Raw genomic sequence first — 57,442 nt, forward strand, 5'->3', positions numbered from 1 at the left:
ACGGGTAGCGACTGTGCTTCGGCGCGGGAGCTGCTGCCCTGGCTGGTGGTGGGCGCCACGCTCGCTGCGTTGTGGGCCGTGGCACGGATGCTCGGCCCGATCGCGGTGAGTCCGGGCATCGCGAGCTGGCTGGTGCCGACGCCGGTCGACCGTGGCGAGCTGCTGCGTCGTCGAGTGTGGGGGATGGCGGCCCTCTCGTCCGTCGTGGTCGCTCCCGTCGCGGCTGCAGCGGCGACGTTGGCCGGCTTCGGGGTGCAGTCGTTGCTGCTGCTCACGATCGGATCAGCAGGGTTGGCCGCCTTCGGCACCGGCTCGCTCGTGCATGCCCAGTCGCGGCGCCGGCACCCGGCGTTGCTGCTCGGCCCCCTGTGCCTCCTGGCGGTGGGCGTCGGGCTTGCCGCGATCGCGTCCGAGCACGTCCCCGAGATGAGCGGCTCCTCGAGACTGGACGCGTTCTGGTTGGGCACTGCCGCGCTGCTGTGGCTCGGTCTGCTCGCGGTGTTGCTGCGCGCCTCGTCGCTCGCCGGCCGGCTGCGTCGACGCGACGTGGCCCCCGGCGGTGCCCTCGTGCCCGGACTGGGCGGCGCGCTCGCCTCGCTCGACCTGGCCCTGCTGTTCGACGTGGTCCTGGCGCACGGCAGCCGCGCCGCGGCGTGCTGCGCCCCAGCCGCGGTGGACCCTCCAGGGGTGCTCGCGCTGGTCTGGCGCGACGTCATCCGGCTCCGCCGCCACCCCGGCAAGGTGGCCTTGCTGTTCGGTTCCCTGCTGGTGCCGTACGCCGTCGCCGCGGTCGGTGGGGAGTCGCCACTCTCCTGGTCGAGGTGCTGATCTGCTTCGTGTTCGTCTTACCGATGCTCGTCTCCTGCGCGTGCTCACCCGCTCGCGAGGCATGGTGCGGATCTTCCCGACGGCGCTCGGACCGACCCGCGCCGCGGCCGTCGTCGTGCCCGGCTCGCTGGTGCTCGTGCACGGCCTGCTCAGTGCCCCCGCGCTGCACCGCACCATCGACGGTGCCGGCCTCGCGGTCCTCCAGTTGGGGATCGCCGCCGGGATCGGTGGGCTGGCTGCTGCCGCCCGCTGGGTGACCGGGCGACCCCGGACTACGGCAGGCCGCTGATCTCGAGCCCTGCAGGTGCCGTGCCCACCAACCTCTACGGCAGCGTGCTCCGCGGCTTTGACGTGGCGCTGCTCGCCGCCGTACCCCTGCTGTTGTTCCCTTCCGCCAACGGTGCGACCGTGTCCACTCTGCTGTCCGTGGGCGTCCTCGCCTACCTGTGTGGAAGGAAGTGAGTCCGTGGCGCTCGATGACCTCGGGCACGACGTGCAGCTCCGGGCCGCCCCGCGCCGTGTCGTCTCCCTGGTGCCGTCGCTGACGGAGGCGATCGCGGCGACCGCGCCGGAGATGTTGGTCGGGGCGACCGACTGGTGCACCCATCCCGCTGGCCTGGACGTCGCTCGGGTGCGGGGCACCAAGAACCCCGACCTCCCCGCGATCCGCGCGCTGGCCCCCGACCTCGTGGTCGCCAACCAGGAGGAGAACCGCGAACTCGACGTACGTCGCCTGCGCGAGTCCGGCGTGCCGGTGTGGGTGACCCGCACCGAGTCGGTGGCCGAGGCCCTCGACGCGATGGAGCGGTTGTTCATCGCGGCGCTGCGGGTGGAGGTGCCCGGCTGGCTGGCGCAGGCGCGGGTGCTGTGGTCGACCGCTGCTCCCGAGTGGGGAAGCGTAGCGGTGCCGATCTGGCGCGATCCGTGGATGGTGGTCGGGCGTGACACCTACACCGGTGACCTGCTGCGGCTGCTCGGCTGCCGCAACGTGTTCGCCGACGCCGACGGTCGCTATCCGCATGCGGAGGTCGCCGAGATCGTGGCGGCGAGGCCGGATCTGGTGCTGCTGCCTGACGAGCCCTATGCGTTCACCGCCGACGATGGACCCGAGGCGTTCCCGGGCCTGGAGACCCGTCTGGTGAGTGGTCGACTGCTCACCTGGTACGGCCCCGCACTTGTCGAAGCTCACACTGACTTGGCCAGATTGCTAGGACGTCCTACTATTTACTAGGAAGCCCTACTAATTCCTGGGAGTTCGACCGTGACGCAGCTGCACCGCCCCACCAACCCCGTCCGCTTCGTGACGGCGTCCAGCCTCTTCGACGGCCACGACGCCTCCATCAACATCATGCGGCGGATCCTGCAGAGCCAGGGTGCGGAGGTGATCCACCTCGGGCACAACCGCTCCGTCCAGGAGGTCGTGGAGGCCGCGGTCGAGGAGGACGTGCAGGGCGTCGCGGTCTCGTCCTACCAGGGCGGCCACGTCGAGTACTTCGAGTACCTCGTCGAGTCCCTCAAGGAGCGCGGCGCCGGCCACATCCTGGTCTACGGCGGTGGCGGCGGCGTGATCGTCCCCGAGGAGATCGCCAGGCTCAAGGAGTCCGGTGTCACCATCTTCTCCCCGGAGGACGGCCAGCGTCTCGGCCTCGTCGGCATGATCAACTCGATGATCCGCGCGTGCGACACCGACCTGTGGGCGCAGGGCGCTGCCGAGGTCGACGCCGTCCTCGCCGGTGACCGCTTCGCGGTCGCTCGCGCCGTCACCGGAGCCGAGAACGGCAAGCTTCCCGAGGACTTCCGCGCCACGCTGCTCGAGGCCGCCGCCAGCAGGCAGGTGCCCGTACTGGGCATCACCGGCACCGGTGGCTCGGGCAAGTCGAGCCTCACCGACGAACTGGTGCGGCGCTTCCGTGTCGACCAGGAGGACAAGCTCAAGGTCGCCGTCATCGCAGTGGACCCGACCCGCCGCCGTGGTGGCGGCGCGCTGCTGGGCGACCGCATCCGGATGAACTCCCTCAACGGTGAGGCCACCACCTTCCGTTCCCTGGCCACCCGTGGCGAGCGTGAGGTGCCCGACGGCCTTGGCGACGTGATCGCCGTGATGAAGGCTGCCGGCAACGACCTCGTGATCGTCGAGACGCCCGGCATCGGCCAGGGTGACGCCGGGATCCTGCCCTTCGTCGACCACTCGCTCTATGTGATGACCCCCGAGTTCGGTGCCGCTTCACAGCTCGAGAAGATCGACATGCTCGACTTCGCCGACACGGTGGCGATCAACAAGTTCGAGCGCCGGGGGCCGAGGACGCGTTGCGCGACGTTGCCCGCCAGCTGGTGCGCAACCGCGAGGCCTTCGGCCAGCGTCCGGAGGACATGCCCGTCTACGGCACGTCGGCAGCCACCTTCAACGACGACGGCGTCACTGCTCTCTACCAGCGTCTGCGCGACTCCCTGGTCGAGCGCGGACTGGTCGTCAGCGAGGGCACCCTGCCGCGGGTCGACGTACGCCACTCCTCGGGCATCGCCCAGGTGGTGCCGGGCAACCGGGTCCGCTACCTCGCCGAGATCGCCGACGCCGTTCGCGGCTACCACGCCGAGACGGAGTCGTACGTCGAGGCCGCCCGTCGGGTGCAACGCCTCACCGAGGTGTCGGCCGAGTTGGAGACCGCGGGCGCCGAGTCCGGGGAGTACCGGCCCTGCTGGAACAGGCCAAGCGCGACCTCCCGCTCGATGTCGCCGACCAGATCAATGCCTGGCCCGCTGTCGTCGAGTCCTACTCGGGCGACGAGCAGACCGTGTTGGTCCGCGACCGTGAGATCCACACGCGCCTGACCAAGGAGTCGCTCGCCGGCACGAAGGTGCCGCGGGTGTCGCTGCCCCGCTTCGCCGACCACGGCGAGCTGGTTCGTTTCTGGCGCAAGGAGAACCTGCCGGGCTACTTCCCGTTCACCGCGGGCGTCTTCCCCTTCAAGCGCGACGGTGAGGATCCGGCCCGGATGTTCGCGGGTGAGGGCGACCCGGCTCGCACCAACCGTCGCTTCAAGGTGCTCTCGCAGGACGGAGAGGCCACCCGCCTCTCGACGGCCTTCGACTCCGTGACCCTCTACGGTCGCGACCCCGACCCCCGCCCGGACGTCTACGGCAAGGTCGGAACCTCCGGAGTCTCGGTCGCCACCCTCGACGACATGAAGGAGCTCTACGACGGCTTCGACCTCGTGGCGCCGTCGACCTCCGTCTCGATGACGATCAACGGTCCGGCACCGACGGTGCTCGCCTTCTTCCTCAACACGGTCATCGACCAGCAGGTCGACGCGTTCGTGGCCAAGGAGGGGCGCCAGCCCAACGACGAGGAGCGGGCCCAGTTGGCGGCGTACGCCGTGGCCAACGTGCGCGGCACGGTGCAGGCCGACATCCTCAAGGAGGACCAGGGGCAGAACACCTGCCTGTTCTCCACCGAGTTCTCGCTGCGCTGCATGGCCGACATCCAGGAGTGGTTCATCAGCAACGAGGTCCGCAACTTCTACTCCGTCTCGATCTCGGGCTACCACATTGCCGAGGCCGGCGCGAATCCCATCAGCCAGCTTGCCTTCACCCTCGCCAACGGCTTCACCTATGTCGAGGCCTACCTGGCGCGCGGCATGGACATCAACGACTTCGCGCCCAACCTGTCGTTCTTCTTCTCCAACGGCATGGATCCCGAGTACTCGGTGATCGGACGCGTCGCCCGTCGCATCTGGGCGGTGGCGATGAAGGAGAAGTACGGCGCGAACGAGCGCTCGCAGAAGCTGAAGTACCACGTTCAGACCAGCGGACGCTCCTTGCACGCGCAGGAGATGGACTTCAACGACATCCGGACCACGCTCCAAGCGCTCATCGCCATCTACGACAACGCCAACTCGCTGCACACCAACGCCTACGACGAGGCCGTCACCACCCCGACCGAGGAGTCGGTGCGGCGCGCGCTGGCGATCCAGCTCATCATCAACCGCGAGTGGGGACTGGCGATGAACGAGAACCCGCTGCAGGGGTCCTTCATCATCGACGAGCTCACCGACCTGGTCGAGGCGGCCGTGCTCGCCGAGTTCGACCGCATCAACGAGCGCGGTGGCGTGCTCGGTGCCATGGAGACGGGCTACCAGCGCGGCCGGATCCAGGACGAGTCGATGCTCTACGAGCACCGCAAGCACGACGGTTCGTTGCCGATCATCGGCGTCAACACCTTCCGCAAGCCGGAGTCGGAGGAGGCGCCGCCGACCGTGGAGCTGGCGCGCGCCACCGCATCCGAGAAGGAATCACAGCTGGCTCGGGTGCGTGCCTTCCAGGCCGAGCACCGCGATGAGGCGCAAGCCGCGATCGCCCGGCTCAAGGAAGCGGCCGTCAGCGGCGGCAACGTCTTCGCGGTGCTCATGGACGCTGCCCGCGTCTGCTCGCTGCAGCAGGTGACCGAGGCGTTCTTCGAGGTCGGCGGGCAGTACCGGCGCAACCTGTGACGACCGGTCCCGGGCGTCACGCGGTGTTCGCCAGCTCCTCCATGAGCACGCGACGCAGGACCTTGCCGCTGGGTAGCCGCGGCACCTCGCCCCAGGAGTAGGAGCGAGGCACCTTGAAGCCGGCGATGCGCTCGCGCAGGTGGGCATCGAGTGCAGCCTCCAGCTCAGGGCTGGGGGTGAGTCCGTCGCGGAGCTCGATCACGGCGTGCACTCGGTGTCCCAGGTCAGGATCGGGGACACCGACGACGGCCAGGTCCCGCACGTCAGGGTGCAGGCAGAGCGCGTCCTCCACCTCGCGGGGATAGATGTTGACGCCACCCGACACGATGAGGTCCGTGCGCCGGTCCGAGAGATGGAGATAGCCGTCCTCGTCCAGGTGGCCCAGGTCGCCCAGCGTGCTCCAGCCCTGCGCGTTGAATGCGGCCGCGGTCTTGTCGGGGTCACGGTGGTACTCGAACGGGCGACTGCCGCTGAACCAGACCTGCCCGATCTCGCCCGCGGGCAGCTCCTGGCCGTCCGGACCGCAGACGTGCACCTCACCGAGCACGGCGCGTCCGACCGATCCGGGATGGTCGAGCCACTCCGCGGTGGTCAGGGTGCAGAATCCGTTGACCTCGCTGCCGGCGTAGTACTCGGTCACCACCGGCCCCAGCCAATCGATGATCGCCCGCTTCACGTCCGGTGCACAGGGGGCTGCGGCATGGATGACCTGCTCCAGACTGTCGACGCGGTGGCGGCTGCGGGTCTCCTCGTGAAGCTGGAGCATCCGGACGAACATGGTGGGGACGAACTGGGCGTGGGTGACCTGGTGCTGCTCGATGAGCTGCAGGGCCCGCTCCGCGTCGAAGGTCTCCATCGCCACGACAGTGCCGCCGAGGTGGTTGGCGCCGATCGACCAGGCCAGCGGCGCTGCGTGATAGAGCGGGCCCGTGCTCAGGTAGACCGAGGTGGGGCCGAAGCCGAAGAGGCCGGCCATGAGCTTGTCGATCGGCAGGCCCGATCCGAACGGCTCCCCGGGCAGCTCGGGAACGATGCCCTTCGGTCGGCCGGTGGTCCCCGAGGAATAGAGCATCGGATGGCCCTCCTCCTCGCAGACACGAGGGGTTGCCTCGAAGGCAGCAGCGGCCTCGGCCAGCCGTCGACCGCCGGGCAGCGGGTCGCCGTCACCGGCGAGGAAGTGGTGCTCGACCTGCGTCCCGCTCGCGAGCACCTCCGCGGCCAGCTCCCGCAACCCGGAGGTGTGCACCAGGACCCGGGCGTCGCAGTTGTCGATGATGTAGCGCGACTCCGCAGCGGTGAGGTGCCAGTTGACCGGGGTGTAGAAGAGTCCGCTGCGTTGTGCCGCCCAGGCGACGGGGAAGACCTCGAGTCCGTTCTCCATCAGGAGCGCGACGTGATCACCGCGGCGGAGGCCCAACGAGTCGAAGAGGTGGGCGATGCGCAGCGACTGCTCCTCGAGCTCGCCGAAGGTGAGGGAGCGACCCGATCCGCCCATGACCACCGCGGTTCGAGCCGACTGGTCGGGGGAGAGGGTGCCGAGCAGGGGTGCAGGGGTCTGGTTCAACGAATGCTCCTGGGATGGACTGCGGTGGGTGACACCACGAACTGAATCTGAGAATAGGTTCAGATATGGTGTGGCACAAGTCACGGTCCAGCAACTGAGGAGCCACTCCTTGTCCGATCTCTACGGCACCGAGCACGAGGACTTCCGCACGTCCGTGCGCACCTTCTTCGAGCGGGAGGTCGCGCCGCGGCACGGCGAGTGGGAGGAGGCCGGCCTCGTGCCCCGGGAGGTGTGGCGCAAGGCGGGCGCAGCCGGCCTCCTCTGCTTCGACGTCCCGACGACGTACGGCGGGGCAGGGATCGACGACTTCCGGTTCAACATGGTCCTCACCGAAGTGCAGACGCGGCTCGGGCTCACCGGCCCGGGCTTCACGCTGCACACGGATGTCGTCGTGCCCTATCTCACGGGGTTGGGCAACGACGAGCAGAAACGACGTTGGCTCCCGGGGTGCGTGACCGGCGACCTGATCACCGCCATCGCGATGACCGAGCCGGAGGCGGGCAGTGACCTGCGGGGCATCCGGACCACCGCGAGACCGACCACTGATGAGCACGGCGCGCCTGCCTACCTGCTCAACGGCACCAAGACATTCATCTCCAACGGCGTCAGCGCCGACCTCGTCATCGTGGTCGCGCGAACCGGTGACGCGCGGGGTGACCTCAGCCTGCTCGTCGTGGAGCGCTCCATGCCTGGTTTCGAGGTGGGCCGCCGCCTGGAGAAGGTCGGCCTGTGGGCCCAGGACACCGCCGAACTCTCGTTCAGCGACGTGGTCGTGCCGGCTGCGAACCTCCTCGGGGTGGAGGGGCACGCCTTCGGATACCTGATGCGCAACCTTCGTCAGGAGCGCCTGGCCATCGGTGCGCAGGCGGTGAGTGCGTGTGAATCGTTGTTGGAGATGTGCCTTGCCCACGCCAGGGAGCGAGAGGCGTTCGGGCGTACGCTGGGCAGCTTCCAGCACAACCGGTTCCTCCTCGCGGAGATGGCCACGGAGACCCGCGTGGCCCGTGCGTTCCTCGACGACTGTGCGCGCCGCCACCTGCGCGGCGAGTTGGCTGCCGAAGAGGCAGCGATGGTGAAGTGGTGGCCCACGGAGCTGCAGAACCGCATGGCGGCGCGGGCCCTCCAACTCCACGGCGGAGCGGGCTACATGCGCGACCACCCCGTCGCTCGAGCCTTCCTGGACGGCCGCATCACCACCATCTACGGAGGAACCACCGAGGTGCAGAAGGAGGTCATCGGCCGCGCTCTCGGACTGTGACCACGTGCGGCGCCCGTGCCGGCGGGGACCTCCATCGGCTGGGTCAGTGCTGGGGTGATTCTGTAGTCTGTGCTCGATTCAGGCATACCCGAGCAGTTAGGTGTCATTCGAACCCCCATGGACGGTTCTCAAAGTACGTCGCCCGTTGACTCCGTGATCGGAGGAGGGCGCTGATGACCGAATGGATCCTGCTGGGAGTTGCCGTGCTCCTGGTCCTCGCCTGCGGTGTGTTCGTCGCAGCCGAGTTCGCCTTCGTGACGGTCGACCGGTCAACGGTCGACCGCGCTGCGGCGTCGGGAGACGCGGGCGCTGCAGCCGTGCAGACGGCCTTGCGCAGCCTCTCCACCCAGCTCTCCGGCGCCCAGGTCGGCATCACCGTCACCAACCTCGCCATCGGATATCTGGCCGAACCCGCGATCGCGGGCCTGATCAGGGATCCGCTCGGTTCCCTGGGCGTGCCCGATGCAGCAGTGTCGCCGACCGCCATCACCATCGCCCTGGTGCTCAGCACCGCAGGCACGATGATCTTCGGTGAGCTGGTGCCCAAGAACCTCGCGATCGCGCTGCCGCTGCAGACGGCGAAGGCGACGGCCCGGCCCCAGCGGGCGTTCACCGCCCTCATGAGGGGCCCGATCCGCGTTCTCAACGGTTCCGCCAACTTCCTCGTACGACGCCTCGGCGTGGAGCCGCAGGAGGAGTTGCGCTCCGCACGCAGCAGCACCGAGCTCGCCTCCCTCATCGCCCGGTCCGCCGACCAGGGGACGCTCGACGCCGACACCGCCGTCCTCATGGAGAAGTCGGTGGAGTTCGGCACCCGGACCGCGGCCGAGATCATGACGCCGCGAGTGCGCACCCAGACGTTGGAGACCAATGACCGGGCGGAGGCAGTGCTCGACCTGGCGAGGTCGACAGGACACTCCCGCTTCCCGGTGCTCGACGGTGCCGACGCGGTCGTCGGCACCGTCCACGTGAAGCACGCCGTGGCGCTGCCGGTGCACGAGCGCCCGACCACCAAGATCAAGCACATCATGGTCAAGCCGATCATCGTGCCTGACACGATCCGCCTCGACCCGCTGCTGGCCCTGTTGCGTCGTGACGGCTTCCAGATGGCCGTGGTGCTCGACGAGTACGGCGGCCACGCCGGCATCGTGACCCTTGAGGACGTGGTCGAGGAGATCGTCGGAGACATCGCGGACGAGCACGACCGGCTCGGCGCGCGGGGACGGCAACGGCGCGACGGTTCCTGGTCGCTCTCCGGACTGCTGCGCCCCGACGAGGTCGAGGACCTCGCTGACGTCTCACTTCCCGACAGTGAGCACTACGACACCGTGGCCGGGTTGGTCCTGCAGGAGCTGGGACGTATCCCGATGCCCGGCGACGTGGTGGAGGTGCCGCTGCCCCATCCGTTCGTCGATGGCGACGAAGACCGGCCCCCGCGCCAGGTGGCCGTGTTGAAGGTGGAACGCATGGACGGTCGCCGTATCGATCGGATCAGACTCACGACCCGCGAGGAGGGAACCCACCATGGGTGATCTCACCGCTGTTCTCGTCGCCGTCCTGCTGCTGGCGTTCAACGCGTTCTTCGTGGGTGCGGAGTTCGCGCTCGTCTCGGCCCGTCGTACCCAGATCGAGCCGAAGGCGCAGGCTGGCTCCAAGATGGCGCGCACCACCATCAAGGCGATGGAGAACGTCTCCCTCGTGATGGCCGGTGCCCAGCTCGGCATCACGATCTGTTCCCTCGGTCTCGGTGCCGTCGGTGAACCGGCGGTCGCGCACCTCCTCGAGCCGCTCTTCGAGAGCCTCGACGTGCCGCACAACCTCGTGCACCCGATCTCGTTCGTCATCGCGATGACGATCGTCGTCTTCCTGCACGTGGTCCTCGGCGAGATGGTGCCCAAGAACATCGCCATCGCCGGACCCGACCGGGCTGCGCTGGTGCTCGGCCCACCGATGGTGTGGATCGTCACCCTCCTCAAGCCGCTGATCGTGGGCCTCAACGCGATCGCCAACGTGATCCTCCGAATGCTGCGGGTGGAGCCGCGCGCCGAGGTCACCTCGACCTTCACCCGTGAGGAGGTCGCTGCCCTGGTGGAGGAGTCCCGTGGCGAGGGCATGATCGCGGCCGATGAGTACGACCGGTTGGCTGGCGCCCTCGGATTCACCGAGCGCACGGTCGAGTCGGTGCTGCTGTCGCTCGAATCGTTGACGACGTTGCCGCGGGAGTTCACCGCAGTCCAGGTGGAGGAGTTGTGCGCCAGCACCGGCTTCTCGCGCTTCCCGGTGTGTGACGACGACGGCGAGCCGATCGGCTACCTGCACATCAAGGACGTGTTGGAGACCGACCCTGATCGACGCAATCGGGTCGTCGACGACAAGTGGATCCACCCGTTCGCCAGCGTGCGGCCGCAGGACACCCTGCACGACGCACTCGAGACGTTGCAGCGTCGCGGCGCCCACATGGCCCGGGTCGTCGACGAGGAGGGACGCACCCACGGTCTGGCAACTCTCGAGGACGTGCTGGAGGAGCTGGTCGGCGAGATCCGGGACGCGGCCCACCTGGAGTCGGCGGACTGACCCCGGTTGGGTGCGCCCGGAGCCTGAGTGAGGGCTCCCTTCCTCTAGGGTAGGGGCCGTGCAGGAGGTTGAGCGGACGGTCGATCGTGTCTGGACGGTCCCCAATGCCTTGAGCATGCTCCGCCTGCTCGGGGTGCCGCTCTTCCTGTGGCTCGTGCTCGTCGCGAAGGCAGACGGCTGGGCGCTGGGACTGCTGATGGTCTCCGGCATCACGGACTGGCTCGACGGGTTCTTGGCGCGCAAGCTCAACCAGCGCTCGTCGCTGGGGGAGCTGCTCGATCCGATCGCCGATCGGCTCTACATCCTTGCGGTCGTCGTCGGTCTGGCGATGCGCGACATCATCCCCTGGTGGGTGGCACTGCTCCTGCCGTTGCGCGACGTACTGCTGTGGATGCTGGTGCCGTTCCTGCGCACCCGCGGCTACAGCGCACTGCCCGTGCACTTCCTGGGCAAGGCAGCGACCTTCAACCTGCTCTATGCCTTCCCGTTGCTGCTCCTGGGCGACGGCGATGGCACCTTGGCCACCCTGGCCCAGGTCTTCGGCTGGTCGTTCGCCTTCTGGGGGATCGGGCTCTACTGGTGGGCGGGGTTGCTCTATGCCTGGCAGGTGCGCGTGCTGCTGCGCACCACACCGCGGCCGCGGAAGGAACCCGATGGCTGAGACCCGCACCACCGAACGCAGGTCGCTTCCCGACCATGTCGTCCAGCCGCTGCTCAACCGGATCGCCAACGCAGCGATCGACGAGGACTACGAGCACGTCGCTGCCCGCAAGGCACTCAGCGGACAGGGTGACGCGCCGCCGTCGCGACCGAGGTGGATCGCGCCGCTCGTGCTCGGCATCTTCGGGCTCCTGGTGGTGATCGCCGCGGTCCAGACCTCGCGGGACGCTGCCACCTCGGAGGAGAGCCGTGAGGCCTTGGTCCGCCAGATCGGCACGGCGCGCGATGGCTTGGCCGACAAGCAGGAGCAGCTGGCTGACATCCGTGAGGCCAACGCCACCCTGGCCGAGGAGCTGGCCCAGTTGACCGACCTCGAGCAGGCCGCCACCCGGCGCCTGACCAACCTGAAGGCAGCCAGCGGCTACCTCCCCGTGCGCGGGGAGGGGTGCGGGTGCGGCTGGACAACTCGGCCGACGGCGCGGGCGACGGGGTCGTGCGTGACGAGGACCTTGCGACCCTGGTCTTCGGGTTGTGGGAGGCCGGCGCGGAGGCAGTCTCGATCAATGGCCAGCGACTGACCGCGATCACGGGCATCCGCACCGTCAACCAGGCCATTCACGTCAAGACCAGGCCCTTGGCGCCGCCGTACGTCATCGACGCGATCGGTGACCGCAACACGTTGCAGGCCGACTTCGCGGAGTCCTCCGCAGGGGCGACCTTCCTCAGCCTGCGCAACACCTTCGGCTTCCAGTTCGAAATCAGCAGTGAATCCTCACTCAACCTGCCCGGACGCGGCCAGCCCTACCTGCGGCAGGCCACCCTCCATGTCAGGCTTCCGGACGACAAGGGAGTGACACAGTGATCGCCATCATCGGCCTGTTGGCAGGCATCGTCTTGGGACTGGTGCTGCAACCCGATGTGCCCGCGTCCCTCGACTACTACCTGCCGATCGCAGTGGTCGCGGCCCTCGACGCGGTGTTCGGTGGCCTCAGGGCCCACCTCGACGGGATCTTCGACGACAAGGTCTTCGTGGTCTCGTTCGTCAGCAACGTCGTCATCGCGGCCGCCATCGTGTGGCTCGGCGACAAGCTCGGTGCCGGGGGGCAGCTGAGTACCGCGGTGATCGTGGTGCTCGGCATCCGGATCTTCTCCAACGTGGCAGCGATCAGGCGGCACGTCTTCCATGCCTGACTCCGACGACGACACCACCCGAGCGCCCTCGCGCAGCCGATTGCGCAGGGCCCTCCTTGCCAAGCCCACTCGAGCCAACATCGTGTTGGCGGTGGCATTGGCGTGCGTGGGTTTCGCGGCGATGATCCAGGTGCAGTCCAACGAACGTGACGACGACTACGGCAGCCTGCGGCAGGCCGATCTGGTGCGTGTCCTCGACGGTCTCTCCGGCAGCACCCAGCGCGTCGAACGGGAGATCGAGCGGCTGCGTGAGACGCGCGAGCAGCTGCGTGACAGCACGTCGCAACGTCAAGCTGCGCTCGACCAGGCCCGCCAGGACGCGGAGGTCTACGGCATCCTGGCCGGCACCCTCGGCGCCCAGGGGCCAGGGATCAGGATCACCATCGACGACACCAACGGCGAGGTGCGCGCCAGTCTGCTGCTCGACACCATCCAGGAGCTGCGGGCCGCAGGGGCGGAGGCGATCGAGTTCAACGACTCCGTTCGCTTCGTCGCCCAGAGCTCGGTGTCGGAGACCGCTCAGGGCATCTCGGTCGACGGCGAGAACCTGACCAACCCCTACGTGATCGACGTGATCGGTGAGCCGCGAACGTTGTCGGAGGCGCTGGTCTTCCCCGACGGCCCCACCGAACGGGTGGAGCGGGTCGGGGGCACCCTGCGCGTCGAGGAGTCGGACGAGGTGGTGGTCGAGAGCGTGGTCGGCACACCGGAGCAGAACTTCGCCAGTCCCGACGACGAGTAGCCCTCGCCACGGGGCACGGGCTGGTTGAGTAGGGTGCACCTCGGTCCGTCGGGGCCGACACCAACGAGGAGGAGTCAGAGTGTTTCCTGAGGAGCTTTCCTACACCGCAGAGCACGAGTGGGTCCGCGAGGCGGGCGAGGCGCCGGGTTCGGTTCGGGTCGGCATCACCGACTACGCGCAGGATGCTCTCGGCGATATCGTCTACGTCTCCCTGCCCGAGGCCGGCCGTACCGTGGCCGCTGGGGAAGCCGTCGGCGAGCTGGAGTCGACGAAGTCGGTGAGCGACGTCTACGTCCCGATCGCCGGTGAGATCGTCGCGCTGAACACCGCGCTCGAGGCCACGCCCGAGCTCGTCAACTCCGATCCGTACGGCGCCGGCTGGCTCTTCGAGATCGTTCCTGCGGACCGTGGTGAGCTCGCCGGCCTGATGAGTGCTGATTCCTACCGGGCGTCCGTGGACGGCTGATAGGTTTGCAGGGTCAACCTTGACCATGCGTTGAGGGTTAAACGCTTTACACGGGAGAGTGCGCCGATGCCGTTTTGCACAAGCTGCGGGAACCGGAATCCTGACGACGCCAGGTTCTGCTCCCAGTGCGGACAGCGCCTCGTCCAGCCCGAGCCGACCGAGCCCGCCGTGGAGTCCACGGCGACGATCACCTTCGGTGCCCCGGAGAAGGCCGAGGGCGACGAGCGCTCGCTCTCGGCAGCCGAGTCCGAGGTGGTCGAGGAGCTCCCGTCGGGGCACGCCCTCCTGGTCGTGCAACGGGGCCCCAGCGCGGGTGCTCGTTTCCTGCTCGACGTCGACGTGGTCACGGCCGGTCGCCACCCCGACAGCGAGATCTTCCTCGATGACGTGACGGTGTCGCGTCGCCACGCCGAGTTCCGCCGTACCGGCTTGACCTTCACGGTCTCCGACGTGGGCAGCCTCAACGGCACCTACGTCAACCGCGACCGGATCGACGAGGTGACGCTCGCCGACGGTGACGAGGTGCAGATCGGCAAGTTCCGGTTGGTCTTCTTCAACGGTCACCCGGGGCAGGGCAGCTGACGCCGATGGTGCCTGCCTCCGCAGACCCCCAGGGCCGCTCCGCCAACCGGCGGATGAACATCGGTGAGGTCCTCGCGACACTTCGCGAGGACTTCCCGGGCATCTCCATCTCCAAGATCCGTTTCCTGGAGGCGGAGGGGCTGATCGACCCCGAGCGCACGTCGGCCGGCTACCGGAAGTTCACGCCGGCCGATGTGGAGCGGCTGCGCTACATCCTGCGGATGCAGCGTGACCACTACCTGCCGCTCAAGGTGATCGGCGAGCACCTCGACGCCATCGATCGAGGCTTGGAGCCGCCGGCGATCGAACCCGTCGGACCCGTGGTGCCGAAGGTGGCGTTGGCCGATGACGGATTCCCGTCGGCCGACTCCTTCCGGCAGCGTTCCGACCTGCGGCTCTCCCGCAAGGAGCTGGTCAAGGTCGCAGGCATCGATGACGAGCTGCTCACCCAGCTGGAGACCTACGGCCTGGTCCGCCCTGACCGCAAGGGAGAGTACGACGCCGACGACCTCGTCATCGCCCGCACGGCCGAGGAGCTTGCTGGGTTCGGCCTCGAGCCGCGCCACCTCCGTGTCTTCCGGACGGCTGCCGATCGTGAGGTCGGGCTCGTGGAGCAGGCGGTTGCGCCGGTGCGCAACGGGCGCGATCCCGCAGCGCGGGCGCGAGCCGAGGAGCAGGCCGCCTCGATCGCCGCACTGACGGTGAAGCTCCACGCGATGCTCGTGAAGTCGGCGTTGGGCTGAGTGCGGACCACGTTGGCGGCAGTGCCGGGCGGTCCGTCATCCAGCACTGAACTAGGGTGGTCCCATGCGTGAGGTCGACGTCGTCGGAGTCCGGGTGGAGATGCCTTCCAACCAGCCGATCGTGCTGCTCCGGGAGGTGACCGGGGAGCGCTATCTGCCCATCTGGATCGGAGCGGTGGAGGCGAGTGCGATCGCCTTCGCGCAACAGGGCGTGGTGCCCCCGCGGCCCCTGACGCACGACCTGCTCAAGACGGTCCTCGACGAGACGGGCAACGCGCTCACCGAAGTGCAGATCACCGAGGTGCAGGACGGCATCTTCTTTGCCACCCTGGTCTTCGACTCCGGTGTGACCATCAGCGCCCGCCCCTCCGACTCCATTGCCCTGGCGCTGCGCACGGGAAGCCGGATCGTGTGCTCGGAGGAGGTGCTCGAGGAGGCCGGCATCGCCGCGCCCGCCGAGCAGGAGGACGAGGTGGAGAAGTTCCGTGAGTTCCTCGACCACGTGTCTCCGGAGGACTTCGAGCAGGGCTGACTCCTCCGTCGGATGTGAGCTAACCCTCAACCTGAGGTTGAGGGGCCGACACACCGAGGCGGACGTTGACCACCTCCGTCGCTGCGCCGTACCTTGTGGATGTCTCTGTTGTAACTCCACCGTTGTGGTTGTCGGCTCACGCCGGTCCGGCCGCGGCTTCCTTCCCCCTCTGGAGTTACGCTGAACGGAGTAGCCAGGAGGAACACGTGCTGAACGACACCGGAGTGCCCGAAGAGGGTGCGGCCGAGGCGGCAGCGGAGGAACAGGGTCTCCTGTTCACCGATGACGTCTCATCCGTGCCCAACGACCAGGGCTACCGCGGTCCGACCGCGTGCAAGGCGGCCGGGATCACCTACCGCCAACTCGACTACTGGGCGCGCACCGGTCTGGTGGAGCCCGCCGTGCGCGGCGCCAGCGGCAGTGGTTCGCAACGCCTCTACAGCTTCCGCGACATCTTGATCCTGAAGGTCATCAAGCGTCTGCTCGACACCGGCATCTCGTTGCAGCAGATTCGGTCGGCGGTGCAGCACCTGCGTCAGCGCGGCACCGAGGACCTGACCCGGGTCACGCTCATGAGCGACGGCGCCTCCGTCTACGAGTGCACCAGCAACGATGAGGTCATCGATCTGCTGCAGGGTGGTCAGGGCGTCTTCGGCATTGCCATCGGCGGCGTCTGGCGCGAGATCGAGGGCACCCTCTCCGACCTCCCCAGCGAACGCCTCGAGGTCGCCGGCACGCCGGACCCGTCCGACGAGCTCGCTGCTCGCCGTACCATGCGCGCCATCTGACCCGCTTCGCCCCAGTTCTTCCGCCCCACCCCAGTTTGTCCCGTTTGTTCCTCGACCGTCCCTAACAGATTTGTAGATTTTCAGCCGAAAACTACAAATCTGTTAGGGACGGTCCTGTGTTTCACGGGCGATGTGGGGGCCGGAGTACAGGTCGGGGCCTGATAGATTGGCGGGGCTGATCATCCCGCACGGGAGAGACTCCCCAGCTGTCGTGGGGAGCGCCGAAGGGGCAACACTCCCCGGAACCTCTCAGGCACCCGAACCGCGCGGGCAGGCGACTCTGGAGCGCGGAAGTCTCGGTGACAGAGGGGAGGACCACCTTTGGTTCCCGACCCCGCAGGAGTCCCGCGTGACCGACCAGCCCAGCCTCGCCGACCTCGACGCCGCGATTCCCTTCTCCGAGCGCCACATCGGCCCTGACGCCGATGCGGTCGCCACGATGCTGGCCGCCATCGGTCACGACAGCCTCGACGCCCTGATGGATGCAGCCGTTCCCGCACAGATCCGCACCCGGCTCGAGGCTGCGCTCCCGGAGCCTGCCACCGAGCGTGAGGTGGCGAGCCTGCTGCGGGAGTTGGCCGATGCCAACGTGCCGGGCGAGTCGATGATCGGGCTCGGCTACCACGGCACCATCACCCCTCCGGTGATTCGCCGCAACCTCTTCGAGGACCCGAGCTGGTACACCGCCTACACGCCCTACCAGCCGGAGATCAGCCAGGGGCGACTCGAGGCGCTGATCAACTTCCAGACCATGGTCGGCGACCTGACTGGTCTGCCGGTCGCCAACTCGTCGCTGCTCGACGAAGGCACCGCTGCCGCCGAGGCCATGACGTTGGTACGTCGCGCCAACCGTGGTGCTGCAGGGACGTTCGTCGTCGATGCCGATGCGCTGCCGCAGACCATCGAGGTCGTCCGCACCCGTGCCGAGGCGATGGGCATCGAGGTCGTCGTCACCAACCTGGCCGAGGGGCTGCCCGAGGGTGACATCAGCGGTGTCCTCCTGCAGTACCCGGGAGCCTCGGGTCGCATCGTCGACCCGCGCCCGACGATCGATGCCGCGCACGAACGGGGTGCGCTCGTCGTCGTCGCTGCCGACCTGCTGGCCCTCACCTTGCTGAGCTCCCCGGGGACCTGGGCGCCGACGTCGCGATCGGCACGACCCAGCGTTTCGGTGTTCCCCTGTGGGGCGGTGGCCCGCACGCCGGCTACATGTCGGTGCGCAACGGACTCGAGCGTCACCTGCCGGGTCGACTCGTCGGGGTCTCCGTCGACGCCGAGGGGCGCCCGGCCTACCGCCTCGCACTCCAGACCCGCGAGCAGCACATCCGTCGTGACAAGGCGACGTCCAACATCTGCACCGCTCAGGTGCTCCTCGCGGTCGCGGCCTCCATGTATGCCGTCCACCATGGGCCGCGAGGGCTGACCACCATCGCAACCCGCGCCCACCGCCAGGCCTCAGTACTGGCCCGGGCCCTGTCGGACGCAGGCATCCCGGTCGAGCACGGCGAGTTCTTCGACACCGTCATCGCCCGGGTCGAGGGCCGCGCCGACCACGTCGTCGGCATCGCCCGCGAGGCGGGGATCCACCTGCGCCGCGTCGACGCCGACCGGGTGGGGGTCTCGACCTCGGAGACCACGACGCGCTCGAGCCTCGTCGCCGTGCTCGGCTCGTTCGGCGTGGTCGACGTCGACCTGGACGACGTCGCCCGGGTCGTGGGGAGACCCTCCCGGCCGCGCTGCGGCGTACCTCGGGGTTCCTGGAGCACGAGGTCTTCAACACGCACCACAGTGAGACCTCGATGCTGCGCTACCTGCGCCGCCTCAGCGGTCGCGACTACGCCCTCGACCGCGGGATGATCCCGCTCGGCTCCTGCACGATGAAGCTCAACGCCACTGCCGAGATGGAACCGATCTCGCTGCCGGGCTTCGCCGACATGCACCCGTTCACCCCCGCCGCGGATTCAGAGGGCTATCGACGCCTGGTGGCCGACATCGAGGGCTGGCTCGCCGAGATCACCGGCTACGACCGTGTCTCGATCCAGCCCAACGCCGGATCCCAGGGCGAGCTCGCGGGACTTCTCGCGATCCGCGGCTACCACCACTCGCGTGGCGAGACCGGCCGCGAGATCTGCCTGATCCCGGCATCGGCCCACGGCACCAACGCTGCCTCTGCGGTGATGGCCGGCATGCGCGTGGTCGTGGTGCGCTCGCGTGAGGACGGCACCATCGACGTCGACGACGTGCGCGCCAAGTGCGAGCAGCACAGTGACGAGATCGCGGCGATCATGGTCACCTATCCGTCGACGCACGGTGCCTACGAGGACACCATCACCGAGGTCTGCGAGCTGGTGCACGGAGTGGGCGGTCAGGTCTACATCGACGGCGCCAACCTCAACGCCCTCGTCGGCCACGCGCGCCCGGGAGAGTTCGGCGGCGACGTGTCGCACCTCAATCTCCACAAGACCTTCTGCATTCCGCACGGAGGCGGCGGACCCGGCGTCGGTCCGGTCGCCGTGCGTGAGCACCTGGTGCCGTTCCTCCCGTCGCACCCCGACCATCCTGAGGTCGACAAGCAACGTGGAGTCGGTCCGATCAGCGCGGCACCCTATGGCTCCGCCGGGATCCTGCCGATCTCGTGGGCCTACGTGCGGCTGATGGGCGCCGAGGGTCTCAAGCGCGCCACCTCGGTCGCCGTACTCGCTGCCAACTACGTGGCGGTGCGGCTCGGCGAGCACTACCCGGTGCTCTACCGTGGTCAGAACGACCTGGTCGCCCATGAGTGCATCCTCGACCTGCGCCAGCTCAGCAAGGAGTCGGGCGTCACCGTCGACGACGTTGCCAAGCGCTTGGTGGACTACGGCTTCCACGCCCCGACGATGTCGTTCCCCGTTGCCGGCACGTTGATGGTCGAACCGACCGAGTCCGAGGATCTCGCCGAGCTCGACCGCTTCTGCGACGCGATGATCGCCATCCGCGCGGAGATCTCGCGCGTGGCGGCCGGCGAGTGGAGCGCTGATGAGTCACCGCTGCGCGGCGCACCGCACACGGCCCGTGCGCTCGTCGGGGAGTGGGAGCGCGCCTACTCCCGCGAACTCGCGGTCTTCCCGGCCGGGATCGATCCCGACAAGTACTGGCCCGCCGTGGCGCGGATCGACCAGGCGTACGGCGACCGCAACCTCGTTTGCGCCTGCCCGCCGCCGGAAGCCTTCGCATGAGTGCACGCGTCGTGTGAACGCTCGGTCACCACGACCATGACCGCTGCGCTGGTGCCGCAGCAACGACGAGGGGCTCCCAGCGGCAGCAGCCGGTGGGAGCCCTCGTCGTGATGGTGTGGATCAGGCCTTCGTGAGCACGCAGTCGGCGAGGACGGGGAGCCGTCGCGTTCGCCGCCGGCGATGGTTGCGGAGACGACGACGCGGTCGCCCTCATCCCAGGCCCGGACCTTGATCGTGTCGCCGGGGAAGACGACGCCTGCGAAGCGGGCGGAGAATCCCTTCACCTTGCTCGGATCGGCGTCCAGCAGCAGGCCGGTGACCTCACGGAGCACGATGCCGTAGGAGCACAGGCCGTGCAGGATCGGCGCCGGGAAACCGGCGCCCGCCGCGAACTCGGGGTCGGCGTGCAGCGGGTTGCGGTCGCCGCAGAGGCGGTAGAGCATCGCCTGCTGCGGGGTGACGTCGTACGTCGACTCGGCGTCGGCGGGACGCTCGGGCAGCTCGACCTTGGTGCTGGGCCCGCGGTCGCCGCCCCAGCCGCCCTCGTTGCGCACGAAGATGCTGGAGCGCACGGTCCACAGGTGATTCCCCTCGTCGTCGCGGGCCTCAGCCTCCTGGACGATGACGGCGGCCTTGCCCTTGTCCCAGATCTCGGCGATGCGGGTGCTCAGGGTCGCCTTGCCCTCGACCGGGATGGCTCGGTGCACGACGATCTCCTGCGAACCGTGGAGCACCATCTGCAGGTCGATGTCGCACCCGGGCAGGTCGAGCGCCGGCGGGTCGGTGTCATGGAACGTGGGCACCACGACGCCGAATGAGGGCAGCACCTGCAGCTGGTCGTTGTCCAGCGTGTAGCGCAGTGCCTTCGGGTCGACGTTGTCACCGGGACGAGATCCGGCACCCACACCCAGGTGGTAGAGCAGCACGTCGGACGAGTTCCAGGCGAAGGTCTGCTCGCGCGGGGAGCAGCCAGTGCCACGGCGGTGTCGATCGGCATGGATCAGGCCTTCCTGAAGTTGTCGGCGATGTGGTGCGCCGCGATGTATCCGAACGTGACGGCCGGGCCGATGGTGGCGCCGGCGCCTGCGTAGGTGTTGCCCATGACGGCCGAGCTCACGTTGCCGGTTGCGTAGAGGCCTTCGATGACCGAGCCGTCCTCGCGCAACGCCCGAGCCTTCGGGTCGGTCACGATGCCGCCCTTGGTGCCGAGGTCGCCGGGCATCATCTTGGCGCCGTAGAACGGACCGTTCTTGATGGGACCCACCGACGGGTTCTTGATCTTCGGGTCACCGTAGTAACGATCGTAGGCCGAGTCCCCGCGCTTGAAGTCCAGGTCCTTGCCGGTCTCGGCGAAGCCGTTGAAGCGCTCCACCGTGGTGGTGAGCTTGTCGGCGGGGACGCCCATCTTCTCGGCGAGCTCGTCGAGCGTGTCGGCCTTCACGATCGCGCCAGACTTGAACCAGCGCCCCGGGAGCGGCTGCCGCGGCGGCAGGCCGGCGAACGTGTAGCGGTTGCGGTAGGTCTGGTCGAAGACCATCCAGCTCGGGAAGTGGTCGACTCCCGTCTTCTCCGCAGACTCATACATGGCATGGACGGCGTCGACGTACGGCGCCGCCTCGTTGAAGTAACGCTGGCCGTCCTGGTTGACGATCATCGAGCCGGGCAGGTTGCGCTCGGCCAGGCAGAACCAGGGGCCGTGGGGGAGCGGGATCGCGGGACCCCACCAGGCGTCGTCCATCAGGTCGAGGGCGGCACCCACCCGAGCTCCGGCTTCGATGCCGGCGCCGGTGTTGCCGGCTGCGCCGGTCGTCCACTCGGTGCCGACCGGCTCGGCCTGCCACTTCTTGCGCATCTCCTCGTTGTGCTCGAAGCCGCCGCAGGCGAGGATCACACCAGCGCGGGCACGGAGCTCGCGCTCCTCACCGTTGCGGGTGACCTTGACGCCGACGACCTTGCCATCTTCGAGGATGAGGTCGGTCAGGGGAGTCTCGTACCAGAGCGGGATGTTGCGGTCGAGCATTCCCTTGCGCATGCCGATCATCATCGCGTTGCCCATGCCATACATGCGCTTCTTGAGGAAGAGGCTGATCGTGCGCTTCAGGGCGATCTTGGCGCCGGTGAACCAGCCCCAGATCGAGTGGCCCATCAGGTTGAGCTTGCGGTAGTCGGCCTGTCCGACGACCATGCCGGCCGGTGCCTTCGTGTAGGCCGGGGTCAGCCGTTTCAGCTCGTCGCCGAGGATGTTGCCGTTGATCGGCTTCGGCTCCACCGAGCGTCCCGTGGCCTTGCCGCCGGGTGCTTCGGGGTAGTAGTCGCTGTAGCCCGGTACCCACTTGAAGTCGGCGGCCGAGTGGTCCTTGATGAACTGGAGCGTCTCGGGACCCTTCTCGATGAAGGCGTCGATGCGCGCCGGGTCGACCTTGTCACCGATGATCGAGCGCAGGTACTCGCGCGTCTCCTCGTCGGGATTGCCCTGGCCGGCCTTCACCAGGGCGTAGTTGTTGGGAATCCACACTCCGCCGCCGGAACGTGCGGTCGAGCCGCCGAATCCGTCGGTGCTCTCGAGCAGCACGACCTCCAGCCCGCGCTCGTGGGCGGCGAGGGCGGCAGTCATGCCTCCGCCTCCCGACCCGACGACGATGACGTCGAACTCTGTGGGCTCATTCGTGGCAGTCGCCAAGGGGGTCCTCCGTGGTCCAGCCCCACTGGGTGGGCGGTTACGTTTCCAAGGAATGTAACAAGTTCTATGGTGGTGGACGGACTGCAATCCCGTCGTCCGAGATACATCAGGAGAGGCCAGAGAAGTCATGCGCAAGGCCACCGCCGCAATTGTCGGCCCCGGCAACATCGGGACCGACCTCATGTACAAGCTGCTGCGCAGCGAGGTGATCGAGCCCCGCTGGATGATCGGCGTCGACCCCGCTTCCGAGGGTCTCAAGCTGGCCCGTGACAAGGGCCTCGAGGCCTCCCACGAAGGCGTGGACTGGCTCCTGAAGCAGGACGAGCTGCCTGATTTCATCTTCGAGGCAACCAGCGCCTACGTGCACCGCGAGTACGCTCCGCGGTACGCCGAGGCCGGCATCCGCGCCGTCGACCTGACCCCCGCCGCGGTGGGTCCTGCCGTGATCCCGCCGGTCAACGGCGAGGAGCATGTGAACGCCATGAACGTGAACATGATCACGTGCGGTGGTCAGGCCACCATCCCGATGGTTGCGGCGGTCTCGCGCGCGACTCCGGTGAGCTATGCCGAGATCGTGGCGTCCGTCTCCAGCGCGTCGGCGGGCCCCGGCACCCGCGCCAACATCGATGAGTTCACCCGCACCACGTCCAACGGGGTCATGACGATCGGCGGAGCCGAGCGTGGCAAGGCCATCATCATCCTCAACCCGGCCGAGCCGCCGATGATCATGCGCGACACGATCTTCTGCGCCGTCGACCCTGACGCCGACCGCGACGCGATCGCAGCGTCGGTCCACCGGATGGAGAAGGCGGTCCAGGAGTACGTTCCCGGGTACCGCCTCCTCCAGGAGCCGCAGTTCGACGACGCCTCCGATGCGACGCTCGGCAAGACGAAGGTCAGCATCTTCGTGGAGGTCGAGGGCGCAGGTGACTTCCTGCCGCCGTACGCAGGCAACCTCGACATCATGACCGCCGCGGCCGCCCGCGTCGGCGACAACATCGCCCGCTCGCTGCTCACCCAGGAGAAGTGACATGTCCTTCCTGACCACCCCCAGACCAACCAGCTGAGCCGTCGTTGGAGCGACGTCGAGCCGGCGAGTGGGCTCGACCTGCGGCTGACCGACACCTGCCTGCGTGACGGTTCGCACCACAAGCGCCACCAGTTCGTGCCCCAGGAGGTGCGTGACATCGTTGCCGCCCTGGACGGTGCCGGCATCCCGGTCATCGAGGTCACCCACGGTGACGGTCTGGGCGGGTCCTCCTTCAACTACGGCTTCTCGCGCACTCCGGAGCAGGAGCTCATCAAGCTTGCGGCTGAGACTGCGAAGCGCGCCAAGATCGCCTTCCTCATGCTTCCGGGTGTGGGGACCAAGGACGACATCCGCGCGGCCCAGGACAACGGCGGCCAGATCTGCCGGATCGCCACCCACTGCACCGAGGCCGACACCTCGATCCAGCACTTCGGCCTCGCGCGCGAGCTCGGTCTGGAGACGGTCGGCTTCCTCATGATGTCGCACACCCAGCCGCCCGAGGTGCTCGCCAAGCAGGCTCGCATCATGGTCGATGCCGGCTGTCAGTGCGTCTACGTCGTGGACTCCGCCGGCGCGCTCGTGCTCGAAGGCGTGGGGGATCGCGTCGCTGCGGTCGTGGCCGAGATCGGCAACGAGGCGACGGTCGGCTTCCACGGTCACGAGAACCTGGGCCTCGGTGTCGCCAACACGGTCATCGCCGCCCGGGCCGGGGCCACCCAGATCGACGGTTCGGTCCGCCGTTTCGGTGCTGGTGCCGGCAATGCTCCCCTGGAGGCGTTCATCGGTGTGTGCGACAAGCTCGGTTGGAACACGGGCGTCGACTTCCTGAGGATCGTCGATGCTGCCGAGGACGTCATCCGTCCGGCGATGCCGGAGGAGTGCACCCTCAACAGGATGACCCTGATGATGGGGTACGCCGGGGTCTACAGCTCCTTCCTCAAGCACGCGGGCAACGCTGCCGACCGCTACGGCGTCTCGGGGGCGCAGATCCTGCTCGAGGCTGGGGAGCGCAAGCTCATCGGCGGCCAGGAGGACCAGCTCATCGACATCGCACTGCAGCTCAAGGCCAAGCAGGACGCGAACGCGTGAATGTCGCCAGGTGTGGGGAGGGCCACCCCTTCCCGCGCCTGGTCACCGGAAATGGGCGCTGGGGCAAAACGAGAACGTGTTCTAGTATGGCTCTCATAAACCCCTTCACCAGAGGAGACCGCTGATGTCCAAGGACGTGCTCGCCGGAGTTCGTGACCTGCTGCCCGCCATCCGTGAGCGCGCCGAAGAGGGCGAGAGCACCCGCCAGGTGCCCGAGGCCTCGGTGAAGGCATTGGAGGAGACCGGCTTCTTCCGGATGCTCCAGCCGAAGCGTTTCGATGGTTTCGAGGCCGATCCGATCGACTTCTTCACCGCCGTCAAGGAGATCGCATCGGCCGACGGATCGACAGGGTGGATCTCCTCCGTCCTGGGCGTCCACCCGTGGCAGGTCGCCCTGTTCCCGGAAGCGGCGCAGCAGGCCGTGTGGGGCAGCGACACCTCCACCCGGCTCTCGTCCTCCTACGCGCCCACCGGCAAGGCGGTCGTGGTCGAGGGCGGCTACAAGCTCTCCGGCAAGTGGTCGTTCTCCTCCGGCTCCGCGCACGCCTCCTGGGTGCTGCTGGGTGGTCTGGTCTTCACCGAGGACGGCAACGTCATCGACTTCAAGACCTTCCTCGTGCCCCGCGACAAGTACGAGATCGTCGACGTGTGGAACGTCGTTGGCCTCCGCGGCACCGGATCGAACGACATCGTGGTCGCGGAGACCTTCATCCCCGACGAGTTCACGCTGTCCATGTCCGACACCGGTCGCTGCTACGGCCCCGGACAGGCCGTCAACTCCAGCAACCTCTACAAGTTGCCCTTCCACTCGCTGTTCACCACCACGATCACCACGCCGATCGTGGGTATCGCGACCGGCGCCTATGCCGAGCACGTGGAGATGCAACAGAAGCGCGTCCGCGCCGCCTACCTCGGTGAGAAGGCGTCGTCCGACCCGTTTGCCGCCGTACGCATCGCGCGCGCCGGCTCGGAGATCGACGCGGCCTGGGCGCTGCTCATGCAGAACATCCGCGACGAGCAGGCGCACGTCGAGCGCGGAGAGCAGATTCCGCTGCAGCTGCGCCTCAAGGTGCGTCGCGACCAGGTGCTCGGCACCCAACGCGCCATCGACGCCATCGACGAGCTCTTCGAGGCCTCCGGTGGCCGCGCACTCGCCGAGGGCACCTACCTGCAGCGCGCCTGGCGCGATGCCCACGCCGGCCGAGTGCACGCCGCGAACGATCCGGAGCGGGCACTCAAGATGTACGGCGACCTGGAGTTCGGTCACAAGATCGATCCGGGAATGTACTGATCCACCCAAGACCGCGAAATAGGGAGAGCGCAGTCATGACCATCGACATCAAGAGCATGGGCTACGTCCGTGTGACCTCAACCGACCTCGACCAGTGGCGGCAGTTCGCCGGCAAGGTCCTCGGTCTGATGGAGGCACGGGGCCCGAACCCCGACAACCTCTACTACCGCATCGACGAGGTGTCGGCCCGGCTGATCATCGAGCCCGGCGACGTGGACCGATTCAGCCTCTGCGGCTGGGAGCTGGCCGACGACAAGGCCCTCCAGGCCGCTCGCGACCACCTCACCGCTGCGGGCGTCGAATGGCAGGAGGGCACCGCGGAGGAGCTCGCCGAGCGTCGGGTGCAGGAGTTCATCCGGTTCTCCGACCCGTGGGACAACGTGTTCGAGCTCTTCCACGGCATCACCTACGAGGCGCGGCCCGCCGTGACGCCGTACGGTCACACGTTCGTGACCGGCGACCAGGGCATGGGCCACATCGTGATCCCCGTGAACGACGACGTCGAGGCGCTGAAGTTCTACACCGAGACCCTCGGGTTCCGGCTGCGTGACTCCTTCAGCCTGCCGGGTGAACTGGCGGGCAAGGAGCCGGGCTCGAAGATCTGGCTGCGCTTCCTCGGCATCAACCCGCGTCACCACTCCCTCGCGTTCCTGCCGTTCCCCAACGCCGACAAGTGCGTGCACATCATGCTCGAGGTCGAGAAGATCGACGACGTCGGTCGGGCGCTGGAGCGTGTGAAGAAGAACGGCGCGCCGTTGTCGGCAACGCTGGGGCGTCACATGAACGACGAGATGATCTCGTTCTACGTGAAGTCGCCGGCCGGATTCGACATCGAGTTCGGTACCGAGGGCCTGCGGGTCGATGACTCCAAGTGGGTGGCGCGGGCGTCGACCGCGGTCTCCTACTGGGGTCACGACTTCAGCGTCCGGCAGTGACAGGGACAATGGGGAGCATGACCGAGCACGACATCCCGCAGGGGATCAAGGACGACGCGGCCTCCACCTGGCCGCCGAAGGAGCTCATCGACTCCTTCCTGGGCAACTTCGACTTCGAGTTCCGCCCCGGGGAGGAACTCGAGATCGGTGACGACGAGGAGGCCCAGGCCGCAGCTCGTCGGTTCCGCGACACGCTCGGGCGCTACTGCTCCGGCGTCACCGTCGTCACGTCGATGTCCGACGGTGCTCCGGTAGGCATGACGTGCCAGTCGTTCTCCAGCGTCTCGCTGGACCCGCCGCTCGTGACGTTCATCCCCACGAAGACCTCGCGCGCCTGGCCGCTGATGCAGCGCTCGGGCCACTTCGCGGTCAACATCCTCGCGGCGGACCAGGTCGACATCTCCAACCGGATGGCCTCGCGGGGTGCCGACAAGTTCGCCGACACCGAGTGGACCCTCAGCAAGACCGGGTCGCCGTTGTTGGCAGGGACGGTCGGCTATGTCGACTGCACCGTGCACGCGGTGCACGATGCGGGCGACCACTGGATCGTCGTCGGCCGAGTGCAGGACATGGACTTCGTCGTCGATGACGAAGGCCTCTCGCCGGATCCGCTGCTCTACTTCCAGGGCAAGTACCGAACCACCCGCTGATCGCACTCCCTGACGTGCCCCGACCGGATGCCGGTCGGGGCACGTCGCGGTTCGGGGGATCGATAGAGTCGCGCCCGTGAGTGAAGACCTGCTGGTGCGCCGCGACGGCGCCGTCGTCGAGATCACCTTCAACCGTCCGGAGCGGCACAACGCCTTCACCCGGGAGATGTACGCCGGCATCTGGGACACCTGCAAGGAGTTGGCCGACGACTCCTCGGCCAAGGTCCTCGTGCTGCGTGGCGCCGGGGGCCGTGCGTTTGCTGCTGGCAACGAGATCTCCGACTTCGTCGAGGCCGATGCGGTCGCCTACGAGGGGTGGATCGGTGGGATGCTCAACGCCCTGTACGCCGTCCCGCAGGTCACTGTCGCGGCCGTCGACGGTGTCTGCGTCGGAGGCGGCCTGGCCGTCGCCACCCACTGCGACCTCCGACTGGCCACGCCGCACTCTCGTTTCGGCTACCCGATCGCCAAGACCCTCGGCAACGCGCTTTCGGCCCCGATCGTCTATCGCTGTCGAGCAGTCTTCGGGGAGTCCATCACCCGGCGGATGCTCTTGAGCGCGGAGCTGGTCGGCGCCGACCAGGCCCAAAGCGTCGGCGCCCTCGCAGCCGTCACCGAGGACCTCGACGGGGAGCTCAAGATCCTGACCGATCGCGTGGAGCAGCTCTCATCGGTCACGGTGCGGGCGACCAAACGTCAGCTCGCGGATCGCTCGGCCCGCATCGACGTCGCGCCCGACTTCGACCCCGCCCTCCTCCACGAGGTCTACACCGGCCCCGACTTCTCAGAAGGGGTGCGCGCCTTCCTCGCCAAGGAGCGTCCCGCCTTCAAGGGCTGAAATTTCCGATCGTCCCCAACAGATTTGTAGATTTCCGGCCGAGAACTACAAATCTGTTAGGGACGATCGCAGAAGTGACGCGGGGTCAGGTGAGGGCGGAGACGGCCTCGTGGATGGCGAGGGTCCGTTGGGCGGACTCGACATGGAGGTTCTCCACCATCTTGCCGTTGTGGGTGACCACGCCGGCGCCCTTGCCGTCCTCCCAGGCCTGGATCAGACCGCGAGCCTCCTCGACGGCGGCCTCGCTGGGGGCGAAGGCGGTGTTGGCACCCTCGACCTGGCCCGGGTGCACGAGGGTCTTGCCGTCGAAGCCCAGATGACGGCTCTGCTCGCACTCGGCGAGGAAGCCCTCGTTGTCCTTGACGTTGTTGTAGACGCCGTCGATCACGGCGATGCCCGCTGCCCGGCCGGCGAGCAGCACGGTGTGGAGGCTGGGAAGGACGGGGGCACGGCCGGGCACGTGCTCGGCGTACAGCTCCTTCACCAGGTCGTTGGTGCCGAGCACGAAGGCGGTGAGGCGATCGGAGGCACGGGCGATCTCCAAGCAGCTGAGGATCGCGATCGGGGTCTCGATCATGGCCCACAGCTTGGTGTGCTCCGGCGCACCGGCGGCCTCCATGGCCGCGACCAGTTGCCGCACCTCGGCAGCGCTGTTGACCTTGGGCACGACAATGGCCGCGGGACCTGCCTTGCTGGCGGCGGCGATGTCGGCGTCGTGCCACTGCGTGCCGATGCCGTTGACGCGGATCGTGACCGTACGGCGCCCGTAGTCGCCCGACGCGGCGGCAGCGCACGCGGCATCTCGAGCGGCCGGCTTCGCATCGGGTGCGACCGCGTCCTCGAGGTCGAGGATCAGGCCGTCGCACGCGATGGTCTTCGCCTTCTCCAGTGCCCGCTCGTTGGAGCTGGGCATGTAGAGGACGGAACGCAGGGGAGTGAACTCGACCATGTCAGTCCTCCAACTCGATGGTGTCGTAGCGCGCCTTGAGGTCGGGATCGATCGCGGCGAGCTCCTCGGCCAGCTGCACCATCACCTGGCACTGCTTCACCGAGGCGTCATCCTCCATCTTGCCGTCGAGCATCACCGCACCCGTGCCGTCGCCCATCGCCGCGATGACGCGCCGCGCATGCGCCACGTCCTCGACGCTGGGGGAGAAGACCTTGTTGGCGATCTTGATCTGCACCGGGTGCAGTGACCAGGCGCCGACGCAGCCAAGCAGGAATGCGTTGCGGAACTGGTCCTCGCAGGCGACCGTGTCCTTGATGTCGCCGAACGGGCCGTAGTAGGGATAGATGCCGTGCATCGCGCAGGCGTCGACCATCCGGGCGATCGTGTAGTGCCACAGGTCCTGCTGGAAGATCGTCCGCTCACCGTCGTAGAGCGGCACGCCGTCCGCGCCCCGTTCGGGGTCCTGGCGCACCAGGTAGCCGGGGTGCCCGCCACCGACCCGGGTGGTCTTCATCCGGCGGTCGGCGGCGAGGTCGGCCGGACCGAGCGAGAGCCCCTGCATCCGCGGGCTGGCGGCGCAGATCTCCTCGATGTTGGCGACGCCGCGTGCGGTCTCAAGGATCGCGTGGACCTGCAGCGGCTTCGTGATGCCGGCCTTGGCCTCGAGCTGGGCGAGGATCCGGTCGATGTAGTGGATGTCCTCGGCGCCCTGCACCTTCGGCACCATGATCACGTCGAGCTTGTCACCGATCGCGGGGATCAGCGTGGTCAGGTCGTCGAGCACCCAGGGGGAGTCGAGGGAGTTGATGCGGGTCCAGAACTGGGTCGGCCCGAAGTCGACCTCATGCCCGATCCTCACGAGGCCGGCGCGGGCCTGCTCCTTGTTCTCCGCCTTGACGGCGTCCTCGAGGTTGCCCAGCAGTACGTCGACCGTGCCCACCATCGCGGGGACCTTCGCCGCCATCTTCTCGTTGCCCGGATCGAAGAAGTGGATGGCTCGCGACGGTCGGGCCGGGATCTCCCGCAGCGGGGCGGGGGCTCCCACCGCGAGCGGTGCGAAGAAGTCCTTGGCGGTGCGCAATGTGTTGCTCCTCGAGTCGTCCGGGCAAGCCGACTCGACCTGCCGCCACGGAACCTAGCAGGACTGATCGGCAACAGGACATGACGGACCCCACAGAAACCGGCCCGAAGGAGGATCAGAGCGGAAGGAGTGCCCGGTGCTGGTGCGGCAGACCGAAGAGCTGATTGAGTGCCTGCGCCCTCTTGAACGCCCAGGAGATGTCGTGCTCCCACGTGATGCCGATGCCACCGTGCAGTTGCACTGCCTCGCCTGCCACGTGCATGAACGCGTCACCGCAGTGCGAAGCTGCGGACGCCACGAGTACGTCGACGTCGTCCGCGCGCGTGGCCACCGCGTAGGTGGCTGCCCACGCGATCGAGCGTGAGGTCTCGACGTCGACCAGCATGTCGGCCATCCGGTGCTTCAGCGCCTGGAACGACCCGATCACGCGACCGAACTGCACGCGCTCCTTGGCGTAGGCCACCGTCATGTCGAGGGCCCGCTGGGCGCCACCCACTTGCAGGCAGGCGACGAGTGCCGCACCGGCCAGGTGCGCCCGGTGCAGCGCGGCGGCAGCGTCGCCGGAGACCCGGCGTGCCGACGTACCGTCGAAGGTCAGATCGGCGAACCGCAGCGTGGTGTCCATCGCGGGTGTGCTGGTGACGGCAGCGTCGGCGGGGTCGACCAGGAACAGCCCGGGTCCGTCGACGGTGTTGGCCGCGACGACCAGGACCGCTGCCCGGTCGCCGTGGAGCACACGTCGTGCGGTGCCGCTGAGGCGGTCGCCGTCCGCGGTCACGGTCAGTGCAGACACCTCCGGGCCGGTCACGCCGGGCCAGGCCAGTGCGGCGACCTCGCCCATCGCCACCTGCGGGAGCACCTCGCGGCACACGTCGTCGTCGCCGGAGGCAAGCAGGGCCTCCGCGACGACGATGCTGCCGATCAGTGGCACGGCGGCGAGGGCGTGGCCCAGGCCCTCCGCGACGATGCCGGTCTCGAAGAGGCCGAACCCAGCGCCGTCGTACTCCTCGGGGATGGCGAAGGCCGCTACCCCGATCTGCTCACACAGCGTTTGCCACAGCTCGGCGTCGAAGCCGGTCTCGCTCTCGGTCGCCGCCCGGGTGCTGGTGCTGTCGGCGCGACGTTCGAGCAGCTTGCGGACGGTGGAGGAGAGCTCTTCCTGCTCCTCGGTCAGCCCGAAATGCATCAGGCACCCGCCTCGACGAGCGCGTCGAGCACCTGGCCGCGGTGGTGGGCCGGTGTGCCCCACGCGGTGAGCAACGCGCGCACCTTGATGAGCCACAGGCTCAGGTCGAGCTCACGGGTGTAGCCGATCGCACCGTGCACCTGGAGCGCCACCCGCGAGGAGAGGTACGCCGCTTCCGCGGTGTAGACCTTGGCCGCGGCCACGTCGCGGGTCGCCTCGGGCGTGCCGAGGCCCAGCGCGGCCCCGTTGACCAGGGGACGGGCGAAGTCGAGGGCGATCCGCACGTCGGCGAGCATGTGCTTGATGGCCTGGTAGGAGCCGATCTCGCGCCCGAACTGGCGACGCTGCTTCACATAGGCGACCGACTCGTCGAGGAGTCGCTCGCCGGCGCCCAGCAGTTGGGCAGCCGTGGCGAGGGCGGCAGTGTCGAAGGCGGCCTGCAGGTCGCCACCGAGCGTGGCCGGAGCCTCGCCGCTGACGCGGAAGAGTCGACGGGTGTTGTCGACCGAGTGCAGGCGCTCACCGATGGCGGCGCGCTGCGCACGGTCTCCGTCGACCACGAAGGCGTGGGTGGCGACGTCGGCATCGAGGGCGTGGGGCACGTGCGGAGCGACCGCGACCGTGCCGATGGCGCCTTCAGCGAGCTCAGCGGCCAACGCGTCGTCGCCGAGGGCGACGGGGAGGTAGGCAGCCGACTCGACCCACGGGCCAGGAACTGCGTGGCGACCCAACGCCTCGAAGGCGATGGCGAGTTCCACACCGGTGGCGCCCATGCCGCCGGCCTCCTCCGAGACCATCAGGGCGTTGATGCCCTGCTCGGCGAGACGTCCCCAGAGTTTGAGGCCCGACTCGGTGTCGTCCTCGGCCCAGGCGCGGGCCACGGAGACGGTGTCGGCGGCGGACAGCAGCGACTCGAGCGAGCTGGCGAACGCCTGCTGCTCATCGGTCCAGGTGAACTTCACTTGCCGGCTCCCTTCTGCTGGCCCTTGGGCTCCCGGGGCAGGCCCAGGATCCGCTCGGCCACGATGTTGCGCTGGATCTCGTTGGTGCCCGCATAGATCGGGCCGGAGAGACTGAAGATGTAGCCGTCGGTCCAGCTGCTCTCGAGCTCGGCCTCGGCGCCGAGCAGGTCGAGGCCGGTCTCGTGGAGGGCAACGTCGAGCTCGGACCAGAAGACCTTGTTGATCGACCCGGCGGCACCCATGTCGCCGCCACCGGCGAGCCGGGTGACGGTGCCCCAGGTGTAGAGCCGGTAGGCCTGCGCGCGGATCCACGCGTCGACGACCGCGTCGCGACGCTCGGGGTGGGCCGTGCCGTTGGTCCTCCAGAGGTCGACGAGACGGTCCGCCGCGGCGCAGAAGCGTCCGGGGAGCGCAGCGACAGGCCGCGTTCGTTGCCCGCGGTGCTCATGGCGACGTTCCAGCCGTCGCCGACGCCGCCGAGCACGTCGGCATCCGGCACGAAGACGTCCTCGAAGAAGACCTCGGCGAATCCGGCCTCGCCGTCGAGCTGGGCGATCGGGCGGACCGTGATGCCGTCGGCGTCCAGCGGGAAGAGGAAGTAGGTCAGGCCCGCGTGTCGTGCTGCTTCCGGGTCGGAGCGGAAGAGGCCGAAGCCCCAATGGGCGAAGGAGGCCCGGGACGACCAGGTCTTCTGGCCGTTGAGCACCCACCCGCCGCGCTCGTCGTCGCGGGTCGCGGTGGAGCGGAGGCTGGCCAGGTCGGAGCCCGATTCGGGCTCGGACCAGCACTGTGCCCAGACCTTCTCGCCCGACGCCATGGTGGGCAGGAAGCGGTCCTGCTGCTCCGGCGTACCGTGGTCGAAGATGATCGGCGCGAGCAGGAAGATGCCGTTCTGGGAGACCCGGCCGGGGGCGCCGGCGCGGTAGTACTCCTCCTCGAAGATGACCCACTCGATCAGCGATGCCTCACGACCGTGGTACTGCTTCGGCCAGGAGACGACCGAGTAGCGCGCCTCGGTGAGCTTCTTCTCCCACTCCTGGTGGAGCACCCACCCTTCGGCGGTGTCCATGGAGGGAAGGGGCTCGGCCGGCACGTTGGCGGCCAGCCAGGCGCGTGCCTCGGCCTGGAACTCCAGTTCCGACGGTGACAGTTCCAGATCCACTACGCGTGGTCCTCTCTCAGCTCGTTCTTCAAGACCTTGCCCGACAGGTTGCGCGGGAGGACGTCGACGAAGGCGACGGAACGCGGCGCCTTGAAGTTGGCGAGGCGCTCCTTGGCGAAGGCAAGGATCTCGGTCTCGGTGAGGCTGGCGCCCTCGGCGAGCACGACGTAGGCCTTGCCCACCTCGCCCATGCGCTCATCGGGTACGCCGACGACTGCAGCCTCGGTGATCTCGTCGAGGCCCTGCAGCAGGTGCTCGATCTCTGCGGGATAGACGTTGAACCCGCCCGAGATGTACATGTCCTTCAGACGATCGGTGATCTTCATGTTGCCGGCGGCGTCGACCGACCCGACGTCGCCGGTGCGCAGCCACCCGTCCGCGTCGATGGCGGCCGCGGTGGCCTCCTCGTCGTCGAGGTAGCCGAGCATCACCATGTCGCCGCGGAACTGGATCTCGCCCTGCTCGTCGGGACCGAGCACGGCGCCGGTGTCGAGGTCGACGACGCGCATCTCGATGCCGTCGAGCGCGCGGCCGTTGGTGGTTGCCACGACGTCCTCGGAGTCACCAGGACGGCACATGGTGGCCATCACGCACTCGGTCATGCCGAAGGCGGGCAGCACCAGGCCGAAGCCCATCTCGTGATACATCGACCGGATCAGCTGGACCGGAATGGTGGCAGCGCCGATGTTGGCCAGGCGCAGCGACGACGTGTCGGCGTCGGCGAACTCGGGAAGCTGCAGCATCGAGTAGAAGACCGTCGGCGCACCGGGGAAGATGCTGATCCTCTCGTCGGTGATCAGGCGCAGTGCTTCCTTCGGGTCGAACGCCGCGACCGGGAACAGCGTGCAGCCGAAGAGGATGCTGGTGACGATCCCGACCTTGTAGCCGTAGGAGTGGAAGAACGGGCTGATCACCAGGTAGTTGTCGTCGGAGGAGACCTGGCCGGTCGTTCCCCACGCGCGGGCCGCGGCCACGGTCTGGCTGTGGGCCGAGAGCACACCCTTGCTGCGGCCGGTGGTGCCGGACGTGAAGAGGATGTCGGCCACGTCGTTGGGAGTGACCGCGTCGGCGACGGCGTCGAGCTCGGCCTCGGAGACGGCCGTGGCCACCTCGCCCAGGTCGGCGAACGCGACGGTGTCCTCCGTGCGGCCCTCGCCGATACGAACGATTGCGCGGAGGGCGGGCAGGCCCGGTACGACGTCACCTTCGCCACCGAGCTCAGCGGCGGCGGCGCGCACTTCGGCGACCTGGTCGCGGCCGAGGAAGCCGTCTGCCATCACCAGGAGGGTCGCGCCGGTGCGCTGGACCACGTCGGAGACTTCGTGACCCTTGTAACGGGTGTTGAGGGGCACGAGGGCAGCGCCGGCGTAGGTGATGGCCAGGCCGGCCACCTCCCACTCCCACGTGTTGGGTGCCCAGATCGCGACCCGGTCACCGGGGCGGACGCCGAGGGCGAGGTAGGCGCGGGCGACTTCACGTACCTTCTCGTGGACCTCGGTGAAGGTCAGGCGGTGGGAGCCGTCGACGACGGCCAGGCGGTCACCGAATTCTTCGGCGGCAGCCCGGACCGCCTGCGGCAGCGTGTCGGGGAACGGCATCGATCACTCCTAACCAAACAAGTGCTTGGTAGGCTAGCGTAGCGGGTGGTTCCGTCGCCCGGAACCGACATCCCGTTAGTTTGAGAGATGCGAGAGGAAACGGCGTGGACCTGACCCAGTCAGCGGCAGACCTGGCGTTCCGCGAGGAGGTGCGGACCTGGCTCGAGGAGCACCTCAGCGGCGATTTCGCCGACCTCAAGGGCTTGGGTGGCTCCGGCCGCGACGACGAGTTCCACGAGGAGCGCCTGGCCTGGAACCGGCACCTCGCCGAGCACGGTTGGACCTGTCTCGGATGGCCGGAGGAGCACGGTGGCCGCGGCCTGAGCCTGCACCAGCAGGTCATCTTCCACGAGGAGTACGCCCGCGCCAACGCGCCGACCCGGGTCAACCACTTGGGGAGGAGCTCCTGGGACCCACCCTGATCGCCTTCGGCACCGAGGAGCAGAAGCAACGCTTCCTGCCCAAGATCGCTGCGGTCGAGGAGCTGTGGTGCCAGGGCTACTCGGAACCGGGGGCCGGATCCGACCTTGCAAACGTCGCCACCCGCGCCCGCCTCGAGGGTGACGAGTGGGTGATCGACGGACAGAAGGTGTGGACGTCGCTGGCCCAGTTCGCCCAGTGGATCTTCGTGGTCGCCCGCACCGAGCAGGGCTCGACCCGTCACCACGGCCTCTCCTTCCTGCTCGTCCCGGTCGACCAGCCGGGTGTCGAGATCCGACCGATCGTGCAGAACACGGGCGGCGCCGAGTTCAACGAGGTCTTCTTCACCGGGGCGCGCACCAAGGCCGACATGGTCGTGGGGGAGCCGGGCAAGGGCTGGGGCGTGGCCATGGGGCTGCTCGGCTTCGAGCGCGGTGTCTCGACGATCGGCCAGCAGGTCGGTTTCGCCCGTGAGCTCGAGGGGGTCGTCGCCCTCGCCAAGGAGACGGGCGCGATCGATGACCCGATCCTGCGCGACCGCCTGGCCACGGCCCGCGCCGAGCTCGAGGTGATGAGCTGGAACGCCCTGCGCGGACTGGCGGGCCTCGAAGGAGGCTCCGACTCGTCCGCTGGTGGCGGTGCCGGCTCGATCGCCAAGCTCGTCTGGTCCAACTGGCATCGTCGCTTGGGCGAGATCGCCATGGAGATCGCGGGTGCGGGTTCCCTCGCCACCGCAGCGGCGCCGTACGAACTCGATGAATGGCAGTCGCTCTTCCTCTTCACCCGCGCCGACACGATCTACGGCGGGTCCGACGAGGTGCAACGCAATATCCTGGCCGAGCGCGTGCTCGGTCTTCCGAAAGAGCCGAGGGAGACCTCTGATGTCCGTCCACCGTCCCGAACAGCCCACGCCCGACTACGTGCCGGCGCACAACCTGCTGGCCGGCAAGGTCGTGGTCATCACGGCGGCGGCCGGTGCCGGCATCGGCGCGGCCGTCACCCGGCGCGTCCTCGAGGAGGGCGCCAAGGCCGTCGTGCTCAGTGACACCCACGAGCGTCGTGTCGCCGAGGCCCACGAGAGTCTCGCCGCCGAGTTCGGCGCCGATCGCGTCCGTTCGATGACGTGCGACGTCACCGACGAGGCGTCGGTCAACGCCCTGCTCGACGCCGCCGACGAGTTCGGTGGCGTCGACATCATGATCAACAATGCCGGTCTCGGCGGCGAGGTCAACATCCTCGAGATGACCGACGACCAGTGGGGCAAGGTGCTCGACATCACCCTCACCGGCACCTTCCGTTGCGTCCGTGCGGCCGGCAACAAGATGAAGGCGAATGGCACCAAGGGCGTCATCGTCAACAACGCCTCGGTCATCGGATGGCGCGCCCAGGAGGGCCAGGCGCACTACGCCGCGGCCAAGGCCGGCGTCATGGCGCTGACCCGCTGCAGTGCACTGGACCTTGCTCCGCTCGGGATCCGCGTCAACGCGGTCTCGCCGTCGTTGGCGATGCACCCGTTCCTGGCCAAGGTCACCACGGACGAACTCCTCGCCGAGCTCAAGCAGCGTGAGGCCTTCGGCCGCGCAGCGGAGCCGTGGGAGGTTGCCAACGTGATGGTCTTCCTCGCCAGCGACTACGCGTCGTACATGACCGGCGAGGTCGTCGCCGTGAGCAGCCAGCAGGCCTGATCATGCCGGGGACGGTAGGCGTGAGCCGACGCGACGAGCTGTTGCGCATCGCGGGGGAGCTGTTTGCCCGCAAGGGTTTCCGCAACACCACGGTGCGCGACATCGCCGATGCCGCCGGGATCCTGTCGGGCAGTCTCTACCACCACTTCGACTCCAAGGAGACGATGGTGCACGAGCTGCTGGACAACTTCCAGACCAAGCTCTTCGCCGACTACGACGCGATCGTGGCCAGCGACCTGCGCCCACGTGCAAAACTCGAGGCGGTGCTGCGCCGGTCGTTCGAGGCGATCGAGGAGAACCACTCGGAGGTGGCGATCTTCCAGAACGACGCCGGCCATCTCGGACAGCTTGCAGGATTCGGTTATCTCAACGAGCGCAACGCTCGGCTGCGTGGGCTCTGGACCGGACTGCTGCGCGAGGGCATCGAGGCCGGCGAGCTGCGTTCCGACCTCGACATCGAGCTCGTCTACCGCTTCCTGCGTGACACCGTGTGGGTGGCCGTGCGTTGGTACCGCCCCGACGGCCCCCTCTCCGGCGACGAGGTCGCCGACCAGTACCGCGCCATCCTGCTCGACGGGATCGGCGTCTCCACCGACAGTTTGGAGTCATGATGGCTGAGGCCTACATCGTCGATGCAGTTCGCACGCCCGTCGGGAAGCGGGGAGGCGCCCTTGCAGGCGTGCACTCCGCCGACCTCGGTGCTCACTCCCTCTCGGCGCTCATGCAGCGCACCGGTGTCGACCCGGGTGCCGTCGACGACGTGATCATGGGCTGCTGCGACACGATCGGCTCCCAGGCCGGCGACGTCGCGCGCACTGCATGGCTCGTGGCCGGGCTGCCCGACCACGTGCCGGGTGTCACCATCGATCGCCAGTGCGGCTCCTCGCAGCAGGCGGTGCACTTCGCGGCCCAGGGCGTCATGTCCGGAACGCAGGACCTCGTGGTTGCCGGCGGTCTGCAGAACATGAGTGCGATCCCGATCTCCGCCGCGATGCTGGTGGCCGACCAGTACGGCTTCACCACGCCGTTCGCCGAGTCCCCGGGCTGGGTGGCCCGCTACGGCGACGTCGAGGTCTCCCAGTTCAACTCGGCCGAGATGATCGCCGAGAAGTGGGACATCTCGCGTGAGGAGATGGAGCGCTACGCCCTCGCCTCGCACGAGCGCGCCAAGACAGCCATTGCCGAAGGACGCTTCAAGAACGAGATCGCCCCCGTCGAGCTCGAGGGCGGCCTGTTCGACACCGACCAGTGCCCACGTGACACCTCGCTGGAGAAGATGGCGGGCCTCAACCCGCTGCAGCCGGGTGGACGGATCCACGCCGGTGTCGCCTCGCAGATCTGCGACGCCTCGGCGGCGGTGCTCATCGCCTCCGAGCAGGCCGTCAAGGATCACGGCCTGACTCCGCGCGCTCGCATCCACCACCTCTCGGTGCGTGGCGACGACCCGATCTGGATGTTGACCGGTCCGATCCGGGCCACGAAGTACGCCCTGGAGAAGTCGGGCATGTCGATCGACGACATCGACCTCTTCGAGTGCAACGAGGCCTTCGCCTCCGTCGTCCTGGCGTGGATGAAGGAGACCGGGGCGCCTCACGAGAAGGTGAATGTCAACGGAGGCGGCATCGCCCTCGGTCACCCGATCGGTGCCACCGGGGCTCGTCTGATGACCACGATGCTCAACGAGCTCGAGCGTACTGGCGGCCGCTTCGGCCTGCAGACGATGTGTGAAGGCGGCGGTCAGGCCAACGTGACCATCATCGAGCGTCTCTGACCCGCGAACCTTCACTCAGAACACGCGAACCCTCACATGGGTGAGGGTTCGGGCGTTCTGAGTGAAGGCTCGCGCGCTCCAACTGCAGGTTCGTGGTCAGGCGTGCTGCTCCAGCAGGCCGGTGTCCACGTCGTAGAGGAATCCACCGACGCTGACGCTGTGGGGGATCAGCGGGTGGGAGCGGACCTTCATCACGTCTTGCCGCAGTGCGGCGACCTGGTCCTTGATCACGTGGATCGGCTGCCACGTGGTGTCCTGACCGGTCTTCTCGTTGAGGATCTCGTGCATCTCTGCCTCCGACCGGCTGGCCATCGCGCACTTCGTGTGCGGCATGACCAGGATGCGGTCGACGTTCAGCATGTGCACGCTGAGCACGAGTGCCTCGAGCGCTGCTTCGGTGACCCGGCCGCCGGGGTTGCGGAACATCTTGGCGTCGCCGTGGAAGAGACCCAGCATGCGCAGCGGGTCGATGCGCGAATCCATGCAGGTGACGAGGCCGACGCCGGCCTTGGCCACGCCGTCGAAACCACCGAGGTTGAAGGTGCTGGCGAACTGACGGTTCGCCGCGAGGAGATCATCGAAACCGTTCATGGTCCGGAACCTACTCCTCGCCGTGTGGCTGTCCTGCAGCGGGTTCCGCTCCGTCAGCCGGCGGAGCGCAGCAGTTTTCCGGTGTCGAGTTCTCGGGTGTTGGCGCCGCGGAACAGCCACAGGGCGAGCCCTGCTGCGAGGAAGGCGCAGAGCGCTGCGCCCAGGAAGACGGTGTGCTCCTGGGCCAGCGCCGCTTCGGTGCCGCAGCTCGTGCGGCCGGCCTCGAGGCAGGCGTCGCGAGCGTCGGCGAAGCGCCGCAGGCCCCACGTGGTGAGCGCAGAGATGCCGACGAGCATGCCGATCATCCGGGCGACGACGACCATGGCCGCCGCCACACCGTGGACGTCGTCGTCGGTGCTGGCGAGCAGGGCCGCGTTGACGGGCGCCAACGCCAGACCGAAGCCCAGACCGCACAGCAGCAGGGTGAACGTGCTGGTGATGCTCTCGAGGGAGTCGGCCTCCCAGCCGGTCATGAAGAGGAACCCGACACCGGCCAGGAGCATCCCGAGCGCGGTGACGACGCCGGCCGGGAGACGCCGGGTGAGCCATCCGCCGAGCACGGCGCCGACAGGGAGCGCAACGAGGAACCGCACCAGCACGAGCGCTGCCATCAGTTGCGACTCGCGGTGGATCGTGGTGCGCGCGAAGATCGGGATGTCGATGAGCGCCGCGATCAGGGCTGCTCCGATGAGGAAGCTGACGACCAAGGATCCCCATGCCGGCATCGCGCGGAACGCGCGGCGCGGGAAGAGCGGTGCTGCGGCGCGACGTACGTGCAGGACGAAGAGCACTGCTGCCACTGCGGAGGCGCCGAGGTACCACGGGCCCTGCTCACTGAAGACCTGCACCTCAGGATCCGCCGTGGCGAAGGCGAGGATGATGCCCGAGAGGGCGGCTGCGAGCAGCAGGGCGCCCACGAGGTCGGCCTCGACCATGCTGCGCAACCAGGCGCGTACGTCGACCAGCGGCCGCTTCGCGAACCAGCACCTCAGGAGGAGCACCAGGCACGCGACGAGGACGACCACACCGATGGGTGTGACCCACTGGCTCTCACCGGTGTAGGGAACGAAGATCTGGCCCCAGGTGAGATCGCGCTGCAACGATGCCGGACGGATGGCGAGCACGCAGAACGCGCCGACGGCGACGAGGGCGGCGAACAGCCCCAGCCAGTCGAAGCCCAACCAGCCGGGCAGGCCTCGGCGGAACTCGGGTGGCGCCTCGCGCTGCCACTCCTTCCGGCTGGTCAGCAGGTGGATGACGACGGCCAGGAAGATCGCGACGACGACGTTGATGACGAAGATCGCCTGCCACGGGGCGACGGCCAGGACCAAGGCTCCGAAGAGCGGGCCCAGGACGCTGCCGATCTCCTGCACGGCCGAGACCACGCCGAGGGGGACGCCGCGCTTGTGCACCGGATAGAGATCCGCCACGAGGGCGAGCGTGGCGGGCACCAGGCCGCCACCTCCCACGCCCTGCAGGAAGCGGCCCGCCACCATGGTGGTCATGTCGAAGGTCAGGGCGGTGATCAGCGAACCCACGGCAAAGACGGTGAGCGACATGATGAGCACCGGGACCCGACCGCGCAGGTCGGCGATCCGCCCGATCAGGGGAAGCATCGCCACGTAGCCCAGCAGGAAGCCGGAGATGATGGGCGCCGCCCGCTGCAGCTCGCTGATGGGCAGCTTGACGGTGCCCATCATCTCCGGTAGGGCCAAGACCACCACGTAGGTGTCGGCTGCCGCGAAGGCGACCGCGACGGAGGCCAGGGCGAGCAGGCTGCGCGCGGCCCGGGTGGTCACGGTGCGGTGATCTCCTTCTCGGCGCCGTATCCGTCGAAGGTGACGGTGTAGGTCATGTCATCGGTGTCGGGATAGAACTCACCGGTGATCGACAGCGAACGGAGCTCGCCGTTCTCCGCAATCTGGTAGACGACGTCGAACGAACCCTCGTCGGAGGCCTTCGGCACCAGGACCTTCACCTGGTCGCCGGGCAGGGTGCCGGTGTATTCGGTGAGCACCTGGGAGTTGTCGGAGCCGCCCCGCACCGTGTCGCCCTCCTTCGGGTCCTCCGTGGCGACGAGCAGGTCGGAGAGACCACCTTCGGTGGCGATGAGCTGACTCGGGTCGGGCGCGCCGATGTCGGCCGGGTTGATCCGGTCGAACTGGGAACCGGTGATGATCGCGATCTTGGCCCAGACCTCCCCGTCGATGGCGATGACCTCGCCGTCCTGGGTGATGCCGCTCAAGCTGCCGACGATCGTGCCCTGGAACGAGCTCGGGTGCATGGCGGTGCCCTTGGCGTTGGTCAGCACGATGCCGGAGACGCCGGAGGGGAGATCCTTCGCGGTGAGCTCGAGCTCGACACCGGTGGTCTCGTCGAGGGTCTCCTTGGCGAGCTGGAGGACCTCCTCGGGTGACTTCCCGTCACCCACGCCCTTCGAGTCGTCATCTTGTCCGAAGCATCCGCTCACGGCCAGCGTGAGGGCCAGCACACCGGCCACCATCAGGTTGCGCGTCTTCACCATGGCGTCAGCCTCCCACAACTTCTGGACCCGAAACGCGGACTCCGACCGGACCCGCGCACGCCGCGATCGGCTGGGTGGCGGCGACGCCGGACCCGTCGCGTCGGTCGTCGTAGCCGGGCAGGTCGATCGGTGCACCGCTGCTGGCGGACGCTCGCGCCGGTGCGTCGCCGGCCCAGGCGAAGATCAGGGTGTCCTCTCCCTTGAGGAAGCGGTGGCAGCGCACGCCGCCGGTGCCACGTCCCTTGCTCGGATAGTGCTCGAACCCGGTCACCTTGACCGAACCGTTCTCGGTGCCGGGCAGCGACGACGCGGTTCCCGAACTGGTGACCAGCACCGACTCATCGGGATCGACGGCGCCGAACCAGGTGACCCGTGCCCCGCTGGAGATGCGGACACCGGCGATGCCGCCGCCGGTCCGGCCCTGGGGCCGGACGCCGTCAGCTGGGAAGTGGAGGAGTTGTGCGTCGCTGGTGACGAAGCAGAGATGCTCGGAGCCGGTGCGCAGTTGCACCGCTCCGACGACCTCGTCGCCGTCCTTGAGCGCGATGATCTCCCACTCGTCACGCGTGAGGACCTCGGGGTTGACCCGTTTGACGATCCCCTGCTTGGTGCCGAGCGCGATGCCGGCACCCTCCGTGCTGAGCGCTGCCAGGCACAGCACCGACTCGCCCTTGGCCAGCTCGAGGAACTCAGTGAGGGGCAACCCTCCGGCCAGGTGCGGCTCGTTGGCCGTGGCAGGCAACGAGGGCAACTCCAGGACACTGAGCTTGATCAGGCGACCCCGGGTCGTGACCACGCCGATCTCGCCGCGAGCGGTGCCACGGACAGCCGAGACGACCACGTCGTGCCTTGCTCGCCCACCTCCGGATCCGGGCGTGGAGTCGTCGGCGCTGCGTGCCAGGAGACCCGTGGACGAGAGATAGATCCAGCACGGGTCGTCAGCCACCTCGAGGGGCGCCGTCACTGCGGTGGACTGTGCGCCGGACGCTTCCAGCAGGACCGTACGTCGCGGGGTGCCGTAGGTCTTGGCCACCTCGCCCAGCTCGTCGGACACCACGGAGCGGAGCACCTCACGGTCACCGAGGATCGCGTCGAGCTCCTCGATGGTGCGCTTGAGGTCTTCCTGCTCCTTCTCCAACTCGATGCGGGAGAACTTCGTCAGGCGCCGCAACGGCATGTCGAGGATGTAGTCGGCCTGGATCTCGGTGAGGTCGAAGATGTCCATCAACCGCGTGCGGGCCGCCGGCGCGTTGTCGGAGCTGCGGATCACCTGGATGACCTCGTCGATGTCGAGGATCGCCAACAGCAGTCCGTCGACCAGGTGGAGTCGATCAGCGGCCTTGTTGCGGCGGAACTGCGAGCGGCGCCGTACGACCTCGAAGCGGTGCTCGAGGAAGACCTCGAGGAGCTGCTTGAGCCCGAGGGTGCGAGGCTGTCCGTCGACGAGGGTGACGTTGTTGATGCCGAAGGAGTCCTCCAGCGGGGTCTGCTTGTAGAGCTGCTCGAGGAGTGCCTCGGGATGGAAGCCGTTCTTGACCTCGATCACCAACCGGAGGCCGTGGTCGCGGTCGGTGAGGTCCTTGATGTCGCTGATGCCCTGCAGCTTCTTGCCCTGGACCAGCGTCTTGATCCGCTCGACGATCTTCTCGGTGCCGACTCCGTAGGGGAGCTCGGTGACGACGATCCCCTTGCGGCGGGGAGTGATGTTCTCGATCCTCGCGGTGGCGCGCATCTTGAACGTGCCCCGACCGGTCTCGTAGGCGTCCTTGATCCCCTCGAGACCGACGATCTTGCCGCCGGTCGGGAGGTCCGGCCCGGGGATGAAACGCATCAGCGCCTCGGTGTCGGCGCTCGGGTGCTTGATGAGGTGCCGCAGCGCCTGCACGACCTCGATGAGGTTGTGGGGCGCCATGTTGGTGGCCATGCCGACCGCGATACCGGTGGTGCCGTTGACCACGAGGTTGGGGATGGCAGCCGGCAGCACGCTCGGCTCCAGCTCCCGGCTGTCGTAGTTGGGACGGAAGTCGACCGTGTCCTCGTCGATCGACGCCGTCATCGCCAGCGCGGCGGGCGCCATCCGGCACTCGGTGTAACGCATGGCAGCGGGGGAGTCGTCGGGGGAACCGAAGTTGCCGTGTCCGTCGATCATCGGCAACCGCATCGACCACGGTTGCGCAAGGCGTACGAGCGCGTCATAGATGGCGCCGTCGCCGTGGGGGTGCAGGCGACCCATCACCTCGCCGACGACGCGGGCGCTCTTGACGTGGCCGCGGTCGGGACGCAGGCCCATCTCGTTCATGGTGTGCAGGATGCGCCGCTGGACGGGCTTGAGACCGTCGCGTGCGTCGGGGAGGGCCCGGGAGTAGATGACCGAGTAGGCGTATTCCAGGAAGGAGGAACGCATCTCGTCGCCCACATCGATGTCGAGGATGTTCTCCTCGAAGTCCTCGGGCAGGGGAGGTTGCGTGGTACGTCGTGCCATGGCGCCATTCTCCCGTGGCGCGACGCCGTTTCCTGCCGGGGCGCGCCGACCTTGGCCCCCAGACACTAGATTGGACCCTGTGACCGAGCACGGCAACGTTGTCAGTGAGCCGCCCAAGCACTGGGAGGGCGATGTCCTCCTCCTGGACGGCTCCACCGCCCACATTCGACCGATCCGTCCGGAGGACGCTGATCTGCTGGTCGAGTTCTATGCCGAGGTCTCCGACGAGTCGAAGTACTACCGCTTCTTCTCGCCGATGCCGAGGCTCTCCGACCGTGACGTTGCCCGGTTCACGCAGGTCGATCACCACGACCGGGTGGCGATGGTGCTGATCCTGGCGGAGAAGATGATCGCGGTCGGGCGTTTCGACGTCGTGAAGCCCGGTGAGGCCGAGGTCGCGTTCCTGGTCCAGGACGCCCATCAGGGGCGGGGATCGCTCAGGTCCTGCTGGAACACCTCGCGCAGGCCGGCCGTGAGCTCGGGGTGGAGAAGTTCGTCGCCGAGGTGCTGCCCGACAACCGTCGCATGATCGACACCTTCAAGGACGCCGGCTATCGCGTGGCCGGAGGCTTCCAGGACGGCGTGATGGTGCTGGAGTTCCCGATCAACCCGACGGAGACCGCGATCGGGATCATGGAGAACCGGGAGCACCGGGCCGAGTCGGCCTCGATCGCCCGCTTCTTCACCGCCAAGTCCATCGCCGTTGTCGGTGCGTCGCGTCGTCAGGACACCATCGGTCAGGCGCTGGTGCGCCACCTCGTCACCGGCGGGTTCACGGGCGTCGTCTACGCCGTCAACCCGCAGGCGGAGCCGGTCTCAGGGCTTCCTGCCTACAAGTCGGTCGTCGACATCCCCGGCGAGGTCGACGTGGCCGTCGTGGCGGTGCCGGCCACTGCCGTGCAGGACGTCGTGCTCGACTGCGCCGCCAAGGGCGTGAAGGGTCTCGTCGTCATCTCGTCCGGATTCGCCGAGACCGGCGACGAGGGGCGACGAAGGCAGCGACGGCTCGTCGGTCTCGCCCGCTCCTACGGACTCCGGCTGATCGGTCCCAACTGCCTCGGCGTGATCAACACCGACCCTGCCTTCTCCCTCAACGCCTCACTCTCGCCGCTGATGCCTCCGCGTGGTCGTGCGGGCTTCTTCTGCCAGTCCGGCGCGCTCGGTTCCGCGATCCTGGAGAAGGTCTACAACCGTGGCCTCGGCCTCTCCACCTTCGTCTCCGCCGGCAACCGTGCCGACGTCTCCGGCAACGATCTCCTCCAGTACTGGGAGGAGGACGACTCCACCGAGGTCGTGTTGCTCTACCTGGAGTCCATCGGCAATCCGCGCAAGTTCTCCCGCATCGCCCGCAGGGTCTCGCGCCACAAGCCGATCGTCGCCGTACGCTCGGGGCGCACGACCCAAGGCGTGCCGATGGGACACACGGTACGCAGTATCTCGGCTCCCCAGACGGCGGTCGACTCGATGTTCCGTCAGGCCGGTGTCGTTCAGGTTGACACCTTGGACGAGATGTTCGACGTGGCCCAGCTGCTCGCGCACCAGCCGTTGCCACGGGGACGGCGTGTCGCCGTGGTGGGCAACTCCGATGCTCTGGGTCTGCTCGCCACCGACGCGGCTGCGGCCGTGGGTCTGGTGGTCAACAACTCCGTGGCGTTGGGGGCCAACGCCACGGCAGAGGACTTCGAGGACGCGCTCGACCGGGCGATCGACGATCCGGAGGTCGACTCGGTGATCGCGGTCTACTTCCCACCGTTGAACGTCACCGGCGAGGAGGTCGCCAACGTGCTCGCAGCTGTCGGGGAGCAGTCCGACAAGCCGCTCGTCTCGACGTTCCTCGGTGCCGAAGGCGTCCCCGAGCTGCTCCGAGTGCCCGACGTCGCAGGTGCGACCGCGGGCCGTGGCTCGGTGCCGTCCTACCCGGCCGTGGAGGCCGCCGTACGGGCGCTGGCCCACGTCGTGGAGTACGCGGTGTGGCTGCGCACCCCGCCCGACGACGAACGCCCCGACGAGGCTGCCCCAGTGCCGCTCGAGGCGAAGCGGTTGGTCAACGGGGTGCTCATGGAGACGCCCAAGGGCCGCAGCTTGACGCAGGCCGAGGTGCGGCAACTGCTTGCCTGCTATGACATCGACCTGTGGCAGGCCTTCCGGGTCGAAGACGTGGAGAGTGCGGTCAAGGTCGGCGACAGGCTGGGCTGGAACGTCGTTCTCAAGGCCACCGCCGATCACCTGCGGCATCGTCCCGACCTTGCCCACGTCCAGCGCGGGATCGAGAACGAGGAGGACATGCGCTGGGGCTGGGCGAGTCTCTCGGCGCTGATCAGCGAGCCCGAACGGGCGCGCTTCGTCGTGCAGAAGGTGGCAGCACCCGGCGTTCCGGTCGCGATCACCGCGGTCGAGGACCGGCTCTTCGGACCGGTGATCTCCTTCGGTACGGCGGGCCCGCTCACCGAGCTCCTGGGCGACAAGGCCTACCGGGTCCCACCGCTGAGTCTCCACGAGGCGCGCGCGATGACCCGGGAGATCAAGAGTTCTCCCCTGCTCTTCGGCTACCGGGGCAGCGAGGTCGTCGACGTCGACCGGGTCGAGTCGTTGATCCTCGCCGTCTCCCAGATCAAGAACGACTTCCCGCAACTGCGGTCTCTCGATCTCTCGCTCGTGCTTGCCGGGGGCGAGTCCTGCACGGTGCTGACGGCTGATGCCAGGGTGGAACCGGTCGACGACCTGCGTTCGGACTGGTTCGTGCGTCGGCTCAACCAGCAGGCGGAGGACACCATCCCCGGCTGACGGGTTCGGGCGCTGACACCGGTCGGCTCCGGTGCGCCGGAGATGCGTGACAGACTTGAGCCATGCGTACCCGTGGCACCGACGACCCCTCCCGCACGCCCCAGGCCCTTCGGTCTGCGATCGAGCGGACCGGTTACTACCCCGAGGTGGTGAGCGATGGGGTCGAGGCAGCGTTGGCGGGGGAGCAGTTGCTCTCCTTCTACGTCCACCACGAGCCGACCATCGAGCGTGATGAGGTCCGTCGTCACATCACGGTCGTGGTGCTCACGCCGAGCCGGTTGATCCTTGCCCACACCGACGAGCACGCCGGTGACGACCTGCTCCCGCAGCCCTACACGTCGACCTCCACCGAGGCCATCGCGCTGAGCGCGGTTCGCTCGGTCGTGGTGACCCGGATGGTCGCCAACCCGACCTCGGGACCCCAGCCCGCCGCCGAGGCCGTGGTCACCATCGGCTGGGGAGCGGTGAGCCGCATCGACCTGGAGCCGGCAACCTGCGCCGACCCCCACTGCGAAGCCGACCACGGCTACACGGGGGTGTTGGCCAGCGACGACTTCACCCTCCGGGTCTCCGCGGCGGCCGAGGGGCATGACGCCGTCACCTCACTCCTCGAGTTCGCTCGCGTCCTCTCGTCGGTCACGCAGGGCTCGCACGGATGACCGAGCCGCTGCTGCGGCCGGCCTACGGTGAGCGCTCGCTGAGTGACGTCGTACCGGGTGTGGCAGTGGCTCTGGGTGCCGCACCCCGCGGTGACAGTGGGCTCACGTTGCCGGAGGCTCCCGGTTATGTGATCTTCCTGATCGACGGCATGGGGGAGACGCTGCTGCGCAGGCACGCGACGCTGGCGCCCTTCCTCTCGTCCCTCGTCGATTCGCCCGGTACGGCGGGAGTCCCGTCGACGACGGCCACCTCCTTGACGTCGTTGGGCACCGGACTGACTCCGGGCCAGCACGGTCTCGTGGGCTACACGGCCCGGATCCCCGGCAGCAACAGGCTCATCAACCACTTGGCGTGGGACGCCGGCGTCGACCCGTTGGCCTGGCAACCGCACGAGCCGGCCTTCGAGCGACTCGCAGCGACCGACGTTCACGTCACGGTGGTCAATCGTCGGGAGTTCGAGGGCTCCGGACTCACGGTTGCCGGTCAGCGCGGTGCTTCCTTCGTGGGGGCCAACAAGGTCGGCGAGCGGATCGCGGGTGTGTTGGAGGCCGCGGGTCGTGCCCGGTCGCTCACCTACGTCTACGACGGCGACCTCGACTGGACTGGTCACCGGCACGGGGTGGACTCCCCGCAGTGGCGCGAACAGCTGACGGCAGTCGATCGGATCGCCGAGCAGATGCGTGCGGCGCTACCCGCGTCGGTTCGGATGCTCGTCGTTGCCGATCACGGAATGGTTGACTCCCCGGCCGCGCGCCGGATCGAACTCGACGATGAACCAGCTCTGCGTGACGGTCTGGAGCTTGTCGGGGGTGAAGCGCGGTTCCGTCATCTCTACTGCCGAGCGGGCGCCGACGTCGACGTCGTGGCCACCTGGCGCGAACGGCTGGGAGACCGAGCCACGGTGCTGCTGCGTGACGAGGTCGTCGGGCTGGGCTGGTTCGGGCCCACCGAGGAGCGGGTGTTGCCGCGCCTCGGCGACGTGATGGTCGCCTGTCACGGCGACACTGCCATCCTGGCCACCCGTGACTTCCCGTTCGAGCACAAGCTCGTCGGACTGCACGGCTCGCTCACCGAGGACGAGATGCGGATCCCGATCCTCATCGCCTGACGCAACCCATCCCTCGTTGGTCGAGACCCCCGCCGCAACCCCGCTGGTCGAGCCTGTACCCGTTGGTCGAGCTTGTCGAGACCTTGCTCGTGGGTGTCGAGACCCTGCCCCGGGCCGTGCCGTCCGGGGCAACCTCCTCGCTGGGGCGGCGCGTCGTGCGCACGGTTCTTCGTGTTGGTTGCGTTGGGTGGGCGCCCGCCGCGGCCAAGCCCCTTGACGCTCCGTCGGCAACCCCGGACGTCCCACCCCGCCCCCATGCTCGTTGGTCGAACCTGTACCCCGTTGGTCGAGCCCGTGCCCCGTTGGTCGAGCCTGTCGAGACCATCGTCAGTGCCGAGCGCCCTGTACGCCGCTGGCCGAGCTGTACGTCGTCGGTCGAGCCCGTGCGTCGTCGGTCGAGCTTGTCGAGACCAGCTCTGACCCCGCGGGGCAAGGTCTCGACAGGCTCGACCATCGAGATCCTGTTCGCGAGCCCATGGCATCCCCGCCGGTCGAGCTCGCCGAGACCACTGCTGGACCCCTGTTGGTCGAGCCCATACGCCGTTGGTCGAGCTTGTCGAGACCCGCACCCCCGCTGGTCGAGCCCGTACGCCGGTGGTCGAGCTTGTCGAGACCTCTCCCAGGCTGGTGGCGTGCCTGTGCCCCGGGAGAGTGTGTGTTCTCCCCGGGGTGGGCGGGTGGTGCTTGTTTGGCAGGCGCTGCTTCTGGTGGGTGGTGCTCAGCCGGGCTGGCTGGTGTCGTGGGTGCCTTGGGGTGTGACCAGCCAGGTCCTGCCGTGCTGGCTGGTCCAGATATAGGTCCCGTCCCTGGCCCGTCGGTAGCGCCACCTACCGTGGGTTTTCATCAGGTGATGACGCCGACACAACGGCGCCAGATTCTCCGGCCGGGTTTGCCCAGAAGGGCCACCCTCACCAAGTGGTTGGTAGGGGTCGATGTGGTCGAGGTCGGCGTCCCAGCTGGAACGTTCACAGTTCGGATACACACAGTGCGGGTCACGCAACCGGACCAGGGTGTCCATCCATTCGGGCGGATCATGACGATCCACCGCATCGGTCCTGTTCAAATCCACCACCGGGGTCACCGTGAATCGCACTGGGTTTCGTTCCGCTTGATCAGTCAGGATGGGAACGATGGCCAGGTATACGAACGAGATGCGTGAGCGGGCAGTGCGGATGGTCGCTGAGGTCCGCCCGGAGCACCCGCACGAGACGGCAGCGTTGCGGCACGTCGCGGGGTTGCTGGGGATGAACGTCGAGACCCTGCGGCTGTGGGTCCACCGTGCTGAGGTCGACGCCGGGAAGCGGCCCGGGACCACGACGGATGAGGCGGAGGAGATCAAGCGCCTCAAGCGTGAGGTAGCCGAGCTCCGCAGGGCGAACGAGATCTTGAAGTCCGCCTCAGTGTTTTTCGCCAAGGAACTCGACCGCCCCACGACGAGATGATCCGCTACATCGACGAGCACAAGGATCAGTTCGGGGTCGAGGCCATCTGCCGGGTGCTGCGTCCGGCAGTTCGTGGGTTCATCACCTCCCGTGGCTACCGGGCCGCGAAGACCAGAGCCCCGTCGGCGCGGTCGTTGAAGGACGAGTTGCTGGTGCCGGAGATCGCCCGGTTGCACGTCGAGAACTACGGCGTCTACGGGGTCCGGAAGATGCACGCCCTGATGCGACGCCAGGGCTGGGAGATCGGTCGCGATCAGACCGCTCGGCTGATGAAACTCGCCGACGTTCGTGGGGTGAAGCGGTCGAAGAAGGTGTTCACCACGAAGCCGGATCCGGCGGCGGTGAAGCCGGCCGACTTGGTCCAACGGCGCTTCCACGCGCCCGCGCCGCGGCGGCTATGGGTTGCCGACATCACCTACGTCGCGACCTGGTCGGGGTTCGCCTACGTGGCGTTCGTGACCGACGTCTACTCACGCCGGATCGTCGGGTGGAACGTCGCCGCGACGTTGAAGGCCGACATCCTCCCTTGCAGGCGCTCGACATGGCCGCGTGGGACGCAAAGCGCGAGGGCGCGGTCGATCTGACCGGGCTGGTCCATCACGCCGACCACGGCTCGAACTACCTCTCGATCGTCTACACCGACCGAATCGGCGAACTCGGCGCGAAGCCCTCCACGGGCACCGTCGGCGACTCCTTCGATAACGCGCTGGCCGAGGCCGTCAACGGGCTCTACAAGACCGAACTCATCAGACGGCGCGGGCCGTGGCGCACGATCGAGCAGGTCGAGCTCGCGACGCTGGAGTACGTGTGGTGGTGGAACAACCAACGCCTTCACGGGGAGCTCGACATGCGCACCCCGCTCGAGGTCGAGGCCGCGTACTACGCTGCCCAAGAATCATCCCGGCCAGCACTCGCTGTCCAAGGGAACGCATAGGAACGAAACCCAGTGCGATTCACCGACGCAAGCGAACCGTGACGGGCCAACCAGTCCCGTAATTGGCTGATCAGGACCTGCCCCAACCAGTCGGTGGACGTGATCCCGTCGCCGTCCAACCCCAACTCGTGGGGGTCGAGGCCCAACGCGAACAGGTCCGCGAGGTTGACGTGGGCCATCACCCGCAACCCACGACGGCGTCCGAACGGGCCCGGTGTCGTCACCAACCGACCCGGCTTCACCCCGACCACCGGCTCGCCCACCACCGGGTTGCCCAGCACCGGGTTGCCCAGCACCGGCTCGTCGCCCAGCACCGGCTCGCCACCCGCCGCCGCAACGGCGGACGGGACGCCGGACGAGGTGCCGGTGCTGTTGGTCGGGGCGGGAGCGTCGACCAGGCCTACGGCCGCGCCGTCCCTGCAGCCGCCGATACCGGCATCGGTACCGATACCGGTGCCGTCGGTGCTGTCGGTGCTGCTGGTGCTGGTGTAGTCGAGTGTGGGCTGGTCGGTGTCGTCGGTGAGCCGCCCGATCGCTTTCGCACGGCGTTGGTCCACTGTGTCGGTGTCGCCCAGGCGCCGCATCGTCTCGGCCTCGGCAGACAACAAGTCCATGAACCTGGTGAGGTCCAACGAGTCACCAACGGCTTGCAACTCCGAGGTGCCAGCAACACCGCCGGCACCTTCTTCGTGTCCGGCGTGGGGGTGGTGCAGCCACACACCCCAATCCGCCTTCCCCTTCGCCGCGCTGGGGTCTTTGACCAGCTCGGGGTGGAATTTGGCGATCGCCATCGCCAACCACTTCTCAATCGTCGGCCACCCCGACAGGCCGGTGGCAGCAAGCTGCTCGTCGAACCACCGTGCAGCGGCGTACGACAGTTTGCGGGTGAGGAGTGCGACACGGCGGGCGTTCCACCCCGGCACCTCCAAGGCCTCGACCTTCGCCCACAACTGCGGCAACCGGTGCACCAGGTCCAGGGCGTCGGCGATCAGGGAGAACCCAGCAGCACGCGACATCCCACCTGATGCGGCGAGTTCCTCGACCGCGAACAACGCGACATCAGGAGTGCCGTCACCCGAGATCGCCTGTTCACAGTCGGTGGGGAACAGGGTCTCGTCACCCACCACTGCCTTCGGCTTGTCAGGTGTGGGTGGGTGCATGATCGCCCACCGGTAAGCCAACCGCAGCTTGCTGCGGACCATCTTGAGTTCGACGACGCGGTTCTCAGCCATGAAGCCGAGCAGGGTCCCGCCATCGAGGTCAGAGACCTCGTACGGCTGGTGACGGGCGTCGATTTCGATCATGGAACCAGTCCAACATTTGACTCCGACACAACCCGACGATCACGAACTCAACCTGTGGACAACCACCAGCCGGGCTGCCGGAACGAGGTCTCGACAAGCTCGACCAACGGGGTGGGCGGGCGGTGGGGTGTCGACAAGCTCGACCAACGGCGGCTGGGTCTCGGCAAGCTCGACCAACGGCGGCTGGGTCTCGGCAAGCTCGACCAACGAACCGGTCTCGACAGGCTCGACCTCCGGGGGTGGGCGGCGGGGTGGTCTCGACAGGCTCGACCAACGGCGTGGGGTGGGCGGAGTGGTCTCGACAGGCTCGACCTCCGAGGGGTGGGCGGAGCGGTCTCGACAGGCTCGACCTCCGAGGGGTGGGCGGAGCGGTCTCGACAAGCTTGACCACCGGGGTGGGGCTGCTCAGGACCGGAGGTCGGGGCTGAGCAGCCCCGGGGGTCAGCTGGTGACGAGGTTGCGGCGACCGTGCTCGTCGTACTCCGTGAGGAGCTTCTCGAGGGCCGGCTCGTCAAGGAGCTCGTAGACACCGTCGGTGCGACGGTAGACGGTGTCGGTGGTGTTCCAGCGCTGACGGCGCAGCGTCGGCTTGTCCACCTTGTTGGTGGCGGTCACCGGCAGGTTGCGGGTGATACGCAGCAGCGTCGGGGCCCACTTCGTGCCGAGGTCCGGCTGTTCGCTGAGGAACGCGGCGAAGTCGCGGGGGTCGACGTCGTCGGCACCGGGAGCGAGCTGGAGCGTGGCCATGACGAGGTCCCCGGTGCGGGGGTCCGGTACGCCGTAGACGGCCGCGACGGTCACGCCGGGATAGCGCGCCAGGATCCGCTCGACCGGGGCAGCGGAGAAGTTCTCCGAGTCCACCCGCAGCCAGTCGGCGGTGCGACCGGCGTACCAGAAGTAGCCCTCCTTGTCGCGGTAGCCGAGGTCGCCCGTCCAGAAGTCCCCGTCACGCAGCTTCTCCGCGGCCGCCTCCGGGTTCTTGTAGTAGCCCTCGAACATCCCGGCCGCATCCCGGGAGACGATCTCGCCGATGGCCTCCTCGGAGTTCAGCAGTACGCCGTTGGCGTCGAACTCGGCCGGTGGGCAGACCTCGCCGGCTGCATTCACGATCTCCGGGTGGTGACCCACCTGTGGCACGCCGAGGGCACCCTCCGGGGTATCGGCGTTGTTGATGATGTAGCAGGCACCCTCGGACGAGCCGTAGGACTCGAACACCTGGCAACCGAAACGGCGCAGGAACTCCGCGCGGTCCTTGGCCGACGCCTCGGTGCCGAAGCCGAAGCGCAGCCTGTTGTCGGCCTCCTCCGGGCCCTCGGGCTGGGCGAGCACATAGGCCAGGGAGCGGCCGACGTAGTTGAAGAAGGTCACGTTGAACTTCTGGATGTCGGGCAGGAAGCCGGACGCCGAGAACTTGCGGCGCATCGCGAGTGCCGCACGGGCGTGGATGGCCGGGCTCCACGCGCTCATCAGGGCGTTGCCGTGGAAGAGCGGCATCGCGTTGTAGGCGACGTCCTCGGGCGTGAAGTTGAAGATCGTCACCTGCGTGACCCGCGCCCAGCGACCGGTGCTGCAGATGACTGCCTTCGGGGCACCGGTGGAGCCGGAAGTGAAGAGGAGCACGAGCTTGAAGGCCGGGTCGAGGGCCTCGGGAGTGGCCTCGATCGGCGCATCGGCATGCTTCTCGAGCAGCGACTTCCACTCGTCCCCGTCGACACGGATGACCTGGCGGGCGCCGTGATCGATCCCCTCGAGCAGGTCGGCGAAGGCGTCGTCGACGAGGATGATGTCGACGTCGGTCCCGCGGATGTCCTTGGCGAGCTCATCACCGCGGCGGGTCGGGTTGATCCCCACGATGGTGGCGCCGGAGAGGGAGGCACCGGCGAGCAGGAAGATGTATTCGGGGGTGTTCTCCAGGAGCACACCGACGTGCCACGGCTTGCCCTCCGGACGCAGCTCCTGGAGTACGGCGGACCGACGGGCGGCCTCGACGACGAGCTCGCGGTAGCTCCAGCGGTCGTCCTCGAAGAGAAGCGCGGTGCTGTCGTCGTCAGCTCGGTCGAGGAACAGCTCGCCCATGGTCTGGCGCATGTCGTCAGGAATCGTGGAAACGGAGGTCATGGTGAGACTCTCGCCAATCGGACCGTGGGGCCTACGTCACACTCTCGTTGAGCGGGAAGTCGACGGCACCCAATACGCGCGACGCGCGCGTGAGGGAGGGATCAACCGAAGGGGAGGGGCTCCGGGGCCATGGAGACCGCCCGGGCCCGAGCCGCAGTGAGCCGACGGCGGTGGTGCTGGCGGCACAGCACCTCGTAGGCGACTTCGACCTGCTCGCCTTCGTCCTCCGCAGTGTCGCCGACGACCACCACGTCACCCTCGGTGATCATCACGCCGTTCTCGGTGCGGGCATTGTGGGTGGCCCGCTTGCCGCACCAGCACAGTGCCTCGACCTGCAGCACGTGCATGCGGTCCGCCAACTCGACCAGTCGTGCCGACCCCGGGAACATTACGGAACGGAAGTCGGTGAGGATACCGAAGGCGAAGACGTCGATCTGCAGCTCGTCGACGATCTTGGCCAGTTGCTCGATCTGCAAGGGTGTGTAGAACTGGGCTTCGTCGCAGATGAGGTAGTCGATGCGTCCGCCGCGGGTGAGGGTGTCGACCACGTGGCGCCAGAAGTCGAAGTCGGGCCCGACCTCGATGGCTTCGTGGGTGAGACCCAGCCGCGACGACAGCGTCGCCTCGCCCGCGCGGTCGTGGGTGGTGAAGATGCTGCCGATCCGGCCCCTTGCTGCATGGTTGTGGTTGGTCTGCAGGGCCAAGGTGCTCTTGCCCGAGTCCATGGTGCCGGTGAAGAAGGAAAGTTCGGCCACGAGGCGCAATGATGCCAGCCTCACCGGCGTCGGCCCATGTCGGGCAGACTCGCCCCATGGACCCCTCGCCCCTCATCAGTGCCGACGAACTCAAGGAAGCCCTCCCCGACGTGACCGTGCTCGACGTCCGGTGGCGCCTCGGCGGTCCCTCCGGGCTCCCGGCGTACGTCGAGGGGCATGTCCCGGGATCGGCCTACGTCGACCTCGACACGGCACTCGCGGCGCCTCCGGGGGACCACGGCCGTCACCCGTTGCCGGACCCTGAGGTGTTCGCAGCGGAGATGCGTGCAGCAGGAGTTCGCGGTGTCCGTCCAGTCGTGGTGCTCGATGACTGGTCGGGTCTTGCCGCTGCGAGGTGCCGTTGGCTCCTGCGCCACCACGGTCATGATGACGTGAGGCTGCTCGACGGTGGGCTCGCCGCGTGGGTCGCGGCCGGAGGTGGTCTGGAGACGGGACGACCGGTGATCGAACCCGGCGACTTCCGGGCCGGTCCCGGACGCCTCCCGACGGTCGGTGCGACCGAGGTGCTCGACGCGGCCCGAGACGGCGTCCTGGTCGATGCGCGCGCGCCCGAACGCTTCCGGGGAGAGGTCGAGCCGGTGGACCCGGTCGCGGGCCACGTCCCGGGAGCGGTCAACCTGCCCACCACCGACAACCTCGCTGCGGACGGGCGCTTCCTTGCCGCGCCCGCGCTCCGCGATCGGTTCGCAAGCGTCGGGATCCGTCCCGGCACGACGGTGGCTGCCTACTGTGGCTCCGGTGTCACCGCTGCGCACGAGCTGTTGGCGCTCGAGGTCGTCGGGATCGAGGGCGCGCTGTATCCCGGCTCCTGGAGCGGATGGATCATCGATCCGTCCCGCCCTGTCGTGACGGGAGCCTGACATGGAGATCGTCGCCTCCTGGCCGTCACAGGGGCCACTGGCCGGCGTGGCCGCGTGGGCCGCCCGAGCCGAGCGGCTCGGCTTCGACGTGATCCACGTGCCCGAGACCGTGCACGACCCGTTCGTGGTGAGCGCCCTGGCCCTGGCAGCCACCGAACGCCTGACGGTGCGGACCAGCATGGTGCTCGCCTTCCCCGGAGTCCCATGCTGACCGCCGTCTCGGCGTGGGACCTGGCCCGGTTCTCCGGTGGTCGCTTCGCGCTCGGACTGGCGTCACAGGTGCGCGGCAACATCGTCGACCGCTATGGAGCCGAGTGGTCGGAACCCGTGGCCCGGCTGGGCGACTACGTGGCTGCCGTCCGTGCGGTCTTCCGCAGCTTCCGCACCGGCGACCCGCTCAGGCACGAGGGTCCGCACTATCGGCTCACTCGACTCCAGCCCTACTTCAATCCCGGGCCGTTGGACGACGAGGCCCATGAGCCGTCCTTGTGGACCGGTGGTGTCAATCCTCGGATGTGCCGCCTGGCCGGTGAGGTCTCCGACGGCTTCGTCTGCCACCCCACCAACTCGCATCCCGAGGTCATCCGGCGGCACGTGCTGCCCGCAGTGGAGGAAGGGCGACGGGCTTCGGCGCTTCCGGGACGGCGACCCTTCCTCGTCGCCGGGCCACAGCCCGTCACCGCTGCTGACTCCGCGGGTCTGGCCCGCGCCGTGCAGGCTCGTCGCAGTGAGCTCGCCTTCCTCTACAGCACCCCTGCCTACCGTCTCCAACTGGAGACCTTCGGGCTCGAGGGACTGGGGGAGCGACTCTCCGCCCTGGTGCAGGAGCAACGTTGGGGCGATCTGGAGGGCATCCTGACCGACGAAGTGGTCTCACGTCTGGTGCCCGTGGCGGTGCATGC

53 protein-coding genes, 4 pseudogenes and 1 riboswitch (1 of these 58 cut by a window edge) are annotated in these 57,442 nt (G+C 68.2%); of the genes and pseudogenes, 39 read left to right on the forward strand and 18 right to left on the reverse strand.

Annotation, left to right across the window (positions count from 1 at the left end; genetic code table 11):
- From L1066_RS09335 to L1066_RS29150, 6 genes are all read left to right on the forward strand, one after another.
- Positions 1-828, forward strand: an 828-nt coding sequence (locus L1066_RS09335) for a DUF6297 family protein (protein ID WP_283095351.1), incomplete at its 5' end; no start/stop codon positions are given.
- Between the two features lie 40 nt (positions 829-868).
- Complete coding sequence (locus tag L1066_RS26565; RefSeq protein WP_312007413.1) at positions 869-1,117, forward strand: DUF6297 family protein; 249 nt, start codon at positions 869-871, stop codon at positions 1,115-1,117.
- Positions 1,118-1,137: 20 nt separating this feature from the next.
- On the forward strand, positions 1,138-1,290 hold the full coding sequence (locus tag L1066_RS09340) for a hypothetical protein (protein ID WP_235736079.1): 153 nt from the start codon (positions 1,138-1,140) through the stop codon (positions 1,288-1,290).
- Between the two features lie 4 nt (positions 1,291-1,294).
- The gene (locus tag L1066_RS09345; protein ID WP_235736080.1) at positions 1,295-2,059 is read left to right on the forward strand and encodes a helical backbone metal receptor; all 765 of its coding nucleotides are present in this window, start codon (positions 1,295-1,297) and stop codon (positions 2,057-2,059) included.
- A 30-nt stretch (positions 2,060-2,089) separates the two neighbouring features.
- Positions 2,090-3,640, forward strand: a complete 1,551-nt coding sequence (locus L1066_RS29145; RefSeq protein ID WP_446499900.1) for a cobalamin-dependent protein — start codon at positions 2,090-2,092, stop codon at positions 3,638-3,640.
- Positions 3,621-5,315, forward strand: coding sequence for a methylmalonyl-CoA mutase family protein (locus L1066_RS29150; protein WP_446499901.1), 1,695 nt, complete (start codon positions 3,621-3,623; stop codon positions 5,313-5,315). The genes L1066_RS29145 and L1066_RS29150 overlap by 20 nt, the downstream gene beginning before the upstream one ends.
- Positions 5,316-5,331: 16 nt before the next feature.
- On the opposite strand, the gene L1066_RS09355 is transcribed toward L1066_RS29150, so the two are convergent.
- Complete coding sequence (locus tag L1066_RS09355) at positions 5,332-6,879, reverse strand: AMP-binding protein (protein ID WP_235736081.1); 1,548 nt, start codon at positions 6,877-6,879, stop codon at positions 5,332-5,334.
- 109 nt (positions 6,880-6,988) lie between these two features.
- Between L1066_RS09355 and L1066_RS09360 the strand changes: the two genes are divergently transcribed.
- The 14 genes and pseudogenes from L1066_RS09360 to gcvP all read left to right on the forward strand — a co-directional run bounded on the left by L1066_RS09360 (position 6,989) and on the right by gcvP (position 19,630).
- Complete coding sequence (locus L1066_RS09360; RefSeq protein WP_235736082.1) at positions 6,989-8,137, forward strand: acyl-CoA dehydrogenase family protein; 1,149 nt, start codon at positions 6,989-6,991, stop codon at positions 8,135-8,137.
- 173 nt (positions 8,138-8,310) lie between these two features.
- The gene (locus tag L1066_RS09365; protein ID WP_235736083.1) at positions 8,311-9,669 is read left to right on the forward strand and encodes a hemolysin family protein; all 1,359 of its coding nucleotides are present in this window, start codon (positions 8,311-8,313) and stop codon (positions 9,667-9,669) included.
- Positions 9,662-10,711: a hemolysin family protein gene (locus L1066_RS09370; RefSeq protein WP_235736084.1), complete on the forward strand. Its 1,050-nt coding sequence runs from the start codon at positions 9,662-9,664 to the stop codon at positions 10,709-10,711. Before L1066_RS09365 ends, L1066_RS09370 begins: the two co-directional genes overlap by 8 nt.
- Before the next feature lie 58 nt (positions 10,712-10,769).
- Positions 10,770-11,372 (forward strand): cardiolipin synthase ClsA, encoded by a 603-nt coding sequence (gene clsA, locus L1066_RS09375; protein ID WP_235736085.1) that lies wholly within the window; start codon positions 10,770-10,772, stop codon positions 11,370-11,372.
- Positions 11,365-11,949, forward strand: coding sequence for an alpha-2-macroglobulin family protein (locus L1066_RS27605; RefSeq protein WP_235736086.1), 585 nt, complete (start codon positions 11,365-11,367; stop codon positions 11,947-11,949). Before clsA ends, L1066_RS27605 begins: the two co-directional genes overlap by 8 nt.
- The gene (locus L1066_RS09385; protein WP_235736087.1) at positions 11,865-12,233 is read left to right on the forward strand and encodes a DUF881 domain-containing protein; all 369 of its coding nucleotides are present in this window, start codon (positions 11,865-11,867) and stop codon (positions 12,231-12,233) included. The genes L1066_RS27605 and L1066_RS09385 overlap by 85 nt, the downstream gene beginning before the upstream one ends.
- Positions 12,230-12,562, forward strand: coding sequence for a small basic family protein (locus L1066_RS09390; RefSeq protein ID WP_235736088.1), 333 nt, complete (start codon positions 12,230-12,232; stop codon positions 12,560-12,562). The genes L1066_RS09385 and L1066_RS09390 overlap by 4 nt, the downstream gene beginning before the upstream one ends.
- On the forward strand, positions 12,555-13,304 hold the full coding sequence (locus L1066_RS09395) for a DUF881 domain-containing protein (protein ID WP_235736089.1): 750 nt from the start codon (positions 12,555-12,557) through the stop codon (positions 13,302-13,304). Before L1066_RS09390 ends, L1066_RS09395 begins: the two co-directional genes overlap by 8 nt.
- 79 nt (positions 13,305-13,383) lie before the next feature.
- Positions 13,384-13,770 (forward strand): glycine cleavage system protein GcvH, encoded by a 387-nt coding sequence (gene gcvH / locus L1066_RS09400; RefSeq protein ID WP_235736090.1) that lies wholly within the window; start codon positions 13,384-13,386, stop codon positions 13,768-13,770.
- A gap of 66 nt (positions 13,771-13,836) precedes the next feature.
- Positions 13,837-14,352 (forward strand): zinc-ribbon and FHA domain-containing protein, encoded by a 516-nt coding sequence (locus L1066_RS09405; RefSeq protein WP_235736091.1) that lies wholly within the window; start codon positions 13,837-13,839, stop codon positions 14,350-14,352.
- 5 nt (positions 14,353-14,357) lie between these two features.
- Positions 14,358-15,095, forward strand: coding sequence for a transcriptional regulator FtsR (ftsR, locus tag L1066_RS09410; RefSeq protein WP_235736092.1), 738 nt, complete (start codon positions 14,358-14,360; stop codon positions 15,093-15,095).
- Positions 15,096-15,159: 64 nt separating this feature from the next.
- Positions 15,160-15,627 carry a bifunctional nuclease family protein gene (locus tag L1066_RS09415; RefSeq protein WP_235736093.1) on the forward strand — a complete coding sequence of 156 codons (468 nt, stop codon included), beginning with the start codon at positions 15,160-15,162 and terminating at the stop codon, positions 15,625-15,627.
- 206 nt (positions 15,628-15,833) lie between these two features.
- Positions 15,834-16,415 (forward strand): MerR family transcriptional regulator, encoded by a 582-nt coding sequence (locus tag L1066_RS09420; RefSeq protein ID WP_312007421.1) that lies wholly within the window; start codon positions 15,834-15,836, stop codon positions 16,413-16,415.
- 179 nt (positions 16,416-16,594) lie between these two features.
- A riboswitch (glycine riboswitch) is annotated at positions 16,595-16,690 on the forward strand.
- Positions 16,691-16,764: 74 nt separating this feature from the next.
- Positions 16,765-19,630, forward strand: a pseudogene (gcvP, locus tag L1066_RS09425) (aminomethyl-transferring glycine dehydrogenase).
- Positions 19,631-19,842: 212 nt separating this feature from the next.
- On the opposite strand, the pseudogene L1066_RS27610 reads toward gcvP, so the two are convergent.
- Positions 19,843-20,556: pseudogene (locus L1066_RS27610) on the reverse strand (MaoC/PaaZ C-terminal domain-containing protein); the annotation flags it as partial.
- A 74-nt stretch (positions 20,557-20,630) separates the two neighbouring features.
- Entirely contained in the window at positions 20,631-22,310 is a 1,680-nt protein-coding gene (gene kstD, locus L1066_RS09435) for a 3-oxosteroid 1-dehydrogenase (RefSeq protein ID WP_283095352.1), read from the reverse strand.
- A 127-nt stretch (positions 22,311-22,437) separates the two neighbouring features.
- On the opposite strand from kstD, the gene L1066_RS09440 reads away from it, so the two are divergent.
- From L1066_RS09440 to L1066_RS09465, 6 genes are all read left to right on the forward strand, one after another.
- Positions 22,438-23,340: an acetaldehyde dehydrogenase (acetylating) gene (locus L1066_RS09440; RefSeq protein WP_235736095.1), complete on the forward strand. Its 903-nt coding sequence runs from the start codon at positions 22,438-22,440 to the stop codon at positions 23,338-23,340.
- 33 nt (positions 23,341-23,373) lie between these two features.
- Positions 23,374-24,429 (forward strand): 4-hydroxy-2-oxovalerate aldolase, encoded by a 1,056-nt coding sequence (gene dmpG, locus L1066_RS09445; protein WP_283095358.1) that lies wholly within the window; start codon positions 23,374-23,376, stop codon positions 24,427-24,429.
- A gap of 124 nt (positions 24,430-24,553) precedes the next feature.
- The gene (gene hsaA / locus L1066_RS09450) at positions 24,554-25,720 is read left to right on the forward strand and encodes a 3-hydroxy-9,10-secoandrosta-1,3,5(10)-triene-9,17-dione monooxygenase oxygenase subunit (protein WP_235736096.1); all 1,167 of its coding nucleotides are present in this window, start codon (positions 24,554-24,556) and stop codon (positions 25,718-25,720) included.
- Positions 25,721-25,755: 35 nt separating this feature from the next.
- Positions 25,756-26,655 carry an iron-dependent extradiol dioxygenase HsaC gene (gene hsaC / locus L1066_RS09455; protein WP_235736097.1) on the forward strand — a complete coding sequence of 300 codons (900 nt, stop codon included), beginning with the start codon at positions 25,756-25,758 and terminating at the stop codon, positions 26,653-26,655.
- Positions 26,656-26,672: 17 nt separating this feature from the next.
- Positions 26,673-27,305, forward strand: coding sequence for a flavin reductase family protein (locus tag L1066_RS09460; RefSeq protein ID WP_235736098.1), 633 nt, complete (start codon positions 26,673-26,675; stop codon positions 27,303-27,305).
- Positions 27,306-27,381: 76 nt separating this feature from the next.
- On the forward strand, positions 27,382-28,143 hold the full coding sequence (locus L1066_RS09465) for an enoyl-CoA hydratase-related protein (protein ID WP_235736099.1): 762 nt from the start codon (positions 27,382-27,384) through the stop codon (positions 28,141-28,143).
- A gap of 85 nt (positions 28,144-28,228) precedes the next feature.
- Here L1066_RS09465 and L1066_RS09470 read toward each other — a convergent pair whose 3' ends face one another.
- The 7 genes and pseudogenes from L1066_RS09470 to L1066_RS09500 all read right to left on the reverse strand — a co-directional run bounded on the left by L1066_RS09470 (position 28,229) and on the right by L1066_RS09500 (position 35,081).
- The gene (locus L1066_RS09470; protein WP_235736100.1) at positions 28,229-29,092 is read right to left on the reverse strand and encodes an HpcH/HpaI aldolase/citrate lyase family protein; all 864 of its coding nucleotides are present in this window, start codon (positions 29,090-29,092) and stop codon (positions 28,229-28,231) included.
- Position 29,093: 1 nt separating this feature from the next.
- On the reverse strand, positions 29,094-30,173 hold the full coding sequence (locus L1066_RS09475) for an HpcH/HpaI aldolase/citrate lyase family protein (protein ID WP_235736101.1): 1,080 nt from the start codon (positions 30,171-30,173) through the stop codon (positions 29,094-29,096).
- Positions 30,174-30,288: 115 nt separating this feature from the next.
- Positions 30,289-31,359 (reverse strand): acyl-CoA dehydrogenase family protein, encoded by a 1,071-nt coding sequence (locus L1066_RS09480; RefSeq protein ID WP_235736102.1) that lies wholly within the window; start codon positions 31,357-31,359, stop codon positions 30,289-30,291.
- A complete protein-coding gene (locus tag L1066_RS09485) occupies positions 31,359-32,321 on the reverse strand; it encodes an acyl-CoA dehydrogenase family protein (RefSeq protein ID WP_235736103.1) in 963 nt (320 codons plus the stop codon). The genes L1066_RS09480 and L1066_RS09485 overlap by 1 nt, the downstream gene beginning before the upstream one ends.
- Positions 32,318-32,980, reverse strand: a complete 663-nt coding sequence (locus tag L1066_RS09490; RefSeq protein ID WP_235736174.1) for an acyl-CoA dehydrogenase family protein — start codon at positions 32,978-32,980, stop codon at positions 32,318-32,320. The genes L1066_RS09485 and L1066_RS09490 overlap by 4 nt, the downstream gene beginning before the upstream one ends.
- Positions 32,884-33,483: pseudogene (locus tag L1066_RS09495) on the reverse strand (acyl-CoA dehydrogenase family protein); the annotation flags it as partial. The gene L1066_RS09490 and the pseudogene L1066_RS09495, both read right to left, overlap by 97 nt.
- A complete protein-coding gene (locus tag L1066_RS09500; protein ID WP_235736104.1) occupies positions 33,483-35,081 on the reverse strand; it encodes a FadD3 family acyl-CoA ligase in 1,599 nt (532 codons plus the stop codon). The gene L1066_RS09500 and the pseudogene L1066_RS09495, both read right to left, overlap by 1 nt.
- 104 nt (positions 35,082-35,185) lie before the next feature.
- Between L1066_RS09500 and L1066_RS26570 the strand changes: the two genes are divergently transcribed.
- From L1066_RS26570 to L1066_RS09525, 5 genes are all read left to right on the forward strand, one after another.
- Complete coding sequence (locus L1066_RS26570) at positions 35,186-35,503, forward strand: acyl-CoA dehydrogenase family protein (RefSeq protein ID WP_312007427.1); 318 nt, start codon at positions 35,186-35,188, stop codon at positions 35,501-35,503.
- A gap of 62 nt (positions 35,504-35,565) precedes the next feature.
- On the forward strand, positions 35,566-36,546 hold the full coding sequence (locus tag L1066_RS26575; RefSeq protein WP_376707665.1) for an acyl-CoA dehydrogenase family protein: 981 nt from the start codon (positions 35,566-35,568) through the stop codon (positions 36,544-36,546).
- The gene (locus L1066_RS09515; RefSeq protein ID WP_235736176.1) at positions 36,455-37,186 is read left to right on the forward strand and encodes an SDR family oxidoreductase; all 732 of its coding nucleotides are present in this window, start codon (positions 36,455-36,457) and stop codon (positions 37,184-37,186) included. Before L1066_RS26575 ends, L1066_RS09515 begins: the two co-directional genes overlap by 92 nt.
- A gap of 20 nt (positions 37,187-37,206) precedes the next feature.
- Entirely contained in the window at positions 37,207-37,797 is a 591-nt protein-coding gene (locus tag L1066_RS09520) for a TetR/AcrR family transcriptional regulator (protein WP_235736105.1), read from the forward strand.
- On the forward strand, positions 37,797-38,957 hold the full coding sequence (locus L1066_RS09525; RefSeq protein ID WP_235736106.1) for an acetyl-CoA C-acetyltransferase: 1,161 nt from the start codon (positions 37,797-37,799) through the stop codon (positions 38,955-38,957). Before L1066_RS09520 ends, L1066_RS09525 begins: the two co-directional genes overlap by 1 nt.
- Positions 38,958-39,053: 96 nt before the next feature.
- Here the strand turns inward: L1066_RS09525 and L1066_RS09530 are convergent, their stop codons facing one another.
- From L1066_RS09530 to L1066_RS09545, 4 genes are read right to left on the reverse strand one after another with little or no spacing between them, the layout of a single operon-like run.
- Positions 39,054-39,548, reverse strand: coding sequence for a beta-class carbonic anhydrase (locus L1066_RS09530; RefSeq protein ID WP_235736107.1), 495 nt, complete (start codon positions 39,546-39,548; stop codon positions 39,054-39,056).
- A 53-nt stretch (positions 39,549-39,601) separates the two neighbouring features.
- Positions 39,602-41,347 carry an MFS transporter gene (locus L1066_RS09535; protein WP_235736108.1) on the reverse strand — a complete coding sequence of 582 codons (1,746 nt, stop codon included), beginning with the start codon at positions 41,345-41,347 and terminating at the stop codon, positions 39,602-39,604.
- Complete coding sequence (locus L1066_RS09540; protein WP_235736109.1) at positions 41,344-42,072, reverse strand: LppX_LprAFG lipoprotein; 729 nt, start codon at positions 42,070-42,072, stop codon at positions 41,344-41,346. The genes L1066_RS09535 and L1066_RS09540 overlap by 4 nt, the downstream gene beginning before the upstream one ends.
- 4 nt (positions 42,073-42,076) lie before the next feature.
- On the reverse strand, positions 42,077-44,554 hold the full coding sequence (locus L1066_RS09545) for a DNA gyrase/topoisomerase IV subunit A (RefSeq protein ID WP_235736110.1): 2,478 nt from the start codon (positions 44,552-44,554) through the stop codon (positions 42,077-42,079).
- A gap of 79 nt (positions 44,555-44,633) precedes the next feature.
- Between L1066_RS09545 and L1066_RS09550 the strand changes: the two genes are divergently transcribed.
- From L1066_RS09550 to L1066_RS09565, 4 genes are all read left to right on the forward strand, one after another.
- Positions 44,634-45,083: a GNAT family N-acetyltransferase gene (locus L1066_RS09550; protein WP_235736111.1), complete on the forward strand. Its 450-nt coding sequence runs from the start codon at positions 44,634-44,636 to the stop codon at positions 45,081-45,083.
- A complete protein-coding gene (locus L1066_RS09555; RefSeq protein ID WP_235736112.1) occupies positions 45,038-47,338 on the forward strand; it encodes an acetate--CoA ligase family protein in 2,301 nt (766 codons plus the stop codon). Before L1066_RS09550 ends, L1066_RS09555 begins: the two co-directional genes overlap by 46 nt.
- Before the next feature lie 62 nt (positions 47,339-47,400).
- A complete protein-coding gene (locus L1066_RS09560) occupies positions 47,401-47,997 on the forward strand; it encodes a DUF5998 family protein (RefSeq protein WP_235736113.1) in 597 nt (198 codons plus the stop codon).
- Positions 47,994-49,106: an alkaline phosphatase family protein gene (locus L1066_RS09565; protein ID WP_235736114.1), complete on the forward strand. Its 1,113-nt coding sequence runs from the start codon at positions 47,994-47,996 to the stop codon at positions 49,104-49,106. The genes L1066_RS09560 and L1066_RS09565 overlap by 4 nt, the downstream gene beginning before the upstream one ends.
- A 718-nt stretch (positions 49,107-49,824) precedes the next feature.
- On the opposite strand, the gene L1066_RS09570 is transcribed toward L1066_RS09565, so the two are convergent.
- Entirely contained in the window at positions 49,825-50,178 is a 354-nt protein-coding gene (locus L1066_RS09570; RefSeq protein WP_235736115.1) for an HNH endonuclease signature motif containing protein, read from the reverse strand.
- A gap of 49 nt (positions 50,179-50,227) precedes the next feature.
- Here L1066_RS09570 and L1066_RS09575 point away from each other — a divergent pair.
- Positions 50,228-51,482 (forward strand): annotated as a pseudogene (locus L1066_RS09575) (IS3 family transposase).
- Here the strand turns inward: L1066_RS09575 and L1066_RS09580 are convergent.
- The 3 genes from L1066_RS09580 to L1066_RS09590 all read right to left on the reverse strand — a co-directional run bounded on the left by L1066_RS09580 (position 51,428) and on the right by L1066_RS09590 (position 55,659).
- Positions 51,428-52,786: a hypothetical protein gene (locus L1066_RS09580; RefSeq protein ID WP_235736116.1), complete on the reverse strand. Its 1,359-nt coding sequence runs from the start codon at positions 52,784-52,786 to the stop codon at positions 51,428-51,430. The pseudogene L1066_RS09575 and the gene L1066_RS09580 overlap by 55 nt on opposite strands.
- Before the next feature lie 441 nt (positions 52,787-53,227).
- Positions 53,228-54,904: an AMP-binding protein gene (locus tag L1066_RS09585; RefSeq protein WP_235736117.1), complete on the reverse strand. Its 1,677-nt coding sequence runs from the start codon at positions 54,902-54,904 to the stop codon at positions 53,228-53,230.
- A gap of 101 nt (positions 54,905-55,005) precedes the next feature.
- Entirely contained in the window at positions 55,006-55,659 is a 654-nt protein-coding gene (locus tag L1066_RS09590; protein WP_235736118.1) for a thymidine kinase, read from the reverse strand.
- A 56-nt stretch (positions 55,660-55,715) separates the two neighbouring features.
- On the opposite strand from L1066_RS09590, the gene L1066_RS09595 reads away from it, so the two are divergent.
- The 3 genes in view from L1066_RS09595 to L1066_RS09600 are tightly spaced (at most 1 nt apart) and all read left to right on the forward strand, a layout consistent with a single transcriptional unit that may run on beyond the window.
- Complete coding sequence (locus tag L1066_RS09595) at positions 55,716-56,540, forward strand: sulfurtransferase (protein WP_235736119.1); 825 nt, start codon at positions 55,716-55,718, stop codon at positions 56,538-56,540.
- A 1-nt stretch (position 56,541) separates the two neighbouring features.
- Complete coding sequence (locus L1066_RS26580; RefSeq protein ID WP_283095353.1) at positions 56,542-56,751, forward strand: LLM class flavin-dependent oxidoreductase; 210 nt, start codon at positions 56,542-56,544, stop codon at positions 56,749-56,751.
- Positions 56,745-57,442, forward strand: partial view of an LLM class flavin-dependent oxidoreductase gene (locus tag L1066_RS09600; RefSeq protein ID WP_283095354.1) — the 5' portion only. Its footprint extends 139 nt past the window's final position; the window shows 698 of its 837 coding nt (coding positions 1-698); the start codon lies at positions 56,745-56,747; the stop codon falls past the right edge of the window. The genes L1066_RS26580 and L1066_RS09600 overlap by 7 nt, the downstream gene beginning before the upstream one ends.

It is taken from the genome of Nocardioides alcanivorans, from assembly GCF_021555175.1.
GTDB classification, from domain to species: domain Bacteria; phylum Actinomycetota; class Actinomycetes; order Propionibacteriales; family Nocardioidaceae; genus Nocardioides; species Nocardioides alcanivorans.

Excerpts from the sequence above, each read along its gene's own strand:
- L1066_RS09365 (WP_235736083.1), top strand. The coding sequence starts at position 8,311 with ATGACCGAATGGATCCTGCTGGGAGTTGCCGTGCTCCTGGTCCTCGCC.
- L1066_RS09370 (WP_235736084.1), top strand. The coding sequence starts at position 9,662 with ATGGGTGATCTCACCGCTGTTCTCGTCGCCGTCCTGCTGCTGGCGTTC.
- L1066_RS27605 (WP_235736086.1), top strand. The coding sequence starts at position 11,365 with ATGGCTGAGACCCGCACCACCGAACGCAGGTCGCTTCCCGACCATGTC.
- L1066_RS09395 (WP_235736089.1), top strand. The coding sequence starts at position 12,555 with ATGCCTGACTCCGACGACGACACCACCCGAGCGCCCTCGCGCAGCCGA.
- L1066_RS09405 (WP_235736091.1), top strand. The coding sequence starts at position 13,837 with ATGCCGTTTTGCACAAGCTGCGGGAACCGGAATCCTGACGACGCCAGG.
- ftsR (WP_235736092.1), top strand. The coding sequence starts at position 14,358 with ATGGTGCCTGCCTCCGCAGACCCCCAGGGCCGCTCCGCCAACCGGCGG.
- L1066_RS09415 (WP_235736093.1), top strand. The coding sequence starts at position 15,160 with ATGCGTGAGGTCGACGTCGTCGGAGTCCGGGTGGAGATGCCTTCCAAC.
- L1066_RS09440 (WP_235736095.1), top strand. The coding sequence starts at position 22,438 with ATGCGCAAGGCCACCGCCGCAATTGTCGGCCCCGGCAACATCGGGACC.
- hsaA (WP_235736096.1), top strand. The coding sequence starts at position 24,554 with ATGTCCAAGGACGTGCTCGCCGGAGTTCGTGACCTGCTGCCCGCCATC.
- hsaC (WP_235736097.1), top strand. The coding sequence starts at position 25,756 with ATGACCATCGACATCAAGAGCATGGGCTACGTCCGTGTGACCTCAACC.
- L1066_RS09460 (WP_235736098.1), top strand. The coding sequence starts at position 26,673 with ATGACCGAGCACGACATCCCGCAGGGGATCAAGGACGACGCGGCCTCC.
- L1066_RS09470 (WP_235736100.1), bottom strand. The coding sequence starts at position 29,092 with ATGGTCGAGTTCACTCCCCTGCGTTCCGTCCTCTACATGCCCAGCTCC.
- L1066_RS09480 (WP_235736102.1), bottom strand. The coding sequence starts at position 31,359 with ATGCATTTCGGGCTGACCGAGGAGCAGGAAGAGCTCTCCTCCACCGTC.
- L1066_RS09500 (WP_235736104.1), bottom strand. The coding sequence starts at position 35,081 with ATGCCGTTCCCCGACACGCTGCCGCAGGCGGTCCGGGCTGCCGCCGAA.
- L1066_RS09525 (WP_235736106.1), top strand. The coding sequence starts at position 37,797 with ATGGCTGAGGCCTACATCGTCGATGCAGTTCGCACGCCCGTCGGGAAG.
- L1066_RS09530 (WP_235736107.1), bottom strand. The coding sequence starts at position 39,548 with ATGAACGGTTTCGATGATCTCCTCGCGGCGAACCGTCAGTTCGCCAGC.
- L1066_RS09540 (WP_235736109.1), bottom strand. The coding sequence starts at position 42,072 with ATGGTGAAGACGCGCAACCTGATGGTGGCCGGTGTGCTGGCCCTCACG.
- L1066_RS09545 (WP_235736110.1), bottom strand. The coding sequence starts at position 44,554 with ATGGCACGACGTACCACGCAACCTCCCCTGCCCGAGGACTTCGAGGAG.
- L1066_RS09560 (WP_235736113.1), top strand. The coding sequence starts at position 47,401 with ATGCGTACCCGTGGCACCGACGACCCCTCCCGCACGCCCCAGGCCCTT.
- L1066_RS09565 (WP_235736114.1), top strand. The coding sequence starts at position 47,994 with ATGACCGAGCCGCTGCTGCGGCCGGCCTACGGTGAGCGCTCGCTGAGT.
- L1066_RS09580 (WP_235736116.1), bottom strand. The coding sequence starts at position 52,786 with ATGATCGAAATCGACGCCCGTCACCAGCCGTACGAGGTCTCTGACCTC.
- L1066_RS09585 (WP_235736117.1), bottom strand. The coding sequence starts at position 54,904 with ATGACCTCCGTTTCCACGATTCCTGACGACATGCGCCAGACCATGGGC.
- L1066_RS09595 (WP_235736119.1), top strand. The coding sequence starts at position 55,716 with ATGGACCCCTCGCCCCTCATCAGTGCCGACGAACTCAAGGAAGCCCTC.
- L1066_RS26580 (WP_283095353.1), top strand. The coding sequence starts at position 56,542 with ATGGAGATCGTCGCCTCCTGGCCGTCACAGGGGCCACTGGCCGGCGTG.